The following is a 57,671-nucleotide window of genomic DNA, read 5'->3' on the forward strand; positions in this document are numbered from 1 at the left end:
TCCCCTGCCGCACCCCGGGTGCTGCACCAGCGCTCGTCCCTGCCGGGCCGACTGACCCCGCTGAGCCCGCACACCGCCTGACCCGGGCCCTGGGCTACGGGCCGAGCTGGCAGCCGGACGGGCCGTCCGGAACCGGGATCGCCAGCTCGCTGGCGGCCTCCTCGCGGCCGACGAACGGCACCAGCGTGAAGTACGCCAGGGTCGGCAGCAGCGCCGGCAGCTGCTCGACCCGGCCCGCCGCGACGTAGCGGTAGATCGTCGCGTAGATGCCGCCGACGACCGTCTCGACCAGCTCCTCCGGCATGGGCAGGTCGCTGGTGCTCGGCGCCTCGCTGAAGAAGCGGTCGAAGCGCCGCAGCAGCTCGGCGCGCTCGGCCCTGGCGAGCGGGCCGGCCGCGTCGATCTCGACCACCGCCGTGGTGGCGAACGCCGGCAGCTCCGCCAGGACCTGCAGCAGGACGCGCAGCGCGGCGCGGGCGCCGTCGCGCCAGGCGGGCTCGGCCCGGTACGCGGACTCCATCAGGTGCAGCAGCAGGTCGGTGCCGTGCCGGTAGGTGGCGATCAGCGCGTCGTCCTTGCCGGCGAACAGGGCGTAGAACGCGGGCCGGGTCACGCCCGCGGCGCGGCAGATGTCGCTGACGGTGGCGTTGGCGTACCCCTTCTCGGCGACGGTGTGCACGACGGCGTCGAAGAGCCGCTCCCGCTGGTTGGCCGCGACGACCTCGGGCGGCACCCTGCTGGGCCCGCGTTTGATGGCACGGGCCGGGTCGCGCGCCTCACGGGCCCCGGGCAGCGGGCCCAGCGGGTGATCTGCCATCCCACAAGTATCGATCAGGCGTGCTGCGGCGGGGTGGCGCCGGGGGTACGGAACAGGGCAGAGTAACGGCGTGTCCTCGTCCGCCCAACTTGCCAACGCCGTGCAGGGTGCCCGCGCGGTGGCGGCGCAGGGAGATGTGCGGGGCGCGTTCGCGCTGCTCGACCAGGCCCTCGACGGGGCCACCGGGACGCTGGGCGGCGACGATCCGGACGTGCTGGCCGCGACCTGTGTGCTCGCGAAGTTCCACACCGACCTCGGTGAGCTCAGCGACGCCCGGCGGGTCCTGGAGGAAGGGCTCGCCGCCGGCTACCACCGTCTCGGCGACGGGCACGCGGTGATGCTCGCGCTGTCCTACGAGCTGGCCCGCATCGCCGACGAGCTCGGCAACGTCTACGAGGCGAAGCGGCGCTACGGGCAGCTGGCCAGGCTCGGTCCGGCCGCGCTCGGCGAGGACCACCCGAGCGTGCGGGCGGCCCGGCGGTATCTGGGGCTGCCCGAGCCGGCGGGTGCCTTCCACGTGCCGCACCAGTCGGCGCCGGCGCCGTTCGAGCCGCTGTCCGCGCCGACCGGCACGACCACGCCGTCGCAGCCGACCTGGCCGGTGGACCAGCGCGCCGGCCGGCCGCCGGGGCGGTCGGCCGCGTCCGTGGACGACCGGCCGATCTTCCAGCCCGAGTCCCGCCAGGAGGTCTGGCCGGCCCAGCCGGCAGCGACGGTCCACGAGCCGCTGTGGCGACCCGACGAGCACGACGACTGGGACGACGAGCCGGTGTCCCCGCCGCGGGAGACCCCGCGGGAGACCCGCCAGGAAGCGCTCCAGGGCACCGGCGACGCCGATTGGCAGCAGGTGGACCAGGGCGTGCTGCAACGGCCTGACACGCCTGCGTGGCCGTCCCCGACTCCCGCGGTCGACCCGACCAGCGGCGCCCCGTACCCCACCAGCGGTGGGGCGTTCCCGACCAGCGGCGGCGCGTATCCCACCAGCGGCGGCGCGGCCGTGCGGGAACTCCCGCCGTGGACGCTGGACCAGGCCACCGAGCCGTACGTGCCGGTGCTGCCGGAACCGCTGATCGAGCCGGGCATCCCGCGCCGCCGCTCACCCCTCGTCGCGCTCCTGGTGATCCTGGTCGTGGCGGTGCTCGGCGGGATCACCGCCGCGGTCGTGTCGTTCGTCGCGGCCCGGCCCGACCGGCCGGCCACCGCCCGGCAGGACGGTCAGGTGCCGCCCAGCGCGGCCGCGTCCGGCCCGGCCGGGGCAGGTGCGAGCGGCGCCGCGACCGGCAACCCGAAGGCGCCGGGCTCCCTGCGGCTGCGCGACGACAAGACGTCCATCACACTGACGTGGACCGATCCGTCGAACGGGTCGGTGCCGTTCATCGTCGCCGGCGGACAGCAGGGCGCACTGCGGCAGCTGCAGGTGCTCGCCGCGGGCACCACGACGTACACCCTGAACGGCCTCAGCCCGAAGCCCAACTACTGCTTCACAGTTGCGGCGGTCTATGGCACGGACAGCGTCGCGCTGTCGGATCTGGCCTGCACGCAGCGGAAGTAACGAAGCGAACGGATCTAGACACGCCGGGTGTGCACCACTCATTGACAGGAATATGATGAGCGCCGGTTTCGGGGAGGGGGCCGCATGGTGAGCTTTCGTTCGCGCAAAGGCGGCGGACTGGTCACGCTCGGCACCGTCGTGGGCCTGATCGTCGTCCTCGGGCTGACGCTGTTCGGCACGGGCGCCGCCAACAACGCGGTGGCCAGTTACGACGTCAGCTCCTGGCTGTGGAGCAACGACAAAGGCGAGGTCGCCCGGGTCAACGGCGTCACCGGCAAGGTCGACACCCGCACGAAGATCACCGATGCGCAGGGGCACACCATGCAGGTGACCCAGAGCGACAAATTCGTGATCCTGCGGGACCTGAACACCGGCAAGATCAGCGTGCTGGACCTGACCAGCCTGACCCTCGGCGCGACCACCCAGGCCACGCCCGGGCTCGGCGTCACCGTCGCCGTGCACAACGACGTCGCGTTCATCGTCGACACCGTGCAGGGGCAGGTGCGCCAGCTCGACCCGGCGACGCTGCTGCCGGTCGGCGAGACGGTGACGTTCCCGCCCGGCATCTCCGGCGGCACGTTCGACGACACCGGGCGGCTGTGGCTGCTGGTGCCGTCCGAGGGCACCGTCGTGGCGGTCAAGCCGGCGTCGACGACGAAGCCCAGCGGCGGGCAGGGCGGCGGGCTCGTGTCCGACCCCACCAAGGTCAAGACCGTGAGCGTCGCCGACCCCAACCACGACCTGGCGCTGTCGATCCTGGACACCGGCGTCGCCGTGCTGGACAAGACCGCCACGACGCTGACGACGCTGCGCGGCGAGGCCCTGAAGAAGGTGCCGCTGCGCCTGGCCGGCAACGGCGCGATGCCGCAGCGCACGGTCGGCGGCGACGTGCCGGTGACCGTCGTGGACGACCGTCACGTCTATGTCGTCAACGGCGACTCGGTCAGCGACTTCACCGTGCCCGGCGAGAGCCCGAAGCTGCAGCCGTGCGTGGCGTGGTCGGGGCGGTTCTACTGCGCCGACGACGCGACCGGCACCGTCTACGTGCTGGACGCCTCGGGCAAGCCGCTCGACGCGATCCAGATCAAGGCCGGCGGCAAGCCCCTCGAGATCGAGGTCCGCGAGGACCGGATGTTCATCAACGCGCCCGGCGGGGCGACCGCGCGGGTCGTGGACTCCAAGCATCACGTCCAGGTCGTCGACAAGTACAACAACGACGTCGTCGGCGGCGACGCCCCGCCGGTGCCGCCACCGCCGCCGCCGACGAAGCCGCCGGTCGGGCCGCCCAGCGCGCCGCCGCGGGTGACGGCGACGCCTGGCAACGCCTCGGCGCGGGTCACCTGGACCGCCGCGCCCGCCAACGGCAGCGCGGTGACGAAATACGTGGTGGAGGGCGACGGCAAGCAGCACGAGGTCGGCGCGAGCCAGCGGGCCCTCGACATCACCGGGCTGACCAACGGCCAGTCCTACAAGTTCACCGTCTACGCGGTCAACGCGAAGGGCAACGGCCCGAAGAAGGCCGCCAACCCCGTCACGCCGACGTCGCAGGTGCCCGACGCGCCGCTGAGCGTGGCGGCGACCGCCAACCCCGACGGCACGGTCACCGTCACGTGGCCGGCCGCCAACGGGCAGGGCCACAAGATCGCCAAGTACACGATCACGACCGTGTCCGGCGAGGAGTCGAAGACCTTCGAGTCGACCCAGCCGACGTTCAAGGTCCCGGCCGGTGAGCTGCCCTATGGCACGCAGGTCGCGTTCCGGGTCGCCTCGATCAACGACATCGGCGCGAGCTCGGGACAGTCGCCGCTGAGCGCGTCGGTCGTGCCGTTCACGAAGCCGGGCGCGCCCGGCGGGCTGACGGTCCGGGCGGTCACCACGAAGCGGGGCACGATCGTGGCCGCGTGGCGCGCCGCGGAGGACAACGGCGCGCCGATCACGGGCTATGAGGCCACGGTCAACGGCGAGAAGCAGGACCTCGGCACCGGCCTGTCGAAGGAGTTCGGCGGCTTCGGCGACAACGAGCGGGTCACCCTGCAGATCCGGGCCGTCAACAAGGCCGGTGAAGGCGCCGCGACCAACGGCGCGGCCAACACCCTCGCCGCGCCGACGATGCGGGTCGACGCCGGCAACAGCACGGCCGCGTTGCAGTCGATCACGGTGGCGTTCACCGCGACCGACGGCGGCGGCGCACCGGCGCGGTGCCGCCTGGACGTCGCCGGCGTGGGCGCGGTGGAGAACACGTGCGGCGGGTCGCTGACCATGGGCGGCCTGTGGCCGAACACTGGCTACGACTACACGGTCACGGTCACCAACGCGGCCGGGATGACGGCCGACGGCACCGGCTCGATCTCCACGCCCGCCTACCGGGGCACCGTGGTCTGCGGCGACGCGAGCTACTGCGGGCACGGCGCGCCCAACGGCGGCATCTGGGTCTACCGGACGGCGACCCAGAACGGCACGTCGGTCGGCGACGTCTACGCTCCCGACAGCTACACCGCGATCTGTCAGACCAACGGCTCCAGCGTCAACGCGAAACCGTGGGGCGGCAAGCAGACCGCCGTCTGGATCAAGATCAATTTCAAGGGCGAGAACTACATCCCGTACGCGTGGTTCGACCTGCCGAACGGCACCGGACCGTTGAAACAGTGTTGAGCGCATGTCCGGCAGGAGCACAGTGAGCACACCTGAACCACCCCTCGCACCGCAGCACGGCGCACAGCACGAGCCCGGTCCGCCCGGCGCCGAGGAGATCGCGGCGTCGGCGGACCTGGTCGGCCGGCTCGCCCGCAACGTCGAGTCGATCGTGCTCGGCAAGCAGCAGGTGATCCGGCTGACCATGACGGCGCTGCTCGCCGAGGGGCACGTCCTGCTCGAGGACGTGCCCGGGGTCGGCAAGACGACCCTGGCGCGGGCCATGGCGGCCAGCGTCCAGGGGCAGTGGCGGCGCATCCAGTTCACGCCCGACCTGCTGCCGTCCGACGTCACCGGGGTCACCATCTTCAACCAGGCGACCCGCGGCTTCGAGTTCCATCCCGGGCCGGTGTTCGCCAACATCGTCATCGCCGACGAGATCAACCGGGCCTCGCCGAAGACGCAGTCGGCGCTCCTGGAGGTCATGGAGGAGCGCTACGTCACCGTCGACGGCGTCCGGCACGCGGTGCCCCGGCCGTTCCTCGTCGTCGCCACGCAGAACCCGATCGAGATGGACGGCACCTACCGGCTGCCCGAGGCGCAGCTCGACCGGTTCCTGATGAAACTCGCCGTCGGCTATCCGAGCGAGGCCGTCGAGATCGAGGTGCTGCGCGGCGCCGTGACCCGCTCGCCGGAGGCCCTGGACCCGGTCACCGACACCGCTGTGGTCGCGCAGCTGGTCCGGCTGGCCCGGCGGGTGCACATCGCGGATCCGCTGCTCGCCTATGCGGTGCGGCTGGGCAACGCGACCCGCTCCCACCCGCGGGTGCGGGTCGGCGTCAGCCCACGTGGCGTCATCGCCCTGACCCGGGCCGCCGCCGCGTATGCGCTCATCGACGGCCGCGGCTATGTCGTGCCGGAGGACCTCAAGGCCCTCGCCGAGGCGGTGTTCGCGCACCGGCTGCTGCTGTCGCCCGACGCGCAGGTCCGCGGCGTCGCGCCCGGCGACGTCATCCGCGAGGTGCTCGACGCGGTCCCGGTGCCGGTGCCGGCCGCGGCACCCGCTGCGGTCTGACGATGCGGTTCACGTCCCGCGGGATCGGTCTGTCCCTGGCCGCGCCGGTCCTGCTCGCCGTCGGGTTCGTGTTCCAGTATGCGCAGCTGACCGTCGTCGGCACCGCCGCCGTCGCCGGCGTGCTGTTCGGGTTCGCCTACGTGTGGTGGCGGCCGCGGCTGACCGTGGCCCGGGCCGTCGACCCGGACCGGGTCATGCGCGGCGAGTCCAGCACGGTGACACTCACCGTCGGCAACAGCAGCCGGCTGCGCGGCGCCACCCTCATCGCCCACGACCGGTGCGGCCCGGCGGCGGTGCCGGTGCCGCTGCTGCGCCTCAAGGCCGGCGGCACCACCACTGCCTCCTACCCGGTGCCGACGGCCCGCCGCGGCGTGGTCGAGATCGGGCCGCTGCGGGTGGTGCGGCGCGACCCGCTCGGGCTGCTGACCCTGGCCCGCGGTTACGGCGGGGTCAGCAAGGTCTGGGTGTATCCGACGGTGCACCACCTGACCGCGGTGCCGACCGGCGTGATGCGCTCCCTCGACGGCCGGGTCGACCGGGTACCGCACGGCAGCATCACGTTCGACACGCTGCGGGAGTACGTGGTCGGCGACGAGCTGCGGCACGTGCACTGGCGCACGACCGCGCGGGTCGGTGAGCTGATGGTCCGCGAGCACCTGGACACCAGCCTGCCCCGCCTGGTGGTGCTGCTCGACGACCGGCGCCGCGCGTATCCGGACGCGGACCGGGCCGGGCTGTCCGAGCACTTCGAGTCCGCGTGCGAGGCGGCCGCGTCGATCGTGATGGCGGCGTTCCGGGAGGAGCTGCCGGTGACGCTGCGGCTGGCCGGCGGCGCGCACGCCGGTGGCAAGGACACCCGCGGCTACCTGGACCTGCTCGCCGAGGCGACGCTGGGCGCCGAGGACCAGCTGGATGCGACGGTGGCGCAGCTGCGCACCCGCCGGGTCGGCGACACCCTCGTCTATCTGACCGGGCCGGGTGGCGTCGCCGACCTCGGCCGGGTCGGGACGCTGCGGGCCGCGTACCCGTCGCTGGTCGCCGGCGCGTTCGGCACGACCGACGGCGAGGTCCCGACCGCGCTGGACGGGCTGCAGGTCCTGTCCGCCGCCGACGGCGCCGACTTCGCCGCCGCCTGGGACGGAGTCGGCGCATGGTGAGCCGGCCACAGGCCCTGCCCGCCGCCGGTCGGCGCATGGTGAGCCGGCCGCAGGCCCTGCCCGCCGCCGGCATCGCCGCCCAGGACGGGGTCGGCGCGTGATGAGGCGGCTGCTGGTCGCGGTGGCGCTGCTCGGCATGCTGGTGATGGCCGCGTTCGCCCTCGCGCCGATCTACCACGGCCCGCTGCTGCTGCAGCTGATGGCGGGTGCCGCCGCCGGCTCTGTCGGCGTCAGCGTCGCCGCCCGCCGCCTGCCCGGCTGGAGCGCGGCCCCGCTGAGCGTCGTGGGCCTGGTCGGCGTCGTCCTGCTCGCGATGCGGGTCTCCGCCGCCGCGGCCGGGGTCGACGGCAGCCTCCCGGCGCTGCGTGAGGCGCTGCGCAACAGCATCCCCCGACTGCTGCTCGCGCTCATCCCGATCGAGCCGCAGCCGGACACGGTCCTGCTGCCGGTGATCCTGACCTGGCTCACCGGACTCGCCGCCGCCGAACTCGGGGTCCGCTACCACCGCGTCCTGCTGTCCTACGCGCCGCCGACGGTGCTGTTCGGCGCCGCGCTGTACCTGGTCGGCCCCAACGGCAGGAGCGCGAGCTGGGTGCCGCTCGCCTTCGCCGGGTTCGCCGCGCTCGGCCTCATCGTGTCCAACCGGCCGCCGCCCGCCGAGGAGGACCGCCTGACCGAGGGCCAGCGGCGCACGCTGCGGCTGCGGGTGGGCGCCGGCGCGGCCGCGGGGCTCGCCGCGGTCGTCGCGCTGTCGCAGCTGCTCGGCCCGAGCGTCGCGGCGAAGGTCGGCACCAGCCCCGCCGAACCCCGCAACATGGTGACCCCGCCGCAGCTCGACTCGCTCGACGAGAGCCCCCTGGTCCGGCTGTCCGGCTGGGCGCTCAACCACGACCAGCACCTGTTCGACGTCGAGGTCACCGGCACCGACGCGCCGCCGCCGGTGCGCCTCGCCGTGCTCAACGACTACGACGGCGTCACCTGGCGGGTCGGCGCCACCTATCGCAACGCCGGCCGGGTCGTGGCCGGCAAGCCCGTCCTCACCGACCCGCAGGTCCGGCAGGTGTTCCGCATCGCCGACCTCGACGGGCGGCTGCTGCCGGGCATCGCCACGCCGGAGGAGGTCAACGGCGTGCGCGTCGCCGTCGACACCACCGACGGCACGATGATCCTGTCCGACGGGCTGCGGCCCGGGGTGCAGTACAGCGTCATCTCCCGCGTGCACCGCCCCGACGAGAACGCGATGCAGGTCGCCGACGTGCCGAACACCGACGCCGTGGCCCGGCACCTGGCGCTGCCCGGCAAGGTCCCCGACTCGATCGCGCAGCTCGCGCAGCACCTCGGGGAGGGCGTGTCGTCGCCCTACCAGAAGGCGTTCGCGATCGTCGGCTGGCTCTCGGAGCACTACAAGGCCGTCGGCGACGCCCCCAGCGGGCACGCCTACCCCAACGTCGAATACTTCCTGTTCGGCCCCAAACAAGCCGGCGGGCAGAAGGGCACCTCGGAGCAGTTCGCGGCCGCGTTCGCGGTCCTGGCCCGGCTGATGGGCCTGCCGACGCGGCTCGCCGTCGGCTTCCGGGTCGAGCCGGGGCGCAACGAGGTCCACGGCGGCGACGCCGTCGCCTGGCCGGAGGTGCTGTTCAACGGCGTCTGGGAGCCGTTCGACCCGATGCCGAAGGCCGACACCGTCCAGCGCCCGACCGAGGACGACTTCCGCCCGAAGCCGCCCGCGTCGCAGCCGCCGCCGGAGACCGTGCCGGCGCCGTCCGGCTCCGCCGCGTCACAGTCCCCGAAGCCCACGACGGCACCGACCGGCGACGCCACCGGACAGGACTCGAGCACCGGGGTCACCGTCGCGGTGGCAGGCGGTGCACTCCTGGTGACCCTGATGGCCTTCGCGGCGGCGGTACCCCTGGCGAAACGCACCCGCAGGCGCCGGCGGCTCGCGCAGGGCACCCCGGCACAGCGCATCGACGCCGCCTGGGCCGAGGTCCTGACCGGCCTGCGCCTCGCGGGCCGGCCCGCCCCACCGCACCTGACGGCGTCGGAGGTGGCGCACTACGCGGCGGCCGCGGCCACCGCCCGCGCCCACTCCAAACCCCGCGGCGTGGCCACGATCCGCTCCGCGACGCCACCGGTGGACGACGTCGCCGCCCTCATCAACGCGGTCGCGTTCGCCGGGCCGCAGACGATCCGCGGCCTGCCCGCCGGCCCGGGTGAGGAGCAGGCCACCCGGGCCGCCGTGCAGGCCGTCGCGTACGTCGATGAGCTCCGGGCCAGGCGGGGGTTCTGGCGCCGGCTGCGCTGGACGCTCGACCCCCGCCCGCTGTTCTGGAAGTGACTCAGGCCGGGTTGCCGGCGTGGGTCAGGGTCTCCCACGCGACGAACAGGTTGTTGCTGCCGGCCGGGCGGGACTGCTCGGTCAGCCGCTGGGTGTTGGCCATCGCGATGCCCATCCGGTTGTGCAGGGCGTTGTAGCCGACCTCGGTGATCGGGCCGAGGCCGAGGGTCAGCTTGCCGCCGCACAGCCACGACGGGACGCCCTCGCCCAGCTGGTACTTGCTGTGGAAGCCGAGCGCGTGCCGGAGCCGGTCGGCGATCTCCGGGTACACGTCCTGGCCCTGGATGCGGGTGGTCTCCGCGATGTGGGAGATCGCCGAGATGCCGTAGCCGGTGTGCGTGAAGTCGCGGCAGGTCTCCTGGGAGATGCCGTCCACGAACGTGCTCTGGCCCTGCCAGTAGTTGATGATCTCGGTGCGCGTGTCGATGCTGCCGATGCCCTTCGGCAACGCGCCGTCGGCGGTGATGTAGAGGTAGGCGGGGACGCGGGCGCGGAACTTGGCCATGGCCTTGTCCCAGCTGGTGCGGTCCTCCAGGAAGACGGAGATGCCGATCGCGGCCTCCATCATGGACAGTTCCCAGTTACCGTTGCTGCTGGAGCCGTTGATGACCTTCGGCAGGTAGACGGTGCGCAGCATCGTGCCGAAGCGCGCCTGGTTCGGCCACGACGAGTAGGTGTAGCGGATGATCTCGGCGGCGCGCGGCCACGACGACCCGGCCCAGCCGGTCTGCAGCGGCGCGTTGCTGTTGGTGTGGTCCTTGATCGTGGCGGACCAGGCGTCCATGATCGCGATCGCCTTGGTGGCGTAGCGGCTGTCCCTGGTGATGTACCAGGCGAGCGACAGCGTGTAGGCGGCGAGCGCGTCCTCCCGCTCGTCGGTGCAGCCGTTGTTGGGGTTGGAGTAGGAGCCGCACTCGACGACCGCGCGGGGCTTCGGGGTCCGCGACAGCGACGCGTACTTGCTGCCCAGCATCTGGTCGTAGGCGGCCTTCCAGGGTTGCGCTCCGGCCTGGACCTTGCCGCGGACGAAGTCGAGCTGGGCCGTGCTGACGAACACGCCGGGGTGGGCGAACGTTGCGGGCGCGGCGGCCACGGCCGGGGCGTTTTGTGCCTTCGTCGCCGCGACGGCGTACGTGGTGCCGGCCACGGCGATCGCGACGGCGAGCCCGGCGGCGCCGAGGACGAGTCTGCGCATGGTGCTCCTCACAGATAGACAACCGTTAGGCAGATTGCCTATCTGATCGGCGCCGGTCAATCGGGCACAGGAAGACTTAAGCCACGCTTCGGGTCAGGATGAGGTCCGCGCGGTTGCGTGTGCCGGCGATGACCGCCGCGTTGCGCTCGTCGCTGCGCTCCACCCAGTCGTGGGCGTCGTGCAGGTCGAGGCCCTTCGCCAGCTGCCGGCGCACCAGGGAGTCCTGCCGCAGGTCGTCGGGGGCGTCGAGGTACAGCACCAGGTCCAGCAGCTCGCGCACCTGCGCCCACGGGCCGTCGTCGAGCAGGAGGTAGTTACCCTCCACGATGATCACCCGGGTGGTGACCGGGACCGGGATCACCCCGCCGATCGACTCGTGCAGGGTGCGACTGTAGGTGGGTGCGTAGACGAGGTGGTCCGCCGCTCGGAGCCGCCGCAGCAGGTGCACGAACCCGGCCGCGTCGAACGTCTCCGGGGCGCCCTTGCGGTCGGCGAGGCCGAGCCGGTCCAGCTCCACGTTGGACAGGTGGAACCCGTCCATCGGCACGGCCACGCTGCTGTCCAGGGCGGCGGCGAGGGCGCTGGACAGCGTCGACTTGCCGGCCGCGGGCGGCCCGCAGATGCCGATGATCGAGCGACCCGCCTGCTGGCGCACGAAGGGCCCGACCACGTCGAGCGCCTCGCTGAGGACGTCGGGCCGCCTCATGGTTCGAGGCTGGCCGCGAGCCCACGCATGCCGGCCAGCCACCGGTCGGTGTCGGTCACCCGGTGCAGGTAGTACTTCTGGACCTCGGGGTGCGGCAGGATCAGGAACCGTTCGGCGGCCAGCCCCTCCACCACGGTCCCGGCGACCGACTCGGCGGACAGCACCGCTCCGCCGGCCGCGGTCACCTTCGCGCCGATGTGCCCGGCCGCGAGCCCGTCCTGCAGCATCGGGGTGTCCACGCCCTGCGGGCACAAGGCGCTGACCTTGACGCCCTTCGCGCCGTACGTGATCGACAGCCACTCCGCGAACGACACCGCCGCGTGCTTCGTCACCGCATAGGGCGCGTCGCCGACCGCGGTGAGCAGCCCGGCCGCGGAGCAGGTGTGCAGCAGGTACCCCTCGCCGCGCTCCAGCATGCCGGGCAGCACCGCTCGGGCCGAGTACACGTGCGACAGGACATTCACCGCCCAGGTCCGCGACCAGGTCTCCGCCGATGCCTCGAGCCCTTCACCGCTGGTGATGCCCGCGTTGGCGCAGAACAGGTCGATGCGGCCGAAGCGCTCCTCGGTCTCCGCGACGAGCTCGGCGACCTGCTCCTCGTCCGTCACGTCCACGGCGATCCCGACCGCCTGCGATGCCGTGATGCCGCCCGCCAGGGCCGCGGCGGCGTCGCCGTCCAGGTCGGCAAGGACGAGGGTGGCCGCGCCCTCCGCGGCGAACCGGCGGGCCATGGCGGCGCCGATGCCACCGGCCGCCCCGGTGATGACGACGACTTTCCCGGCGAGGTCCACTACCGCGCTCCCAGCGCCCGGAGCGTGTCCAGCAGGACATCCGGGCCGCCGGCGGTGAGCTCCGGCGTCGGCAGCAGCGCCATGACCGGGGTCGTGACGCCGGCGTCGGCATACCGCTGGACGTGCTCCCGGCACCGCTGCGGGCTGCCGTGCACGATCAGCGCGTCGACGACCTCGTCGGGGATCGCGGCGAGCGCCGCCTTGCGGTCCCGGGCCGCCCACGCGTCCCACATCGCCTTGAACACCTCACCGCGGCCGAGCCAGCGGTGGAACGCCGCATACGCGGGGACGGTCAGGTACGCGGCGATCAGCCTGCGGGCGGTCTCCCGCGCCACGGCCTCGTCCTCGGTCGGACAGACGAAGATGCGGGCCGTGACCTCGAACCCGTCCGGCGCGCCGGCCAGCTCCGCGCGGACCGTCGCCACGTCCTCGACCGAGAGCCAGTTGAGCACCGCACCGTCCGCCTCGGCGGCGGCCAGTCGCAGCATCTTGGCCCGCAGCGCCGCGAGCAGGAGCTTCGGCGGCACCGCCGGCGGCCGTTCGAGACGGAAACGCCGCACCTGGAACGTGTCGAACGCGCCGTCGACCACCTCGCCGGCGAGGGCGGTGCGCAGGAAGCGCAGCACGTCACGGCTGCGCTCGAACGGCCGCTCGAACGGCACCGCGTTCCAGTCGCCGACGACGACCGGCGACGACGCGCCGATGCCGAGTGCGACCCGCCCCGGCGCCGCCTCGGCGAGGGTCGCCGCCTGCATCGCGATGAGCGCGGGCCCGCGGGTGAAGACCGGGACGATCGCGGTGCCCAGCCGCAGCCCCGGCGACCACACCGACGCGAGGGCCAGGGGCGTGAACGCGTCCGTGCCGGCGACCTCCGAGGACCAGACGTCCGTGTAGCCCAGATCGGGCAACGCCTTCAGCAACGCTGCGTGCTCAGGCAACGGCACACCGGTGAGCGGCACCGTCAGCCCCCATTGGCTGGTCATCAACCGATCATCTCCGCGACACGGCTAGTGTGGCAAGCGAGAGTGCTGGGTAGCCTTTCGCGGGATCGCCGGCGCCGCCGCGCCGATCCCGCGTTGATCTCGACCGAGAAGGAGCAACCACATGCAGGGTCTGGAAAAGAAGCTCATGAAGGAATGGGAAGGCAAGAGCGCCCAGGAGATCGCCGACGCCCCCGTCACCGCGATCGCCGGCGTGTCCGAGGGCGACGCCGAGAAGCTGCTCGCCGCCTTCGGCATCAAGACCGTCCGTGACCTGGGCACCAACAAGTACTTCCGCTGGGCGCAGGGCGTCATCGCGCTCGCCGACTGACCTCCGCACTGCCTGCAGGCCGCTCCCGTTCTCCACGGGGGCGGCCTCTTCCGTCCCCGCCCGGAGGTTCGCGCGGCGTGGACGCGTGCGCGGGCAGGCTACCTTGGCCGGATGCGACGGCGTCACGTGCTCACCCTGGCCGCGGCCGGTGCCGTGACCGGCGCCTGCTCGTCCGACGACCCGCCGCGCCGGCCCGCCGCGCCGGGCGGGCCCGCCGCCTCGCCGGCCTCCCCCGTCGGGCTGGCGTTCCCGAAGGGGTTCGCGTGGGGCGCGTCGACATCGGCGTACCAGGTGGAAGGCGGTGCGACGGCGGACGGTCGCGGCCCGTCGGTGTGGGACGTGTTCAGTCACCAGCCGGGGCGCACCAGCGACGGCGGCACCGGCGACGTGGCCGCCGACCACTACCACCGCAGCTACGAGGACCTCGACCTCATGCGCGACCTGGGCCTGAAGAGCTACCGGTTCTCGATCTCGTGGTCGCGGGTGCTGCCGACCGGCCGCGGCACCGTCAACGCCAAAGGCCTCGACTTCTACCACCGGCTCGTCGACGGCCTCCTCGCCCGCGGCATCACCCCGGTCGCCACCCTGTTCCACTGGGACACTCCGCAGGCGCTGCAGGAGTCCGGCGGCTGGGCGTCACGCGACTGCGCGAAATGGTTCGCCGACTACGCCACCGTCGTCTGCTACTCCCTCGGCGACAAGGTGCAGACCTGGCTGACGCTCAACGAGCCGAAGACGGTGGTCGAGGTCGGCTACACCGCCGGCGTCCACGCGCCGGGCGTGCGCGACCGCCGGGTCGCCAACGTCGCCGGCCACCACCTGCTGCTCGGCCACGGCCTCGCGGTCCAGGCGTTCCGGGCCACCGGCCGCAAGGGCCGCATCGGCGCGGCACTCAACCTGTCGCCGGCCTACCCCGCCGACGACTCCGATGCCGCCCGCCGCCAGGCCACGATCGCCGACGGCGAGGAGAACCGGCGCTGGCTCGACCCGGTGCTGCTCGGCCGGTACCCGGACGACTGGCTGGCCACGCAGCCTCCGGACGCCCCGGTCCGCGCCGCGATCCACGACGGGGACCTGGCCGCCATCGGCTCGAAGAGCGACCTGCTCGGCGTGCAGTACTACAACCCCGCCTACGTGACGGCCAAGGGCGGCCGGGTGCAGAAACACCCGACGACGCAGGCCGGCTGGCAGGAGGTGTACCCGCAGGGCCTCTACGACCTGCTGACCCGGATCAAGCGCGACTACGGCGACATCCCGCTCACCATCACGGAGAACGGCATGCCCTCGGTCCAGCCGACCGACGACCAGGACCGCATCGTCTTCCTGCGCGACCATCTCGCCGCCGCCCACCGGGCCATCAGCGAAGGCGTCCGGCTGGAGGGCTACCACGTGTGGTCACTGCTGGACAACTTCGAGTGGGCCGAGGGCTACTCGCAGCGCTGGGGCATCATCCACGTCGACTTCGCGACCCAGCAGCGTGTACGCAAGACCAGCGCCAACTGGTATCAGCAGGTCATCGCCCGCAACGGCATCTGAGCCCGCCCGCGTCCGTTCGCGACCGGCCCGCCGGACCTGCCTCAGCCGAGCCAGCCGGGCTTGACCAGGCCCGCCTCATATGCGAACACGACCAGCTGCGCCCGGTCCCGCGCACCCAGCTTGATCATGGCCCGGCTGACGTGGGTCTTCGCGGTCGCGGGGCTGACGAACAACTTCGTCGCGATGTCCTCATTGGACAGTCCGACCCCGACGAGCGCCATCACCTCCCGCTCCCGGTCGGTCAGCACCGCCAGCGACATCGGGGCGAGCGGCGCCCGCGACCGGCTCGCGAACTCCTCGATCAGCCGCCGGGTCACCCCCGGCGACAGCAGCGCGTCCCCACCGGCGACCGCCCGCACCCCCCGCAGCAGGTCGACCGGCTCGGTGTCCTTGACCAGGAACCCGCTCGCCCCGACCCGCAGCGACTCGAACACATACTCGTCCAGGTCGAACGTTGTCAGGATCACGATCCGCACCTGCGCCAGCCGCGCATCGGCGACGATCTGCCGGGTCGCCTCGAGCCCGTCGAGCACCGGCATCCGGATGTCCATCAGCACCACGTCGGGTCGCGTCTGCACCGCGAGCCGCACCGCCTCGGCCCCGTCGGCCGCCTCGCCGACGACCTCGATGTCGGCCTGCGCGTCGAGCAGCGCCCGGAACCCGGCCCGCACCAACGCCTGGTCATCGGCCAGCAGGACCCTGATCACCCGCGCTCCTCCCGGCTGCTGCGCCCGATGCGGCGTGTGGTCATGGCTACTCCTCGCAAACGGCAATCCTGGCACGAACCTCGAAACCACCGCCGGGTCGCGGCCTCGGCCACGGTCATGGCTGCGCCTCGCGAACGGCAATCGTGGCGCGAACCTCGAAGCCACCGCCGGGTCGCGGCCTCGGTCATGGCTGCGCCTCGCGGACGGGAATCCTGGCACGGACCTCGAAACCACCGCCGGGTCGCGGTCCGGCCTCGACCACCCCGCCGAAGGTGGCCGCCCGATGCCGCATGCCGGCTATCCCGTTGCCACCCGGACTGCCGCCATCAGGCACACCGCCGCCCTTGCCGGCACCGCTGGCGCCACTGGCGCCACTGGCGCCACTGGCGCCACTGGCGCCACTGGCGCCACCGCCACCTTTGCCGGCATCGGCGGCGCTTGAGCCGGCCGGCTCCGGACCGGTCGCGGCAAGGCCCGCACCGGCGGCGACCGGCGAGTGGGCGTCGTCCAGGTCCACGGTGGCGGCGCCCTGACCGCCGGCGACTCGGGCGGCTCCCTGACCGTCGGCGGCTCGGGCGGCGACTCCGTGGCCGTCGACGGCTTTGGCGGCTACTCCGTGACCGTCGACGGCTCTGGCGGCCCCGTGACCGTCGACGGCTCTGGCGGCAGCTCCGTGGCCGTCGGCGGCTCTGGCGGCGACCCCGTGGCCGTCGGCGGTGCCCTGGCCGTCGTCGGTGACGTGGATGGTGAGCTCGCCCGGCGCGTAGCCGACGACGATCGTCGCGGCCGCGCCCGGGCCGGCGTGGCGGCGCACATTGGTCAGCGCCTCCTGCACGATCCGGAACGCGGCCCGGTCCACCTGCGGCGGCAGCGGCCCCGGAACGCCGACCGTGTCGACCGTGACCGGCAGGCCGACGGCGCGGGCCTCCTCGACGAGCCGGTCCAGGTCGCGCAGGCCCGGCGCCGGGGTCCGCGGGGCCGCCTCGCCCGGGTTGAGCCCGGCCAGGACGGAACGCGTCTCGCGCAGCGCCTCGGCGCTGGCGTGCTTGATCGCGGCGAGCGCGACCCTGGCCTGCTCCGGCTGCTCGTCCATGAGGTGCAGGCCGACGCCCGCCTGGACATTGATCAGGGACAGGTGGTGGCCGATGACGTCGTGCAGCTCGCGGGCGATCAGCAGCCGCTCGTCGCTGGCCTGCCGGCGCTCCTGCTCGGCCCGTGCCTTCTCCTCCTCGGCACGGGCCAGCTGCTGCTGCGCGGACCAGTCACGGGCCATCTGCGAGTAGCGCATGCCGCGCACCCGGGCCGCCTCGCCGAACCCCGCGATCACGAGGCACCACACCCCGATGAGCACGACACGGGAGGCGCTTTCGTCACCCCGTACCAAAACGGCGAAAACGCTGAACGCGGCGGCGACGGCTGCCCACGTCAGCCAGCGATAGCCCGACGCGAGGGCGGTGAACATCGCCACGATCGCGGCGACGAACCCCGGGCCGTCGGGATAGCCGAGACTGAAATAGGCGGCGGTCGGCACCAGCGCGCCGATGAGCGCGACCAGCGGCCACCGCTCCCGCACCAGCAGCGCGAGCGGCCCGGCGAGCAGCAGCAGATAGCCGGTGCGGTCCAGGACCTCGGTGCCCGTCGTGCCGTATGCGGCGGCGCGGGTGCCGAGGACCTGCACCAGGGCCATCGCCACGACGATGCCGAGCGGGTGCGGCCCGCGCCACCGCTTGCGCTCGTGGCGCTCCATGGACTCCATGCGATACGCCAGCCGCGCGAGACGCCGGGCCTCGCGCGAGGCGCGGCGGTCCCTGGTCCAGGGCGGTTGTCGTCTCACACCGCAAAGGTAGTGCAGGGCCGGCAGGCGCGACGTCGCCTTCAGGTCGCGCGGGGGCGTACTCCCTGGGTCGTACACGCGGCGCCGGCGTGCGCCCAAAGCAGTACACGACGACACGACACCGGTGCGACGCGCGTACGACCGGCGGCCGTCACGCTGGGATCAACATGGAAGGGGGCCGAGATGGCCGGCGAACGGGTACGAGCCTCCGACAAGGAGCGCGAGCAGTACGCCAGCATGCTGCGGGCCGGGATGACCGAGGGACGGCTGACGCTGGAAGAGGGCGAGGAGCGGCTCGCCCAGGTGTATGCGGCGAAGTTCCGCGACGAGCTGCCGCCGCTGACCGCCGACCTGCCCGAGGGGGGCAGGCGCGGGCTGTTCGAGCTGCCGGAGACGCAGGCGGAGTTCCTGCGCCAGGGCCGGCGCCACCTGGCCAGGCACGGCGCGTTCGTGGCCGTGGTCGCGGTGGCGCTGACCGGGTTGTGGGTGCTGTCCGGCGCACACTTCTTCTGGCCGGCGATCCCATTGTTCTTCCTGGTGCTCAGCGTCTTCAGGCACGCACGCTGGCGGCGCTGGGCGGCGGCGGGGGGTCCGCCGTGGGCACGCAGGAACTGGGGACACGGGCACGGGCACGGGCCGTGGGCGGCGGCCTCGGACCGCCACGGCTGGAGCTGAGGCAACCAGCCACGGCCGGGGCCGGGGCAAACCGCCACGGCCGGGGCCAAGGCAACCGCCACGGCCGACCGGGGCCAAGGCAACCGCCACGGCCGGAGCTGAGGTAACCGCGGCAGCGGGGCGTCGCCACGGCGCGGCGCCCCGCCGATGACGAGAGGCTGGATGGCATGTACCGAACCGAGCTCAAGGGCCGGGTCGCGGTGGTGCTCGGCGGTGCCGACGGGGTCGGCGCGGCGGTGTGCCGGCTGCTCGCCGCGCGCGGCGCCAGGATCGCGGCCATCGGCGACGACGAGGCCGAGCTGCAGGACCTGGTCGACGAGCTGCGATGGATGGGTGCCGACGCGGTCGGCATCGTGTCCACCGGGGTCGACGTGGCGTCGGTCCACGCCGGGGTCCTCAGCGAGGTCGGCCCGCCCGACCTGCTGTTCGTGCTGCCGTGCACGACCGGCGGCGGCGACGACTTCCGGGTGAGTGTCGACAGCGGACTGACCGCGACGTTCGAGGCGCTGCGCGCCTTCGTGCCGAGCATGGCGCAGGCGCGCACCGGCTCGGTGGTGACCGTCGCGCCGTTCGGCACGGACGCGGCGACGAGCGCCGTCGGCGGCGGGGTGACCGCGCTCACGCAGCACGTGGCGCGGGAGGTCGCGGAATCGGGCGTGCGGGCGAATGTCGTGTCTTGGACACCGCAGGCGGAGCGGGTGGAGGATGTGGCCTTCGCCGCGGTCTACCTGGCCTCCGACGCCTCGGCAACGGTGACGGCGACCACCTTCGACGTCACGGGCGGGCATTCGCGGCTGTAGCTCCTATGTACGAATGATGGTCCACATGGGATAGTCCCGATCATGATGGGCTCTTCGCATGCGCTTTCCGGAGCGGCCGTGTGGTTGGCCGGCTCGCTCGCGCTGGACCAGCTCGCGGACTTCCACCAGACGCCGTTGCAGCTCGCGGTCGGCACCGCGATCTGCGCCGGTGGCGCGCTGGTGCCGGACCTCGACCTGTCCGGCCGGGTCACCACCCGGCAGGGCGGCGCGACGGTGGCGCACACGTTCGGGGTGTTCACGCTGTTCCTCGCCGAGGTGGTCGAGAAGTTCTCCCTCGGCGTCTACAAGCTCACCCGGCTCAAGCACGACCCGCGCCGCCGCAACGGGCACCGCACGCTGACGCACACCATCATCTTCAACGTCGGTGTCGGCTACGGCACCCTGGCGCTGTGCAACGCCTACGGCAAGTGGGCCGTCATGGGCGTGCTGTTCTTCGCGTTCGCGATGGCGCTGCGCGGCCTGTTCGAGCGGTGGGCGGAGCGCGCCGGCTGGCTCATCGTGACGCTCGCTGCCGCCGCTGCCGCATATCTGGTGTACGAGCGGCTCCCCGGCGACCGCGGCTACCCGCTGCTCGGCATGGCGGTCGGCGTCGGCGGCCTCATCCATCTCGCCGGTGACATGATCACCCGGCACGGCTCGCCCATCTTCTGGCCGATCCCGACCGGCCGGCGGCTGTGGCGCAACATCGGCCTGCCGCACTCGGTCGCCCTGACCGCGGGCGACAAGACCGAGACGGTCGTGCTGCGCATCGTCTTCACCACGGTCGCCATCTTCGCCGGCGCCATGCTGGTCGCGCCGATCCTGCTCGACAGGTTCAACATATCCGTGTGAACGATGACGACGAGGTCCCGGCGTTCTGGCAGGCGCTGGGCCTGCCTGGCCTGTTCGACGTGCACACGCACTTCCTGCCCGAGCGGATGCTGCGCAAGGTGTGGGCGCACTTCGACGCCGGCGGCCCGCTGGTCGGGCGGCCGTGGCCGATCCGGTACCGCGGCACCGACGAGGAGCGGGCCGGGCACCTGCGGGCCATGGGCGTGCGGCGGTTCACTGCGCTGGCCTACGCGCACCGCCCCGGCATGGCCGCCGACCTCAACGCCTGGACCCTGGACTTCGCGGCCCGCACCCCCGAGTGCGTGCCGAGCGCGACGTTCTACCCCGAGCCGGGCGCCCTCGGCGACGTCGAGGCCGCGCTCGCCGCCGGTGCCCGGATCTTCAAGGTGCACCTGCAGGTCGGCGCCTACGACCCGAACGACCCGCTGCTGGAGCCGGTCTGGGGACTGCTCGCCGCGACGGGTACCCCGGTCGTCGTGCACGCCGGTTCCGGCCCGGTCGCCAACGGGTACACCGGCCCCGGCCCGTTCGGCGAGGTGCTGCGCCGCCACCCGGCGCTGGTCGCCGTCATCGCGCACTTCGGCGCCCCCGAATACGAGGGCTTCCTGGACCTCGCCGACCGGTACGCCAACGTCAGGCTCGACACGACGATGGTCTTCACGACCTTCTTCCCGGGCTTCCCGCCGGCCCTCCTACCCAGGGTGGAGGAGCTCGGCCTGGCCGGCCGGGTGTTGCTCGGCAGCGACTACCCCAACATCCCTCACCCGTACGCGCACCAGCTCGACGCCCTGCAACGCTTGGGGTTCGGTGATGATTGGCTGCGGGCCGTCTGCTGGGGCAACGCCGCGGGCATGATGGAGTGGTGACGAACTCGAACTCCTGGCACGGCCTGGCGGAGCTGCTGCTCGCCGGCCCTCAGTACCGGCGCAGCGGCACCATCCGGCTCCGGGTCACCAACGCAGGTTTCGCCACGGTCGCCGCACCCGACGTGCAGGCCGAGGCCGACGCGCTGGTCGTCGACGGGCGCCGCATCCCGTATGCGGGGCAGACGTTCGCCCAGCTGGCGGCGGCCGCCGGGCTGGACCTCGGCGCGCCCGAGGGCCTCTACAAGGACACCTCCGGCGCCAAGGCGGACGACCCGGTCGTGACCACCGACGCCGGCACGATCCTGGGTGCCCTCGCCGTCGGCGACGCCGCGCTGCGCCGGTTCGCCCCGGACGAGACGCCGGTGCTGTGGCCGGAGCACTTCGACGTCGGCATCTCCCTCGACGAGGTGAACTACGGGGTGTCCATGGGCGACTCGGCGATCGCGGAGCCCTATGCGTACGTCGGGCCGTGGAAACCCCGCGAGGGTGATTTCTGGAACGTGTCGTTCGGCGCCGCACGACCCCTGAGCGACCTCGGCGACGCGGCCGCGGTGGCCGCGTTCTTCACCGAGGGCCGCGCCGCGGCCGCCTGACCGGCCGCAGCCCGGGACACCGCCGCGGCCGCCTGACCGGGGCCGCGGTCCGGGGCACCGCCGCGGCCCGGGGCTTCACCGGCGCTTGATCCACCAGATGATGCCGAACACCACGGCGAAGCTGGCGGCGGCCGTGACGACATAGGGGACGGCCCGGCGCACGACCGAGCCGACCCCGCTCACGGCGAGCAGATCGATCGGCTCCACCCCGTCGCCGGGTTCGACGGACACCGAGGACTCCGACAACGCCGTGGGCGCGGACCGCGCACCCACCGCCGGCGAAGGTTCCCGAGCTGGTTCCTGAGCTGGTTCCTGGGACGGTTCCTGGGACGATTCCTGGGACGGTTCCTGGGACGGTTCCTCGGACGGTGGCGGCGCACCGGCGGCGAGCTTGCCGGCCAGGCAGTCGGCGAACTGGCCGATCAGCTTCGCGCTCACGTCGCCGATGAGGCCGCGGCCGAACTGGGCGGCCTTGCCGGTGACGTCGAGGTCCGTGGCGACCTCGACCCTGGTCCCCGCGTCCCCGGCATCGTGCAGCGACGCGGTCACCTTCGCCGCGGCGGTGCCGCCGCCCCGGCTGTCGGCGCCGGAGGCGGTGAGCACGACCCGGTGCGCCGTCTCGTCCCGCTCGACGAACCGGCCCTTGCCCTTGAAGGTCAGGTTCACCGGGCCCAGCTTGACCTTGACCGTGCCGGCGAAGTCGTCGCCCTCGAACGAGGTGAGCGCGGCGCCCGGCATGCACGGGGCGATCCGCTCGATGTCCAGGAGCACCGCCCAGGCCTGCGACACCGGGACGGGCACGGTGAAACTGTGTTCCAGCAGCACGGTCGTCAGACCCCCAGCGCTCGGCGGCACGGCCCGCGTGGTGACCCGGGCCACGCTGTCGACCTTAGTCCCGTCCCGCCGTGGCGCGCAGCACGCTCACCGGAAACCCTGGGGCCGCCGGCCGGACGAGGGCCGCCCGGACAACGCCGGGCGGCCCCGAAAACGACAGCGGCTCAGATCCCGAGTGCCCGGCACACCGCCCGGCCGGTGAGGACCCGCGCCAGGTCGCGGCGGTAGTCCGCGGAGGCGGTGAGGTCGTCCACCGGCGACGTGCCCGCCGAGACGGACACGCAGGCCGCCGCGACCGCCTCCGGCGTCGCCGGCGCACCGGTCAGCGCCGCCTCGACCTCGACGGCCCGGTGCGGCACCGGGCCCATGTTGGTCAGCGCGACCCGGGCCCCGGAGATCGTCCCGTTGGAGCGGGACACCGCCACGGCCACCCCGACGATCGCCCACGCTTGCGCCATCCGGTGGAACTTCTCGTAGTGCGCCGACCATCCGTCCACGATGGACAGCCGCACCTCGACGAGGACCTCGTCGGGGGCGAGCGCCGTGGTGAACAGGTCCACCGAGAAGTCGGCGGCGCTCACCGCCCGCCGGCCGCCCGGGCCCTGCACGACGTAGGTCGCGTCCAGGGCGGCCGCGACCGCCGGCATGTCCGCGGCCGGGTCGGCGTGCGCGAGGGAGCCGCCGAGCGTGCCGCGGTGGCGGACCTGGCGGTCCCCGACGGTGGCCGCCGCGGCCGCGAGCAGCGGCGCGTGCCGCAGCACCAGGTCCGAGGAGGCCACCTCGGCATGCGTGGTCATGGCGCCGATGACGAGGGTGTCGCCGTCGACCCGGACGCCGCTGAGGCCGGGCACGCCACCCAGGTCGACCAGCAGGGTCGGCGCGGCCAGCCGCAGCCGCAGCACCGGCAGCAGCGACTGCCCGCCCGCGAGGACCTTGGCTTCCTCCGAGGAGCCGAGCGCCGCGACCGCCTCATCCACTGTGGACGGCCTGACGTAGTCGAACGCGACGGGGATCACGACGCACCTCCGTGCTTGATCGCCCGCCACACCCGTTCCGGCGTGCAGGGCATGGTGATGTCGGCGACGCCGTACGGGCGCAGCGCGTCGACGATCGCGTTGACGACGGCCGGGGTGGAGGCGATGGCGCCGGCCTCCCCGACGCCCTTGACGCCCAGCGGGTTCGACGTCGCCGGTGTCTCCGTGCGGTCGGTGACGAGATGCGGCAGGTCGGCGGCGCTGGGGATCGTGTACTCCACGAACGATCCGGTCAGCAGGGTGCCGGACTCGTCGTACACCGCCTGCTCGTGCAACGCCTGCGCGATGCCCTGCGCGATGCCGCCGTGCACCTGACCCTCGACGATGAGCGGATTGACGACCTTGCCGACGTCGTCGACGGCCACGTACCGGTGGATGGTGACGTGGCCGGTGTCCGTGTCGACGAGGGTCGCGCACAGGTGGGTGCCGTGCGGGAACGAGAAGGTCTGCGGGTCGAACGTGGCGTCCGCGTCGAGGGTCGCCTCGACCCCGTCGGGCAGGTCGTGCGCGGCGAACACCGCGAACGCCGTGTCCGCCAGGGTTTTCGAGGCGTCGGGGGTGCCGCGGACACGGAACGCGCCGCCGGTGAACTCGATGTCGTCGGGGCTGCACTCCAGCATGTGCGCGGCGACGACGCGGGCCTTGTCGCGCACCTTGCGGCACGCCTCGACGAGCGCGACCCCGCCGACGGCGAGGGACCGGGACCCGTACGTGTCCAAACCCTTGTGCGACGTGCGGGTGTCGCCGTGCAGGACCTCGACGTCCTCGAAGGCGACGCCGAGCTCGTCGGCGACGATCTGGCTCCACGCGGTCACGTGCCCCTGCCCGTGCGGGCTGGTGCCGGTGACCACCTCGACCTTGCCGGTCGGCAGGACCCGCACCGACGCGGACTCCCAGCCGCCGGCCGCGTACCGCAGCGCGCCCAGGATCCGTGACGGCGCCAGGCCGCACATCTCCGTGTAGGTGGACACGCCGATGCCGAGCTGGACGGGGTCGTTGCTGTCCCGGCGGCGCTGCTGCTCCGCGCGCAGCCCCTCGTAGTCGAACAGGTCGAGAGCCTTGTCCGTCGCGGCGTCGTAGTCGCCGGAGTCGTACACGAGGCCGGCGACGGTGGTGAACGGGAACTCCTCCGCCTTGATCCAGTTGCGGCGGCGCAGCTCGATCGGGTCCATGCCGAGCTCGTCGGCGAGGTCGTCCATGGCCCGTTCGATGGCGTACGTCGCCTCGGGCCGGCCCGCGCCCCGGTAGGCGTCGGTGATGGTGGTGTTGGTGAAGACACCGACGCACTCGAAGCGGTACGCGGGCACCTTGTAGATCGAGTTGAACATGAACGCGCCGAGGATCGGCACGCCCGGGCCGACGAGGCCGAGGTAGGCGCCCATGTTGGCGACCAGCTTCACGTCGATGCCGGTCAGCGTGCCGTCGCGGGTCGCCGTGAGCGTGATGTTCTGGATCTGGTCCCGCCCGTGGTGCGCGGACAGCATCGAGTCGCCGCGGGTCTCGGTGTACTTGACCGGCTTGCGCACGCGCTGTGCGGCGAAGAACGCGATCATCTCCTCCGGGGTGACCTGCAGCTTCCCGCCGAACCCGCCGCCGACGTCCGGCGCGATGACCCGGATCTTGTGCTCGGGCACGCCGGTGAGCAGCGCGTAGAACACCCGCAGGATGTGCGGGATCTGCGTCGCCGACCAGATGGTGTACTCCCCCATCCCCGGGTCGACGACGACGCTGCGCGGTTCCATGAACGCGGGGATGAGCCGCTGCTGGATGTACTGCCGGTGCAGCGTCACCTCGGCCGAGGCGGCCGCGTCGGCGACGTCGGTGCCGGTGCCGGCCTGCGCGGAGTCGAAGATCCAGGTGTAGGAGCGGTTGGTGCCCTTGTCCGGGTGCACGAGACCCTCGTCGCGCGACGCCGCCGCCAGGTCCAGGACCGGGGTCAGCGGCTCGTATTCGACCTCGATCGCCTCGAGCGCGTCGACGGCGCTGTCCCGGTCTCGGGCCACGACGACCGCGACCGCCTCGCCGTGGTGGCGCACGAACCCGTCGGCGATCGGCGGCCGGACCGGATGGACGATGTCCTCGGTGACCGGCCAGGCGCACGGCAGGCTGCCCTGGATGTCGGCGACGTCGGCCGCGCTGAACGCGTCGATGACACCGGGTTGCCGCAGCGCCGGCCGGACGTCGACGGCGACGATGCGGGCGCTGGCGTGCGGGCTGCGCAGGATCGCCAGGTGCAGCATCCCGGGCATCGCGATGTTGTCGGTCCACCGGGTCCGGCCGGTGATGAGCCGCGCATCCTCCTTGCGCCGGCGCGACGCGCCGACCTCCCCCGCGGCGACAGGTTCGACGACGGCGGTCATGCGGCCACCTCCGCCGGGAGGACGGCCTCCGCCGACGCCTGCAAGGCCGTTGCAGCCGCCTGCACCGCACGGACGATGTTCTGGTAGCCGGTGCACCGGCACAGGTTCCCCGACAGGCCCTCGCGGATCTCGGCCTCGGTCGGTGCCGGGTTGTCCCGCAGCAGGTCGACCGCGGACAGGATCATCCCCGGGGTGCAGAAGCCGCACTGCAACGCGTGCAACTCATGGAACGCCTGTTGCACGGCGTGCAACGAACCGTCCGGGCCGGCAAGGCCCTCGATCGTGGTGACGGCCGCGCCGTCGGCCTGCACCGCCAGCACCGAGCAGCTCTTGACGGAGCGCTGCTCGCCGTCGGCGCTGCCCATGAGCACGGTGCACGAGCCGCAGTTGCTGGTGTCGCAGCCGACGACCGTACCGATTTTGCCGAGGCGTTCTCGAAGATGATGGACCAGCAGGGTGCGAGGCTCGACGTCGTCGACGTAGCGACTGCCGTCGACGTCAACGCTCACCCGGACTCGATGGGAAGAGGACACGATTGCCTCCCGCGGGGACGTGCCGAAACGGCCCGTCGCGCGGCGGACGCACCCGGGCCACTGCCTGATCAGCAGAACCCACAAGCGGTGATCAACGCAACCCTCCGCGGGTCTTGACTTTGCCGCTGCGCCGCGCCTCGGCGAAGTGTCGTATCCCTGACTCGCGCCCGATTGTCGATCAGCGCCGATGTAGGCAAGGATCGATGGATCAACGCCCACGGTGCAGCGCGGCACGAGCTGGAGGCGTTCCTCACCCTCGCCGAGGAACTGCACTTCGGCCGCACGGCCGCGCGCCTGCACGTGTCGACGGCGCGGATCAGCCAGACGATCCGGTCCCTGGAGCTGCGCGTCGGGGTCCGGTTGTTCGCCCGCACCAGCCGCCGCGTCTCACTGCTGCCGGTCGGCCAGCAGCTGCTCGACGACCTGCGCCGCGACCAGCACCCCGACTGCCAGGCGCCGTAGAGCGCGAGCAGCACCCCGACCGCCAGGCGCCGTAGAGCGCGACCGGCGCCCCGACCGCCAAGCCCCCTGAAACCTCAGGACACGTCGTGGTGGATGCGGCCGTCGGTGGTCGCGAGGCGGGCGCCGCCGCCGCCCCAGCGGCCGGCGATGATCTCCGCGGCGATGCTCACCGCGGTCTCCTCCGGGGTCCGCGCGCCGAGGTCGAGGCCGATCGGCGAGGACAGCCGCGCCAGCTCCTCCTCGGTCACGCCGGCCTCGCGGAGGCGGGCGAGGCGGTCGTCGTGCGTCCGGCGGGATCCCATCGCCCCGATGTAGGCGAGGTCCTCGCGGAGCGCGACCTGCAGGACCGGCACGTCGAACTTCGGGTCGTGGGTGAGCACGCACACGACGGTGCGGGGGTCGACCCGACCGGCGTCGAGCTCGGCCCGCAGGTACCGGTGCGGCCAGTCGACGACGACCTCGTCGGCGCCGGGGAACCGCTTCGACGTGGCGAAGACCGGCCGGGCGTCGCAGACGGTCACGTGGTAGCCGAGGAAATCGCCGATGCGGGCCACGGACGCGGCGAAGTCGATCGCCCCGAAGACGATCATCCGGGCGGGTGGCGCGTAGGAGGCGACGAACAGCGTGAGGCCCTCGCCGCGCCGCTCGCCGTCGAGGCCGTAGTGCAGGGTGCCGGTCCGCCCGGCGGCGAGCAGCCCTCTGGCGTCGTCGGCGGCGGCGGCATCGAGCCGTTCGGACCCCAACGACCCCGAGGAGGAGGCGGGCCAGATCACCAGCCGCCGGCCCAGCTGTTCGGCCGGGCCCTCGACCACGGACACGACCGCGACCGGGTCCCGGGAGGCGATGGCGGCCGCGACCGCGTCGAGCTCCGGGAACGTGTCCCGCGAGACCGGCTCGACCAGCAGCTCGATGATCCCGCCGCAGGTCAGTCCGACGGCGAAGGCGTCGTCGTCGCTCACCCCGTACCGCTGGACAACCGGCACACCAGAGTCGACGACCTCACGGGAAAGCTCATAGACGGCGCCTTCGACGCAGCCGCCGGAGACGCTGCCGACGGCGGTGCCGTCCGGGCCGACGAGCATGGTGGCCCCCGCGGGGCGCGGTGAGCTGCGCCAGGTCCGCACGACGGTGGCCATGCCGACGGTGCGGCCCGACTCCCACCAGCCGAGCAGATCGCTGAGAACCTCACGCACGGCGGACCTCCTCAAGGACGGCGTGTAGCGCCGCCACCGTATGCCCCGCCACGAGCGCGTCAACATGCGGGAGCACCGCGGCGAGCCCACCGGCGGTCGGGGCGAAGCCGGGGCGCCCCGCGTGCGGGCTGACCCAGATGGTCCGTGCCGCGAGGCGGTGCAGGTGGGCGACGGTGGCGCCGAGCCGGGCCGGGTCGGCGGACTCCCACCCGTCGCTGAACACGACGACCGCGGCGCGGCGGGCGACGCCCCGGTGCCCGTCGCGGCGCACGAACGCGGCGACGCCGTCGGCGAGGCGGGTCCCGCCGCGCCAGTCGGGGATGAGCCGCCCGGCCTCGCGCAACGCGGCCTCCACCGCACGGATCCGCAGCGCCGGGGTGAGCCGGGTGAGCCGGGTGCCGAGCGTGTACGTCTCCGTCCACCGTGGACGATGCCGGGTGAAGGCGTGGGCGAGGCGCAGCAGGGCGTCCGCGTAGGGCGACATCGACCCCGACACGTCGATGAGCAGGACGAGCCGGCGGGGACGCGGCGCGCGCACCTGGTGCAGCAGCGGCCGGGGTTCCCCGCCGGCCCGCAGCATCGCCCGGACGCTGCGGCGGCGGTCGACGTCGCCGTGACCGGCCGGGCGGTGCCGGCGCCCGGGGCGGGTGATCTCGGCGGCGGCGACCTGCGCGAGCAGCGCGGCCGCCTCGGCGCGTTCGTCCGCCGACAGGGTGGCGATGTCACGGTGGCGCAGCACTTCGGTGTCCGCCGCCTGTACCGCCAGCGCCGGGTCCTGTTCGCCGGCCGCCGCGGACGGCGGCATGGTGGCCCGGAACAGGGACCGTTCCGGCAGCCGCCGCACCTGCCAGGTCGGCCCGCGGGCGGCGGACGCGGCGGGTGCGAAGGCCGCGTCGTACCGGGCGATGTCCTCGGGCGACCCGCACAGCGTGAGCCGGCCGACCCAGTAGGCGTGCGTCACCCCGACCGCGTCGAGCGCCTCACCGTAGGCGGCGAGCCGGTCGAGCGTGACCGGCAGGCCGGCCGCCCGCAGCTTCCCGGCCAGCTCAACGAGCACCGACGGCCCCCGTCGCCATGGTGATGTCCTCGCGGACCTTGAGGATCACGCCGAGGGTGGCGTCGGCGAGCTCGGCGGTCAGCGTGTCCGCGGACAGCGCGCGCAGCGCCGCAGCCCAGTCGATGGCCTCGGCGACGCCGGGCGGCTTGACCAGGTCGAGCGTCCGCAGGTGGGCGGTGGCCACGGCGACCTGCGCGGCGAGGCGCTCGTCGAGGCCGGGCAGGCGCCGCCGCAGGATCGCGGCCTCCCGCTCCGGCGTGGGGTGGCCGACCCAGTGATACAGGCAGCGGCGCTTCAACGCGTCGTGCACCTCGCGGGTCCGGTTGCTGGTGACGACAACGATCGGCGGCACGGCGGCGGTGATCCTGCCGAGCTCCGGGACGGTCACGGCGGCGTCGGCGAGGACTTCCAGCAGGTACGCCTCGAACTCGTCGTCGGCCCGGTCGACCTCGTCGACGAGCAGCACGCACGGGGCCCGCTCGACCGCCTGCAGCAGCGGCCGGGCCAGCAGGAACCGGCGGTCGTACAGGTCCGCCTCCAGGTCCGCGGCGGACAGCGTGCCGTGCGCCGCGGTCTCCACCGCGCGCAGGTGCAGGACCTGGCGGGCGAAGTCCCAGTCATACAGGGCGTGGGAGGCGTCCAGGCCCTCGTAGCACTGCAGGCGGATCAGCTCCACGCCCGCGGTCTCGGCGAGGGCGGCCGCGAACGCGGTCTTGCCGACGCCGGCGTCGCCTTCCAGGAAGATCGGCCGGTGCAGGCGCAGCGCGAGGAAGCCCGCCATCGCGAGCCCCTCGTCGGCGAGGTAGCCCACGTCGGCCAGGCCGGCCGCCAGTGCGGCCGGAGACGCGAAGTCCGGCACCGCTCCACTATGCGCTTCGCCGCGAACGGCGGCTACTGCTCCGGCGGCACGTCGAGGTCGGTGTCGTCGGCGATGTCCTCGCACGACACCGTCTGGACCTGGTCGGCATGGGCGATCAGATACGCCCGTGCGCCGACATCCGCGGTCGCGAGGGTGGCGACGCCGGCCCAATGGTCCCTGCCGAGGATCACCGGGTGGCCTCGTTTTCCCTGGTACGTCGCCGTGACGAGCGACTTCGACCCACCGTTGGTCGCGGCGAGCAACCTGGCCACGGCGTCAGGCCCGATGCCGGGCGTGTCGACCAGCAGCACCGCGACCGCCACCGCGTCGGCCTCGGTCTCGGCCTCGGCGACCGCCGCGAGCCCGACCCGCAGCGACGAGCCCATGCCGCTCTTCCAGGTCGGGTTGTCCACCAGCCGCGCGTCGCCGAGCTGTGCCTCCGCGCGGACCCGCGCCGCCTCGGCGCCGAGCACCACGACGATGCGCGAACAGCCGCCGTCACGCAATGTCGCCACGGCCCGCTCGACCAGTAACCGGCCGTCGTCATGGCGCACGAGAGCCTTGGGCCCGCCATACCGGCGGCCGCCACCTGCGGCGAGAACCAGTCCGACGATCGTGCTCAGCGGGAACTCCTCGGGTGCTCCTCTAGTGCTACACCGGCGCGACGTTCAGCGTAATACCGTCGGTAGGCTCCTTGCTCATGGCCCTGCACGATCACTGTTCGTATTGCGGTGTCGCCTATGCGTCGGGGGCCCCGTGGCCCCGTCTGTGCGCCTCATGCGGCGAGACGACCTGGCGAAATCCGCTGCCGGTCGCGGTCGCGCTCCTGCCGGTGGAGACCGACGACGGCCGCGGCCTGGTCCTCGTGCGCCGCGACATCGAGCCGATGCGCGGCGAGCTGGCGCTGCCCGGCGGCTTCATCGAGCTCGGCGAGACGTGGCAGGAGGGCATGGTCCGCGAGCTCCGCGAGGAGACCACCTTGCTGGCCGATCCGGCCGATGTGCGGCTCTTCGACGTGCAGAGCACCGCGAACGGCAACCTCATCGTCTTCGGCGTCCTGCCGCCGCGTCCGCTGTCCGTGATCCCGGCGTCGGTGGCGACGGAGGAGTCGCTCGGCTTCGAGATCGGCGTCGGCCCGCAGCGGCTGTGCTTCCCGACCCACACCGACGTCATGGCGCGTTACCTGGCGACTACTGACTGGTGAAGCTGAGGTTGCGGTCCGTGCCGTGTCGAGGTGATCCCAAGCCAGGTCCGAACTCACATGGTCCAGCGCCGTCGAGGTCATCATTCGGTGGTGCCACACCGTCGCCAGTTCCAAAAACGAACAACCCGAACGATCCGAGGGGTCAGAGCCCCGCAGATCCTTCGGGTTGTTCGACCAATGATCGATGGTTTTCGTTCTTTGACCAACGACGGTGTTGTAACACCGAATGATGCGCTCGACGGCGCTGGACCATGCGAGTTCGGACCTGGCTTGGCATCACCGCAACTACGGCACGGACGGTGACCGCGCTACCCATACGCGCGGCCGGAGGCTGTGCGGAACCACCGACCTACGCGGACCTGCACCAGGAACCACTCCAAGCGGCGTACCCCCACGCGAACCTCAACGGAAAGACGACCACACGATCTTGGGGGGTGAAAACCTACTTGGCGTCCGAATAACGCCCAACAACGGCCACGTCGAGCGGAAACCGAACCGGCGTGTCCGCGAACAACAGCCGCCGCGCCTCATCGCCCGCCGTGCGCAGCGCGGCCACCACCGCATCGGACTCCGCGACCGGGCAGTGGACGATGAACTCGTCGTGCTGGAAGAAGACCAGCTGCGCGTCCAACGCGGCGAGATGCGAGCGGAGCCGGGCGAGCAGCACCAGCGCCCACTCGGCCGCCGTGCCCTGGATGACGAAGTTGCGGGTGAACCTCCCCCGCGCCCGCCCCCTGGCACCGCCACGCGCGTCGACCTCCAGGCCCGGCTCGTCGAAGCCTTCGCGCCAGCTGACCGAGGACGGCGGGCAGGTGCGGCCGAGCCAGGTGCGCACGAGCCCGCCGGCCTCGCCGGTGCGGGCGGCCTCCTCGACGAGGTCCCAGGCCGTCGGATAGAAGCGGCGCAGCGCTGCGAGGGCGGGTGCGGCATCGCCGCCGGTCTGCCCATACATGGCGCCGAGGAGGGCGACCTTGGCCTTGGCGCGGTCGCCGTCGAAGGCGTCGGCGGCGAGGGCGGCATAGAGGTCGCCTGCCGCGCCGGCCTTGGCGAGGCGGTGGTCGGCGGAGACAGCGGCGAGGATGCGCGGCTCGAGCTGGCCCGCGTCGGCGACGACGAACGTCCAACCGGGGTCGGCGACGACGGCCTTGCGCACGACCCGCGGGATCTGCAGGGCGCCGCCGCCGCGGGTGGCCCAGCGGCCGGAGACGACGCCACCGGGGATGTATTCGGCGCGGAACCGGCCGCCGGTGACCCACTGGTCGAGCCAGGACCAGCCGTGCGCGACCCAGAGCCGGTAGAGCTCCTTGTATTCCAGCAGGATCGGCACGGCGGGGTGGTCGACGTGCTGGAGCTCCCAGCGGCGGGTGCTGCGCAGGGCGATGCCCTGGCGGGCGAAGGCGCGCAGGACCTCGGCGGGCGAGTCGGGGTGGACGCGGGCGCCGAAGGCCTCGTTGAGGCGGGCGTTGAGCTCGACGAGCCGGGCGGGTGGGCCGCCGTCGACCGGGGACGGCGCGCCGAGCAGCGCGCGGAGCAGCGCGTCGTGGACGTCGGCGCGCCACGGCAGGCCGACGAAACCCATCTCGGCGGCGACGAGGGCGGCGGCGGACTCGGCGGCGACGAGGGTGCGCATGGCGCCGCCGCCGGGGGCGACGGAGGGCGCGGCGGCCGCGCGGGTGCGCTGGGCGGCGTGGACCCGCAGGACCGCGTCGAGCGGCAGTGGGGGCGCGGCCATGAAGCTCTCGTCGAACAGGGAGTCCTGCGCCTCGCCCGGTGGCAGCGCGGCCCTGGGCGGGGCGTCCGGTGGCACGGGGTCGCCGGTGAGGCGGGCGAGAGCGGCGGCGAGGGAACGGGGCTGGCCCCAGTGCCCTTCGGCGCCGAGCAGGAGGGCCTCGGCGAGCTCCAGGTCGTGGCAGCGCTCGACGCGGACGCCGGCGGCCAGGAGGCGGGGATAGAGCTCGGCGGTCGACGGCCACAGCCAGCGGGGGCTGTCACGGGCCTCGATCGCGGCGACGGCGGTGGCGAGGTCGTCGACGCGGCGCTCGGGGCCGATGGCAGCGCCGTCGTCGGCCAGTGGTCGCAGCCGACCACCGGCACCTGAGGGCATCACCGCAACGAGCACGACCGCATTACATCGCACACCCCCGACAGTTTTCTGCAAACCGCCGGGGGTGCACGAGCTTCGGGTGTGTTACTTCACTGCGCCGGCGGTGAGGCCGGCCTGGATCTGCCGCTGGAAGACCATGTACATCACGATCATCGGCAGGATCGAGATCGTCAGGGCGGCGAAGAGGCCCGACCAGTCGGCCTCATAGCCGGCGGAGGTGGAGATGTCCTGGATGCCCTGGGTCAGGACCCATTTGTCCTTCGCGCCGGCCATCAGCACCAGGGGCAGCAGGAACTGCCCCCACTGGCCGATGAGGTTGAAGATCGTGAGGCTGATCAGGCCCGGCTTGGCCATGGGCAACATGACCGAGAAGAACAGCCGGGTGTGCGAGGCACCGTCGATCGTCGCCGCCTCGGCCACGGTGTTCGGCAGTGACCTGAAGAACGAGGTCAGGAAGAAGATCGTGAACGGCAGCGAGTAGGCGATGTAGACGATGATCAGGCCGGTGTACGTGTTGAGCAGGCCGAGCTGCTTGACCTGGAAGAACAGCGGCACGACCGCGAGGAACGGCGGGAACGCGATGCCGGCCACGAACAGGAAGTAGACGACCCGGTTGCCCACGAACTTGTACCGGGCGAGCACGTAGGCGGCCATGGAGCTGAGCAGCATCGTGCCGGCCGTCGCGAGCGTGACGACGAAGACGCTGTTCAGCACGTAGCGGCCGACGTGCGCCTTGGTCCACGCCCGGCCCCAGTTCTCCCAGCGCAGGTGGTCCGGGATGGTCCACGGCGTAGCGAAGATCTCGGTCGTGTTCTTGAACGACGCCAGGAACACCCAGGCCAGCGGGATGATGATCATCAACGCCCAGACGGCGAGGAACACGTGGCCGATGCCGCCGGCCACATTGAGTTTGCGGCGCGGACGCTCGCCCTTCGCTACCGCGCGGGAGCCGTGCTGCCCGCTGCGCTGACCCGGCGCGTCGCGGCCGATGGTTGTGGTCATGTCTCGGCCTCTCAGTACTCGTAGGACTCACGACGGGTGAGCCGCAGCGTGAACGCGGCGAACACCAGGGACAGCACGCACAGCGCGACGCCATAGGTGGCCGCGTCGCCGTAGCGGTTCTGCTGCATGTTGTTGTAGATCTCCAGGCCCAGCACGGTCGTGGCGCCGTCGGGGCCGCCGTTGTCCTGGGCGAGGACCGAGACGATGGCGAACGCGTCGAAGGCCAGGATGCCGAGGTAGACCCACGCGGTCTGGATCGTGTCCCAGAGCAGCGGCAGCGTGACGCGGAAGAACAGCGACACCTTCGACGCACCGTCGAGCTCGGCGGCCTCGTAGATCTCGGCCGGGATGTTGGCCATGCCGGCGGAGAAGAGGACCACGTAGAAGCCGACCGCCTGCCAGACCAGCACGGCGATGAGCGCGGGCAGTGCGAGGTTCTTCTCGATCAGGAACCCGACCGGCTTTTCCAGCCCGGCGCGCAACAGCACGCCGTTGATCAGACCGGACTCGTTGGGCCGGTACACCGTCGCGAAGAGCACGCCGATGACCGGCACAGCGAGGACCTGGGGGAGGAAGAACACCACCCGGTAGAAGCTCGACCCCCAGACCCCCGCCGTCTTGCCACCCCTGCCTTTGCCCCCCACGTTGAGAAGGAAGGCAAAGAACAGGGCGAATGCGATCGTGGCCAGCGGCAGGAGGATGAGAATGACTGCGTGGTGCTCCAACGCCTGGTAGAACCGGTCGGCGTGCAGCATTCGATCATAGTTCTCCAGCCCGACCCATCGCTTCTTGGTGAAGCCGCGCCACTGGTAGAACGACAGATTGATCGTCTGCACGTACGGCCACAGGACGAAGTACGAGTAGAGCGTTACCGGCGCAACCAGGAACCCCAGAATGAAGGGGACTCTCCCATGCCGCATGATCAGGCTCCGATCAGCGCTTGAACTTGGTGATCGACGAGTCCTTCTTGATCTCGTCGGCCTTCTTCTGGATACGCTCGACGAACTGGTCGGCCTTGATGCGACCGAACATCAGCTCGTTGGTGGCGGTGCGGGCCTCCTTGTCGAGGTCCTTGTACCAGCCATCGAAGAACAGGTTGAAGACCTCCTGGCCGGCCGCCTTCAGCGCGTCCTGCGACGACTGCGTGCCGGGGGTGAAGGTCAGGCCCTCGGTGCTGCCCAGAACCACGGTAGGCGCCTTGACGACCTCGGTGAAGCCCTTGCCGCCGGCCTTCGACAGCATCTGGCGCATGTACTCCAGGCCGCCCTTGGGGTTCTTGCTCTTCGCCAGGACCATGTAGCCCTCGCCGGCGGTCGCGCGCAGCGCCGTCGACTTGAGCTTGTCCGAGGTGGTGACGGACGGGGTGGTCATCATCTGGTACTTGAAGCCCTCGGGTGTGTCCTTCTTCTGCTCGTTCTCGAGCCAGTCACCGGAGGGGTAGAACGCCAGCTGGCCCTGGTTCTGCTTGAGCTGGACGTCGGTGTGCTTCAGACCCTCGGCACCCTGCAGGTTGTACTTGGCGCCGATCTCGGCCCACGCCGTGGCAGCCTGCTTGACGGCGTCGACCTTCCAGGCACCGTCCTCGAGGTTGTCGATGTTCTTGAGGACATCGGCGCCACCGATCTTCGCGGCGCTGGTGAGGATGACGTTCCACTGGTAGTACGCGGCGTTCGCACCGGCGTAGGCGTACGGCGCGATGCCGGCCTTCTTGATCTCGTCGCAGAGCGCGGTGAACTCGCTCCACGTCGAGGCCGGCTTCCAGCCCTTGTCCGTGAAGAGCTTGCCCGAGTACCAGATGCCGAACACGGTCGACACGTAGTACAGGACGTACGGCTTGCCGTTGAACGAGCCGGTGTCCACGGTGCCGGGGACCAGGGTGTCCCGGACCTTCTTGGACGGGTCGTCCACCGACGGCGCGTCGAACAGCGCGGTCAGGTCCTGCAGCTGGCCGTCGGCGACGAGCGCGCCGAAGTCCAGCGACTTCTCACCGGAGTTGTTCACGAACTCCGGCGCGTTGCCGCCCGCGATCAGGGGCTGCACCAGGGTGGAGATGGCCTGGCTGGACTGGTGCTTCACCTCGGACTTCGGGTGAGCCTTCTTGTACAGCGGCTCGTGGACGTCCGTGGCGTACTTGTCGCCGTAGCCGCCGTTGAAGATGACGACGTTGATCGGCTGGTCCTCGGGGGCGCCCAGCGGGTTGGTCGCGCTGGTGGCACCGGTGTTGCTGGTGCCCGGCTCCTCGTCGCTGCCGCTGTCGGCACACGCGGCGAGCAGGCCCACCGCGGGCGTGGCGACGAGGCCGGCGACGGCTGCGCGCTGGAGGACGGTCCGCCGCGAGAGCGCGATTGGCTGCGACGGGGACTCGGGGGTAACGGACATGATCTGTCTCCTCGGTTCGGGTCAGGCGGTGCGCCGGACACGTCCGGCGTACCGCGACTCGAGGGTGTGGTTGTGCTCGTCCCCGCCGGGGACGTTTGCGGACAGGTAGACGGGAGCCACCTCGCCCGCAGCCTCGATGCGTCGCACGACCTCGGCGACCACCAGCTGCGCCATGAGCGCGTTGGTGACCGAAGAGACCGGGCAGACCGCGCCGCCGCTTTCCAGCGACAGCAGTGCGTCGCCGTACGGCGCGCCGTTGTCCAGCACGACGTCGGCAATATCGGCGAGTCGCTTGCCCGAGGGGTGCCTGGGGGACACCCGTTCGGTGTGCTCGACCGACGTGATTGCGATCAACTTGTGTCCGCGCTGCTTGATCAGCAGCGCCATCTCGACGATCCCCCCGTTGATCCCGGACTGTGAGGCCATCACGAACACGTCTTCTGGACGCGGCGCGGCGATCTCGTACAGCTGGGCGGCGATCCGGGGATCGCGTTCCAGCTTCTCGTCCTCGAGGATCAGCGGGTCCTGGCCCCCGTAGAGCACCAGGTCCCGGAGGAGGATCTTGTTCGTCGGCACGAGCCCGCCGGCGCGGCCGGCGAAGTCCACCGCCACCGCCTCGGAGTGCCCGGTGCCGAACGCTTGGAGGAGGCCACCGGCGCGCAGCGCGGTGACGATGTGGTCGGCCGCCTGGCTGACGTTGCCGGCCTGGGTGACGACGATCCGGTCGATGACCGCCTGGATCGCGGAGACATAGCCGTGGGCGGTAACGGTCATGCTGATGCCTCTTTTCCACTGGCCGACCGGTGACCGGCGACCGCCTGCGCGGTGACACTGAAGGCCGCGTGCGCGCGTTCGTGCGTGCGCTGCGCCACCGCGATGTACAGCAGGTCCAGCACCACCAGCTGGGGGTGCCGGGCGGAAAGGGCATCGGGCCGGAAGGTCGTCGCCTGCGTCGCGGTGAGCATGACGATGTCGGCGACCTCGGCGAGCGGCGAGCGCGGGAAGCTGGTCAGCGCGATCGTGGTCGCGCCCCGGCTGCTCGCCTCGGCGATCATCTCGATGGTCTCGCGGGTCTGGCCGCTGTGCGAGACGCCCAGCGCCACGTCACCGGGCTTCAGCAGCGAGGCGCTGGCCAGGCCGTTGTGCACGTCGGCCCACGCCCATGCGGCGATGCCGATGCGGTGCAGGCAGAACTGCATCTCGCCACCGACGAGGGCACTGCCGCTGGCGCCGTAGATGTCGACCCGGTCCGCCCGGGCGATGGCTTCCGCGGCGCGCTCGACCTCGGTGAGGTCCAGCAGCGAGGCGGTGTCGTGCATCGCCTGGGTGTCGGCGGCCATGATCTGGCCGAGGACACGCTGCAGGGGGTCGGTCGGCTGGATCTCGCGGCCGATGTCCATCGTCCAGCCGCCGGTCCTTGACGCGCGGCCGGTCTCGCCGGCGATGGCCAGCCGCAACTCGGCGTAGCCGACGAAGCCGAGGGCCCGGCAGAAGCGGGTCACGGTGGCCGGCGAGGTGCCGCTGCGCTCGGCGAGCTCGACGATCGTCGAGCGGGCCGCGGCGGCGGGGTCGGCGAGGATCAGCTCGGCGACCCGCTGCAGGGCGCCGGTGAGCTCGGGCAGTTGCGCCCGGACCTTCGCCAGGACGCTGTCGCCGGTGACCATGGCCGGAAAGCCGTCCATCTGGCTGGCAACGGTGCCGGAGAGGGCGCCCGTTGGGATCGACGACACGGGCGAGGCACTGACAACGGTTGGCACCGCCGTCGTGAGCTCCTCGCGAGGTGTCATGTCGCTCCCTTTCAGCAAAGTTCCTTAACTGTTAGTGGTAAAAGTTCTTACTGAGGGGCCCTTCTTGTCAAGGAGTTGGGTGAAGTTTTCAAACTGTTACCTAAGAAGTGGATCTTAAAGAGAGCTAAAAGCGCAGGTCAGAGCGGTTGGCAACATGACGGCAACACAACCGCCGACGCCCGGCGGCCCGACCAAGAAGACCAGACCCAACCGGGTGATCGTCAGGGCGAGTCGAAGATATAGCCCGTTTTGTTACATGGGGGGAACCCGGGATGATCGGCCGTTTTCATGAAGAAGGGCCGAACAGACCGATTCGGTCCGTTCGGCCCTTTCGGCCCCTTGTGAGCGCCGTCAGCCGGAAGCGCTCCCACCAGCCGTCAGTGCCCTGGTCAAAATTTCCAGCCCTTCGCGGGCTTCCTCCTCGCTCAGGTTGAGCGGCGGGCCCATCCTGATCGTCGTGCCGTACAGTCCGCCCTTGCCGACCAGCAGCCCGTCGCGCTTGCACGCCTCGAACACCGCGTTCGTCGTGGCCGCGTCGACCAGCTCGACGCCGAGCATCAGGCCCTTGCCGCGCACCTCCACCACGACCGGCGAGGAGACCGCCCGCAGCCCATCGAGCAGGATCCCGCCGAGGCGGGCCGCGTTGGCCTGCAGGTCGTGCTCGACGATGTAGTCGAGGACCGCGTTGCCGGCGGCGGTGGAGATCGGGTTGCCGCCGAACGTGGAGAACGAGATGCCCTGCACCGACTCCATCACCTCGGCGCTGCCGACCACCCCGGCCAGGGCGAAGCCGTTGCCGATGCCCTTGGCGAACGTCAGCAGGTCCGGCGTCACGCCGTGCGCCTGGTACCCCCAGAAGTGCTCCCCCGTGCGCCCCCAGCCGGTCTGCACCTCGTCGGAGATCAGCAGGATGCCGTGCTCGTCGAGGATCTCCTTCCACACCCGCAGGAGCCCGTCAGGGCCGCTGGTGAAGCCGCCGACACCCTGGATCGGCTCGGCGATCAGGCACGCGACCGGGCCCGCGGTGGTCGTGGCGAGGACCTCGCGCAGGTCCTCGGCGGCGGCCCGCAGGTAGTCCTCGTCGGACAGGCCCTTCAGCACGCCGCGCAGCCGGTCGCCGGAATGCAGGTAGCTGACGTTGAACGGGTTGAGCGGCGAGGCGGACCAGGCCCGGTTGCCGGTCACCCCGATCGTCGCCGCGGTCCGCCCGTGGTAGCTGTTGCGCACCGCGAGGATCGTGTTGCTCTGCCGCTGGTTGGTCGCCAGCTGCAGCGCGGCCTCGTTGGCCTCGCTGCCGGAGTTGGTGAAGAACACCCGGGCGTCGGGGATGCCCGACAGCCGCGCGATCTTCTCGGCGAGCTCGACCTGCTGGCGGATCAGGTACAGCGTCGACGTGTGCGCGATGCCCGTCCGCAGCTGCCGCTCGACCGCCTCGCGGACCTCCGGCACGTCGTAGCCGAGCGAGTTGGTGAGCACCCCGCCGAAGAAGTCGAGATAGCTCTTTCCGTCACTGTCCGTGACTCTTGCACCCTTGCCGGTGACGAGCTCGATCGGCTCGGCGTAGTAGATCGGCATCCAGGAGGGCATGACGCCCCGATGCCGCCTCAGTAGGTCGTCCATACCGTCCATTCTCGCGCTGGTGTTTTCACGCTGCTTCGATATGCTGACCGGCGATGTTGACGGCACGGCGACGGCTCCTCACGTTCCTGGCCACCACACTCATGCTGGTGGTCGCGTTCGCCGACCCCGCGGCGGCAGAGCCGGGCGAGGACGGTGGCAGCAACCTCACTGTCCGTCAAGCTCTGGACAAGGCTCTGGGTGAGTACAACGACGCCAAGGGCCGCCTGGACAAGTCGACGGCCGACCAGGCCGCGATCGAGGCGGACCTGGTCAAGACCCAGGCGCACCTGGCAGAGCTGGAGGTGGCCGCCGGCTCGGTCGCCAGCGCCGCGTACCGTGGCCGCCGGGTCAGCCTCGTCAACGTGATGCTCGGCAGCAACAACCCCAACGAGCTGCTGCACGACATGACCACGATCGAATACATGGTCTCCCGCGACGACAAAGCGCTGCGCGAGCTGGCCGAGACGCGCACGAAGCTGGAGCAGCAGAAGGCCGACATCGCCGCCGCGGTCGCCAACCAGCAGGCCCAGCTGAAGATCATGGAAGCGAACAAGAAGACCGCCGAGGACGCGCTGAAGAAGGCGGGCGGCGGCGGGGCCACCACCGGCGCCCCGACCGGCGGCGTGGTCACCACCAAGCCGGTCGCCCGCAATTCCGACGGGTCATACCCGAGCGAGACGTGCATCAAGGGCAACGACCCGACGACCGGCAACTGCATGTCCGCGCGCATGCGCAACGCCTACAACGAGGCCCGGCTGGCCGGCTTCACCCACTACACGTCCTGCTATCGCAGCGGCGGCGGTGGCGACCATCCGCTCGGCAAGGCGTGCGACTTCTCCGCCAACAAGAGCACGTTCGTCAACGCCCGCGCGACCGGCGACGACCTCGCCTACGGCAACAAGCTCGCCGCGTGGTGCGTGGCCAACGCGAAGAACCTCGGCGTCAAATACGTGATCTGGTACAAACGGATCTGGCAGCCCAGCAGCGGCTGGAAGTCCTACGGCGGCGACGGCACACCCGCCGGCGACCACTACAACCACGTCCACCTGTCGATGCAGTAGCTCAGTCCCGCAGCGCGTCCAGCGCCAGCAGCGCGACGTGCAGCGACAGGCACACCCGCACCGAGTCGAGATCCGCGCCCAGGACCCTGCGGATGCGGGCCAGCCGCTCGTAGAACGCCGGCCGCGACAGGTGGCTGTGCTCCGCCGCCGCCGACTTGTTCCGCCCGCACTCCAGGTAGATCCGCAGCACGCCGAGCAACTGCTCCCGCGGGTGCCGGGCGTCGTGCGCGAGCAGCGGGCCGAGCTCCTGCTCCACGAACGTCTGCAGCCGCGGCTCGTCGCGCAGCATGTGCAGCAGGCCGGGCAGGCCGACGTCGGCGAGGCGGACGACCTCACCCGGGCCCGACGCCGCGTGGCGGACCGACATCGCGACCTGGCTCGCCTCCAGCAGCGACCGGCGCGCCTCCTTCGGCGTCGCCGCCCCCTCCCCCGCCGCCACGACCACGTCACCATCGGCGAGGGCCCGGATCCGCACCGCGAGCCGCCGCAGCGCGTCCGGCTCCTCCTCGACGCTGCGCAACGCGAGCAGGATTCCCGCGTTGCCGTCGTCCAGCGCACCGGCGAGGCCGGTCAGCGCCGCCTCCCGCAACGCACGCGCCGCGGTCTCCGCACGCGCCGGACGGATCACCACGCCGATCAGATGGCGGCGCTCCAGTGGTACACCCAGCGCCCGCGCCCGCACGACCACCTCGTCGACCGGCCCGGTGTGCCGCAGCAGCGCCGCGAGCAGGGCCGTCTGCGTCTGCTGCTCGACGTCGTCGCGGCGGGTCAGCCGCACCAGCGCCAGGGTCGACGCGGCCCGCTCGATGAGGATGACGTGCCGGGTCGCGGGCGCCGCCGGCAGCCGGATCAGCAGCCGCCCCCAGTCCTGCCCGCGCGCCCCGACGACGGTGACGAGCCAGCCCGCCTCGGCGTCGTGCCCGGTCCGCCCGGGTGGCTGCACCGCCCGCGAATGCGACTCCCAGTTGGCCAGCAGCAGCTCCGCCGAGCCACCCGCGGCGTCGTACGCGAGGACCTGCCGCGACAGGTTCTCCAGCACCACCGGCGCACCAACGAGGGCCGCGGTCTGCGCGACCACCTCCGCCGGCGCCGCCCCCTCCACCGACAGGTCCGTGAACCGCTGGTGGATCTCGGCGGTGGCCCGCAGCTCGGCCAGCTGCGTGTCCACGATCATCCCGTGCACCGCCTGTGTGATCAGCACGAACGGGGTGCCCCGGTGCAGCTCGACGAGCGGAAACCCGAGCTCCTCGGCGGTGCGGACCATGACCGCCGGCAGCCGCTGCGAATAGCGCCGCCCCATCTCCACGGCGAGGCCGCACGCGCCGACGTCGGCAAGGTCGGTGATGAACCGGCGCAGCCCCGCGTCGTCTGGCGGCAGCCCGATCCCGGTGATGAGAATCAGCTCGCCGCCGCGCAGCAGGGTCGCGATGTCGGAGACCTCGGAGCTGTGCACCCACCGGACGGCCTGATCGAGGCCGCGCTCCCCCGCCACGACCCGCGGCGCACCGTTGCGCACCGGATCGAGTTCGAGCACCTCACGAACCGACGGGAACATCAGCGCGGATGCTACAACGCTTCACCCGGCCGCACCCGTGCCGATCATGCCCCGGTCATGCCCTGACCGGGCCGGCGCAACGGTTCCCGCCGTGAGACCCTGTTCGACATCATTCGTGCCGGCGACGCTCGGGGGCCGACCGTGCAGCACGTATACGTGGCGCTGGAGCGGGACGCGGACGGTTACCCGCCGTTCGAGGCCGAGGAGATCGACGCCGTCGAGGTCGGCCGGGGCCGGTTCCGGATCGAGGGGATCCCGGTGTTCGTCTACGGGATGGCCCGCGGTGACGTGGTCCGGGTCAAGCGGACCCGCGGCGACGATCGGCTCTGGGTCACCGCGGTGGTGTCGAACAGCGAGCACTGGACGTCCCGGGTCGTGCCGGTCGACAGGACCACGCTCGAGCAGGTGGCGCAGCAGTTCGTGGCGCTGGGCTGCGACGCGCACGCCACGGCGTTCGGGATGGTCGCCGTGGACGTTCCCGCCTCGGTCCGGGCCGCGACCGTCGTCGAGGTGCTGCGGCACGGGCAGGACGCCGGCATCTGGCACTACGACATGGGCGTCGCGCCCGCCTGACGCCGCGGGCCGGGTGAGGTCGAGGACGCGAAGGCGAAACTGCTGTCCCTCGGCCCCAAGGCCGTCGCCCGCCTGCCGTGAAACGGTCCGAGGCGGCACCGCGCGGTCATCCGGTCGGCCGACCGTGTGCCGGGGGAACTTCCATTAAGGTCGCCGCGTGGTGCTGCCTCTGGTCGATGCGAAGTATGTGGTTGGCCTGGACCTCGGCGACGGGGAGAGCACGATCGCGTGGCGGGCGGTCGACGGGGACGGTCCGGTCGAGGTGTTCCGGCGCGGCAACGGCGAGGTCGGTGTCCTCAGCGCGCTGGGGACGCGGCCCCCGACCGGGCGGGTCATCGGTGTGGACGCCGTGGCCACGCCCGACGTGGTGCATTTCGCGGTCAACTTCAAGCAGCGCCCGCTCGGCAAGCAGGTCATGAGCCCGCCGTACGTGGTGTTCGCCCGCACGCTGCTCAACGAGTTCTTCGCCCGCCATCCGGCGGTCCGGTCCGGGTGCGTTGTCTACATCGGACACCCGTCGGGGTGGCCCGCGCATGCGGTGAAGCTGTACCGGGAGTATCTCGACCAGCTCGGCGACAAGGGCGGGCGGGTCGAGGTCGTGTCCGAGGCGCATTCGGCGCTCGTCCACGCCGCCGACCGGTCCGGGCGGTTGCCGGCCCATGACCGCACCGTGCTCGTCGTCGACATCGGGTCCTCGACCACCGACCTGACCCTGGTCGCCGATGGCGAGCCGCGCAACCTGCCGCTCGGCGTCGACCTCGGCGGTGCGGCCATCGACCGCGCGGTCGCCGCCGAGCTGCGGGTGCGCGCCGCCGGGCCGGAGTTCGACCGGGCGCTGGCGTCCGACGGTGGTGAGGACTTCCTCCGGCTGGTCGCGCGGCGGATCAAGGAGGGGACGCCGAACGACCTGTTCGGGTGCGACCCGCGGTGGCGGCCGCTGCTGGACGGCGGCGTCCACGCGGCCCGGCGCCTGGACCTCGGCCCGATCCTGGACGAGTGGGCCGGCCGGTTCCGGGAGCTCCTGCGGCAGGCCCGGCAGCAGTACGTCCACACACCACCGGACCAGATCATCCTCACCGGCGGCGGGTCCCGCCTGCCGTTCGCCCGCGGTGTGTGCGCCGCGGTGTTCCCCGAGGCGCGCGTGGACAACGACCCGGAGCCGCAGCTGTCGGTCGCCCGCGGGCTCGTCGTCAACGGCCGCTACCGGGTACGGGTGGCCCGCTTCCGCCGGGACGTCGGCGCGGTCGTCGCCGGCAAGGAACTGGCCGGGACCCTGGAGCGGGAGGTGGACGACGCGTTCGAGGCGATCCGCGCTGCGCTGCTCGCCCAGGCCGAGACGGACCGGGACTTCCTGGCATCCGCGTTCCTCTTCGGCGAGCCGGCCGAGGAGATCTCCTCGGCCGCCGACTACACCCGGTCCCTCGTCGGCGAACACCTGGAGGAGCGTGTCCGCCAGGTCAACCGGGACCTCGTGCCGCGGTTCCGGGAGGTGTGCCGCCGCCACGGCCTCCCGGCCGACCTCGAGATCGCCGTGCCCGAGCTGCACGACGTCGTGTTCGCCGAGCTGGCCGAGGCCGTCCAGGCGCCGCTGGCCACGATCCGCGAACAGCAGCGCACCCCGCCCGCAGCCGCGCCGAGCGGCCCCACGCCCATGCGGCCGGTGGTGGTCTTCCCCAACAAGGTCGAACGCGGCGTCCAGAACGCGCAGGCCGCCGCTTCGTTCATCCCGCTGGTGATCCAGATCGGCGGGGGCATTTGGGACTGGACCCAACGGCGGAAGGCACGCCGCGAACTGCGGGAGGCCATCCTGTCGGTGCAACTGACGGCGCAGAGCAGGCAGGCGATCGTCGCCCGGGTCCGCACCGCCGTCGCCAGGCCGCTGGAGGACAAGGCGGCGCAGGTCGAGCGGGCGCTCGCCTGAAACCGTCAGGCCGTCAGGTCGAGGATGCGGGCCGAGTGCGTCCGGCTACCGCAGGCGACGGCCAGCCAGGCGGCGGCGGGTGAGTACGCGACGCCCCAGATCTGGCCGCCGTGGTCCTTGAACCGGTGCAGTTGCTCGCCGGTGGCGGCGTCCCAGACGCGGACGGTGCGGTCGTCCCCGCCGCTGGCGACCTGCCGGCCGTCGCGGCTGACCGCCACCGTCCAGACCTTCTCGACGTGGCCGGTCAGCACGCGTTCGGTGGTGCCGTCGGCGGTCCGCCACAGCCGGACCGTGTGGTCCCGGCCGGCGCTGGCGAGCCGGTCGCCGGTCGGCGAGAAGGCGACCGCGGCGACCCCGTCGGTGTGCCCGGCGAGGGTCGTGACCGGCCGGAGGGCCTGGGCGTCCCACAGCACGACCTGGCCGTCGGCGCCGGCGGTGGCGAGCAGCCGTCCGGTCGGGTCGGCGGCGATGCCCTGGACGGCCTCGGCGTGCGGCACGGCGAGGTCGAGGCGGTGCCCGGCGGCGTCCCAGACCCGCAGCATGGTGTCCTCGCCGACGGACAGCAGCCTCGGCCCGGCGAAGACCATGCCGTTGACGTCCTGGGTGGGGCCGTCAAGGGTGCGGATCAGCTCGCCGCTGAACGGGTCCCACAGCCGGACGGTCGCCTCCCAGCCGGCGGTGGCCAGGACCCGGCCGTCGCCGCGGTAGGCCACCGCGCTCAGCAGGCCGTCGCCGCTTCGCATCGTGTGGACCGTCGCGCCGGTGCGGGCGTTCCAGACGTGCAGGCCGCCGTCGGCCGTGCCGCCGGCGACGTGGAAGCCGTCGGGCGAGAACGCGATGCTGCTGACCGTGCCGCCGGCGGGGAGGTCCCGGGCCGGGACCGCGGCCTGCGGGGTGCGCGGCGCGACCTGCTCGGCGAGGTCGTCGTCGTGCCCGGCCAGCCGCCGCAGGCCCGCCACGTAGCGCCGCCCGGGCATCGCGGCACCCTGGACGGCCTCGTGGTGCAGGTCGTCGAGGCGCTGGAACGACGCGCCCTCCAGCAGGACCGGCCGGACCGGCCGGTTGGCCGCGACGGCCCAGTCGATCTCCCGGTTCACCCACTCCGACGCCTCGGCCGGTGGCGTCATGACCACGACGAACGCGTCGCACGACTCGACCCGGTGCCGGACCACGCGGCGCCAGTCGTCGCCGTTGCGCAGCTCGTCGTCGTACCAGACGTCGAGCCCGCTGCCCAGAAGGTGCCCGGCCAGCGCCTGCACGTAGTGGCTGTCGGCCCGGCTGTAGCTGATGAACACGTAGCCCACGCATCACATGTACCAGGCGGGCGCGAGTCCTCCGAACCGGCGTGGATCACCTCACCGTCACGGATCGATCTCGCTCCGCTCTTCGGCCAACGATCTGGGCTCGCGAAGCGGTGCGCCGTAGCGTTCGCACCGTGACGGAGGATGTCAAGATCCGGTACTCGGCGTTCATCTCCTACAGTCGCAACGCAGATCGTGAACTGGCGCCCGCGCTCCAGCAAGGGTTGCAGCAGTTCGCGAAGCCGTGGCACCGGCTCCGGGCACTCCGGGTGTTCCGCGACGACGCCAGCCTGTCGGCGAACCCGGGCCTCTGGACGTCGCTGCAGACCGCGATGGACGGCGCCGAGTACTTCGTCCTGCTCGCCTCGCCGGAGGCGGCCGCGTCCGAGTGGGTCGACAAGGAGGTGCGGCACTGGCTGGCGCACAAGTCGGCGGACCACATCCTGATCGCGTTGACCGACGGCGGCCTGCGGTGGGCCGGCGACGACTTCGACCGCGAAGGCTCCCCCAGCCTGCCGCCGACGTTGTTCGGCGCGTTCCGGGAGGAGCCCCGCTGGGTCGACCTGCGCGACTTCGGCCCCGACCAGGTGAGCCTGCAGCTGCCGGCCTTCCGCGACAAGGTCGCCGACCTCGCCGCGCCGATGCACGGCCTGCCGAAGGACGAGATGCTCGGCGAGGACGTCACCCAGCACGCGCGCACCCGCCGCCTGGTCCGCGGCACGATCGCCGTCCTGGTCACCCTGACCCTCCTGGCGTCGGCCGCGGCGGTCGTCGCGTTCATCCAGCAGCGCGAGGCCCGCGCCCAGCAACGCATCGCGCAGGAGCAGCAACGCATCGCGGTGAGCCGGCAGCTCGCCGCCCAGGCCGAGAGCCTGCGCGCGGCCGATCCCCGCACCGCACTGCGCCTGGGCGTCGCCGCGCGGGCGATGCACGCCGACTCCACCACCGACGCCAGCCTGCTGCAGATCCTGACCGCCACCCGCTACCGGGCCACGGTCGCGTTGCAGGACAGCAGTTGGGTGACGTCGATCGCGTACAGCCGGGACGGCAAACTCGCCGCGGTGCTGGCCCACTACGGCGAGGCGCGCATCTACGCGGTCGCCGAGGACGGCACGTTCCGCCAGCTCGGCGAGCCGATCCAGAATCCGAGCGGCGGCGGCTTCGCCGAGGGCATCGCGTTCAGCCCGGACGGCAACACCCTCGTCATCGCCGGGCTGCCGTCCAGCGTCTGGGACATCACCGACCCCGCGAACCCGCAGGAGGCCGCCACGATCAACGACGAGCACAGCGACGGGTCGATCTGCGCGCTCTTCATCCCCGGCACCAGCACGCTCGTGCTCGGCGACAGCCTCGGCACCTTCCTGCTGTACGACCTGTCGTCACGGGGGAACCCCCGCCCCCTGTCGTACGCTTCGACGGACGTCTCCTGGATCACCGCCGCCGCGCTGGACGCCGACGGCGACACCCTGGCGATCGGTGGCCGCGAGGGAGAGCTGGAACTCTGGAACATCGGCCAGCGGTCGAACCCCACGCGGCTCGTCGCGGCGCCGAAGCAGAAGGCCGCGGTGCGGTCGCTGGGGCTCACGCCCGGCGGTGCCGACGTCGTCGCGTCCTACGAGGACGGCACCGTCGTCGACTGGTACCGCTCCGCCGCCGCCACGTCCTTCACCCGGGGCCCGAACGTGCGGACCGCGACCTCGGCCGGCGTCACCATGGTCGCGCTGCCGAACAGCTCGTCGACCGTCACCGCCCTCGCCGAGGCCGACGGTACGGTGGCCTACTGGGACCTGGTGAGCAGCCTTTCGACCGCGACACGGTTCGAGCCGCCCCGCGCGGGCTCCCGCCAGCTCACGCCGGGCTCGGCGGGGCCGGTGACGCTCGCACCGTCCGGCCGCACGCTCACCAGCGGCGGCAACGACAGCGGCGGCGAACGCGTCGTCGTCTGGGACGTCGTCCACCGCGCCGCCCCGGCCCAGCTGAGCTGGTCGACCGATGTCGGCGAGTCCCAGGAACGCCGGCCGACCCTGCAGACCTCGGCCCGGGGCCCGGTCCTCGCGATCGACACCGGCTCCGGGGTCACCACGTGGCAGCTCTCGACGGAGGGGGTCCCGACCTCCAAGGGACCCCAGTTCTCCGGCCACGAACCGGTCCTGTCGCCCGACGGCACGTTGATCGCGACCAGCGACGGCAAGGGCACCGTGACGCTGTCCTCGATGGCGACCGGCTCGTCGGCGCGGGTGACGGGGTCCGTGGCCGCGTTCACCACCGACGGCCGCCGGCTCGTCACCGACGTCGGTGTCTTCGACATCGGCGACCCGATGCAGCCACGCAGCGTCGGTACGCCACTGGTCTGGCCGCACGCATCCGCATCCGCGTCGGCGTCCGTGTCGGCATCCGCCGGTGCTGAGGACGGCGACGGCGAGGAGCGCGACTCGACGTCGCCCGTGATGGTCACGTCCGACGGGCGGACGATCCTCAGCGCCGACTCGGCGCAGTACTCGATGGGCGGCGGCCGCACGAGCGTCCGGGTCTCGGTCGTCGGCAACGACGGCGTCGTCCGGCATCGCGGCCGGATGCTGACGTCCGACACCGACTCCCCGGGCACGCTGGCGCTGTCACCGGACGGGCGCACCCTGACCCTGGCCAACGCGAGCGGCGCGATCACGCTGTACGACCTCACCGGCCCGGTGTTCCCGGCGCCGTTCGGCGAGCCGATCCGCCTCGGCGGCACGGTCGCCACCGGCGAGGAGGACGGCGCCGTGACCGTGGCATTCTCCCAGGACTCCACGATGCTCGCGATCGCCAGCCCGGACGCGGTGACACTGTGGAGCATCGCCGACCGCGAGCGGCCGAGGCTGCTCGGCGCGCCGTTCACCGGGCTCGGCGGACCGGCGGTGACGCTGGCGTTCTCGCCGCAGGACCGGACGCTGTTCGCCGCCGACGAGAAGGGCCGGGTCGTCGGGTGGAGCCTGGCGGCGTTCAACGAGCTGCGCCGTGACCCGTCCGCCCAGGCGTGCGCGCTCACCGGACAGGGCCTGGAGCCGGAGGAATGGGCGCGCTACATCAGCGGCGTCACCTACCGGAAGACCTGCTGAACAACCCCGTCCACGCTGCTTCCCGTCGAGCGCTCGCGCCGGCATGTCCGACGCCACGGCAGAATCGACCGACGTAGAACTGCGCACCGGTGGGATCCACCGAACGGGCCGTTCATCGGCGAAGCTGCGTCACCGGCGGTCGAACCGCGTTTGCGGCGGCTGCCGCGGGGCAGTGAAATCGTGGAGAGACTGCCATGCGGGGAGAGCGCGAGCGCCGGAGGGATGGCGCCTTCGCCCCGCCACCCGCTGAGGATCTGACCGTCGCCGACACGTCGCTGGTCGGTCTTCATGATCGCCGCGACCGGCCTTGCCGTCACGCATCTGATGTTCGGGTCCGGCGGTGGCGTCCTGTCCGGCGGGCTCCTGGGTCCCGGACGGTGGGTGCCCGGCGCGACCGCGTCGACCCTGACCGTGCTCGTCCTGACCATGTACTCCCTCGCCGACCTGCGGCGGACCTGGGTGGTGCCGCCCTCGGCGTCGTCGGTGCGGTGGTGGCGATCCCGGCCGCTGCGGCGCTCCGCCTGCCGCTGGTGGAGATCGTGTTCCCGCGGCTGGACCGCGGAACACGGCTGAACCGTCGACGCGCGGTGTGGGGGAAGGGGAGGAGGCCGGTGTGGCGCCGGTGGGCTCGTACGGCAGTGGCCGGTAGCGACGGTCATCGCCCTGCTCCTTGTCGTCTGGGTCAACCGGGCGGACCTGCCGGCTGCGGTCCGGGCTCTCCGTGGCGCCGATCCGAAGTGGCTGGCGGGCGGATTGCTGACGCTGACCGTCTGGTGGTCGGCCTGGGCCCTGCTGTACCTGTCGTGCCGCCGGATCACCCGGGCGGGCGGCTACCGGGAGTTCCGGTGGCTGGTTCCAGTGGTGGTGGGTGCCGTCGCGGCCAACCTGGTGGTGAAGTCCGGCGGGCTGGCCGGGCTCGCGCTGTTCTTGGACGACGGGCACCGCCGACGGCTGGCGCCCGGCCGGGTCGGCAGTGCGTACGTGCTCGCCGCCGTTCTGGCGGAGGGGGCGTTCTTCGTGACGCTGATGGCCGGGATCTCGGTGGTGTGGGCGTCGGCGCGGCTCACCCGTGCGGAAGCCGCCGCCGTGACGGTCTTCCTGGCGTTCCTGGTCGCGCGGGCCGGTCTGCTGCTGGCGGTGATCCGCAGCCGGGAGGCGTTCGTCCGGATGTGGGGCGTCCCCGCCCGCTGGCGTGACCGGCTGCTGCGGCGTCCGGCCACGGGGTGCGACCCTTCGAAGGCGAACGAGGTATACGACGCGGTGGCGGTGCTGCGCGCCCGGCCGTTGACCGGGCTGCCGCCGTTCGGGTTCGCCCTCGGCGTCGACGCACTCGGGGTGGCAATGCTGTGGACAGCGCTGGCCGCGGTGGGTGGCGGCAACCGGCCGCTCGTGGCGCTGGTCGCGTATGCGATCTCCGCGGTGTTCGGCATCGTCGGATTCCTGCCTGGCGGGCTCGGCTTCGTCGAGGTCGGCTCAGCGGCCGTGATGGTCTCGTTCGGTGTGCCGGTCGCGGTCGCCGCCGCGGCGGTCGTCGTGTTCCGGCTGTGGGAGTTCTGGCTTCCCTTGGCCGTCGGCGCGGTGGCGGTGTGGTGGCTGAACCGGCGCCGGCCGGGACCTGCGGATCGGCCGGGCGGGTCGGGACCCGGTGCGGATGAGGCGTTCAGGTGAACGACGCGTTGAGCTCCCCCGGCCGGTGGGCGCGCCGCGGGTGCGCCGGGGCCGCACTGCTGCTCGCGCTCATCGACCTGGCGTCGGCGGCCGCGGTGGTGTCCCCCGCAGCCGTGCCGCACCGCTCGGTGCCGTATGCGGTCGCCGCGCTGGTCGGTGCGCACTACGTCCTGCTGGCCTCCGGGGTCTGCCTGCTGCTGGTGGTGTGGGCGCTGCTGCGCGGCAAGCGGGCGGCGTGGTGGGTCGCGCTGCTCGCCGCGGCAGCGTCCCTCCCCGGCCGTTATGTCGGGCCGGGGCAGTGGTCACGGCTGGTGGCCGCCGCCGGCCTGATGCTGCTGTTGCTGATCTTCCGGAAGGCATTCGTCGCCCGGTCGGATCCCGCGCTCCTGCGCCGTGGACTGGCGGTCCTGGTGGCCGGCGAGATCGCGGTGTTCGCGTACGCGGTGCTCGGCCTGTCCCGGCTGGAACCCGACTTCCGTGACCGCGAGACGGTCGGCTCGGCGATCGTCGACGCGCTGCGGCTGCTGTTCCTCCTGCCGGTGAGCGTCGAACCGGTCACCGGACACGGGCGGTGGTTCATGGAGTCGGCCCGTACGGCGGCCCTGAGCGTGGCGGTGCTGGGGCTCACCTGGCTGGTCGCGACGGTGATCGGCCGGCCCGGGCACGACCGGGAGCGCAGGCGGGTGCGGCAGCTGCTGGACCGCTACGCCGGCACCGCGCTCGCCCATTTCCACCTGCTCGACGACAAGGCCTGGGTGATCACCGCCGACGGCCAGGCCTTCGTCGGCTACAAGGTGGTCGGCACCACGGCGGTGGCGCTGGGCGAGCCGATCGGCCGCGGCGACTCGGTGCTGTCGGCGGCCCGCGACTTCGCCCAGCTGTGCGCGCTCAACGGCTGGAACCCGGTGTTCCATCAGGTGACCGGCGAGGGCCTGCCCGCGCTGGCCGCCACGGGGTGGAAGGCCCTGAAGATCGGCGAGGAGGCGATCGTCGACCTGGCGGCATTCGACCTGCGACGCCCGGAGTACAAGGGGATCCGGTCGGCGGTGCGTCGCTGCGAACGTGCCGGGTACCACGTGGTCGACCTGCCGCACCCGGTCGATGGCGCCACCCTGGCCGAACTGCGCAAGGTGTCCGACGCCTGGCTGGCCTCCGGCGGTCATCGCGAACGGACCTTCACGCTCGGGCGGTTCGACCGCGAGTACCTCAGGACGACCCCGATCGTGGCGGTGCTCGACACCGGCGGACGCATCCAGGCGTTCGCGAACATCGTGCCCACATACCGGTCGCGGGATGCCACCTTCGACCTGATGCGCCGTCGGCCCGATGCGGTCAACGGGGTCGTCGAGCAGCTGTTCGTGGCGCTCATCGAGCGGTTCCGGGCGGCCGGGTACGCCGGCCTGAACCTGGGGCTGGCGCCGCTGTCCGGCGCGGGTTCCAGCCTGTCGCTGCCCGACCGGGTTCTCCAGCTGATCTATACGCACGCCGGTGCGGCGTTCAACTTCGCCGGCCTGCGCGCGTTCAAGGCCAAGTGGCATCCCCGGTGGGAGCCGCGGTACCTCGTCCACCGCTCCGACGCGCGGCTGCTCGTCAGCGCCGCAGCACTCGTGCGCGCCGGAGAGCTGCCCGACCCGCGCTCGCCGATCGGCCGGCTGACGCGGCTGCTGCGGCGCATGCCGGTGACCACGGCGTTCCTCCTGCTCCAAGCGTGGATCATGACGGCGACCGCGCTCGACCCGGACACCCACGGGCAACTGATCCACCACTTCGGCCTTGCCTGGCGCGATCTGCAGGGCGGTCAGTTGTGGCGCCTGGTGTCGGCCCCGCTCATCCAGACGGAACCCGGCTGGGTCTGGTCGGTGGTGTGGCTGCTGCTCGCGTTCCTGCCGCTGGCCGAGTGGCGCCTCGGCTCCCGCCGGACCGTGCTGGTCTTCTTCGCCGCGGACGTCGTCGCGACGCTGTTGGTCCTGCTCGCCCTCCGGCTGGAGGCTGCCGCCGGGTGCACCGGCGCGGCGCGGTTCCTCGCCGAACGCGACGCCGGCTCCTCGGCCGGCAGTTGGGCGCTGGCCGCCGCGGTGGCCTGGAGCCTTACCGGCAGGGCGCGGCTGCTCGCCGTCGCCGGAGTCCTCGCGACGCTGGGCGTTGCGGTGGCGACCCACCGCCAGCTCTTCGACGTCCAGCATCTGGTCGCGGCGCTCGTCACGTTCGCCGCCTGTGCCCTTGTCCCGTCATGGCGCCGGATGTGGGCCGGACGCGCCGGCGTGGCCGCCCGCCGGTGGATCGGGCGATCACCGTAGAAGTTCCCGCCATGCCGGGGTTTCGGGCGGGCGGTGCCGCGGTATCTGGCCGGGACGGGCCCGCTGACGTGGCGTCACGGCCCGCCACCGACCTGGTGAGGTGTGCCGTGCAGGATGCGGGCGGCACGGCCGGCCGGGCGTCCTCAGGCTCCGGCTTCCTGCGGCGCGAAGTGGGGCTGTGGGGCCTGACCTTCGTGTCGCTGGGCTCGATCATCGGCTCTGGCTGGCTGCTCGGCGCGCTGTCCGCGGCGCAGACCGCCGGGCCCGCGTCCCTCATCTCCTGGCTGCTCGCCGGTGGGATGCTCGCGCTGCTCGCCTTGGTCCACGCGGAGCTCGGCACCACCTACCCGGTCGCCGGCGGCACCGCACGGTTCCCCGGGTTCGCGTTCGGCGCCCTCGCCGGACTCACCGCGGGCTGGGCCGCCTGGCTGCAGGCCGTGACGATCGCGCCGATCGAGGTGGAGGCGAGCCTGCAGTACCTCGACAACATCGGCTGGGTGCGCAGCCACCTCGGCCTCCTGCACGCCGACGGCACGCTGTCACCGGTCGGGCTGGGCTTCGCCACCCTGCTCATGCTGCTGTTCACCGTGATCAACATGCTGGGGGTGCGGCGGCTCACCAGGAGCAACACCACCGTCGTGCTCTGGAAGCTCGCGATACCGGTGCTCACCGTCATCGTCGTGGCCGCGCTGACCTTCCAACCGTCCAACTTCACCGCGGGCGGCGGATTCAGCCCGTACGGCGCCCATGGCATCTTCGCCGCGCTGCCCGCCGGTGTCGTCTTCTCCCTGCAGGGCTTCGAACAGGCGATCCAGCTGGGCGGGGAGGCGCGCAACCCGCAACGCGACCTGTCCCGCGCCGTGATCCTGGCCATGCTGATCGGAACAGTGCTGTACATCCTGCTGCAGATCGTCTTCATCGGCGGCCTGGATCCGCGCAACCTCGCCGGCGGCTGGGCGCATCCGGTGGGCGCCGGGGACTTCGGCCCGTATGCGACCATCGCCGCCGCGGCGGGCGCCGGCTGGCTGGCCATGCTGCTGTACGCCGACGCGTTCGTCTCACCCGCAGGGACAGGACTGGTCTACGTCGGCGCCTCGGCCCGGCTCTCCTACGCGATGGCCCGGCAGGGCACCCTGCCGCCGGCGCTGAGCTCCGTCAGCCGCCGCGGCGTGCCGCTGTACTCGATCGCGCTGGCGTTCGTCGTAGGAGAACTGGCCTTCCTGCCGTACCCCAGCTGGCAGTCGCTCGTCGGGCTCACCACGTCGGCGACCGCGATCATGTACGCGTTCGCGCCCGTGTCGCTGACCGCGCTGCACCGGCGTGATCCCCAGCGCCACCGCCCCTATCGGGTGCCCGCCGCCAGGATCGCCGCACCCGCGGCCTTCGTCGCGGCGAACCTGGTGATCTACTGGGGCGGCTTCGAGGCGACCTGGAAGCTCCTGCTGGCGATCGGCGCGGGGCTGGCACTCTTCGCGATCACCGTGGCGTACACCCCCGAACGGGAACGGCCCGCCGTCGACTGGCGCGCGTCGTCGTGGATCTGGCCCTGGCTCATCGGGCTCACCCTCATCGGGTTCCTCGGCCGGTACGGGCGCGGCGCACGCCTGTGGCTGCCCGGCTGGATCGACCTGCTCGTGGTCGTCGTCTTCAGCCTGGCGGTCTTCGCCTACGCCGTCAGCGTGGCGATGGATGGTGAACGGGTGCGGGCCGCGGTTGACCGGGAAAGGCACGAACTCGCCACCACGCCGGAGCGCGACGCACCGTGACGATGTCAGGACTGCTGATCCTGATCCTGATCCGGGTCCGGAGGCACCCGGTCCCGGGCGGCATCGGGCACCGGGGTGCCACCGGTCCGGGTGAGCGCGCGGGTCAGTGCCGGCTGGCCGGCCGGGTCGGTCAGCAGCAGGACCACGCCCCGCCCGGTTGGTAGGGCGCGCATCGTCCTCTCCACGGTGGTGTCGCTGAGGCCGGCGTCGTGCCGGCGCGCCACCACCGCGACTACGACCGCGCCGATGACCAGACCGGTCATCGGGAGGCCGACGAACGTGCCCAGCACCACCCCCCAGGCGCCGCCGGCGAGGGTGCCGTCGATCGCGTTCATGTCCCGGGTCTCCTGCACGTGTATCCGGTCCGCCTGGTCGGACCAGGCGACCGCGGCGTCGTCGAGGCACACCGGACGGTGCCGGGGCAGACGCAGCGCCGTGATCAGTGCCGCGCGGGCCTGCGTCACGTCGTCGAACGAGCAGGCCACGGTCTGGTCCGCGCGCAGCAGGGCCGGGCGGCGCAGGCGCCCGGCCAGCGGACGCCGCCGCATCTGCCAACCGGCGACGAAGCCCAGGAGGACGGCCAGCAGGTGCCCGATATCGGTGAAGGTGCTTCCGTCCAGCAACGGCACGACCACGACCACGATTGCCAACGGCACCAGGTAGCGCCGTGCACGCACGGGCAGGGTGACCGCGAGCGCGCCGCCGACGGCGTGCGAGCCGTAGCTCGTGCCCACATCACTGGCCATGGTGATCGCGCCGCCCAACCAGCCGCCGCGGACGCCCGTCAGCAACAGCCCGTACACGAGGCAGCTTGTCACAGCGTTGGACACGAAGAACACCACGAGCAGTCGTCGCCACCCCCACAGCACCTCGGCCACCGACAGGAGCAGCAGCAGCGGGATCATCGCACCCACGCCGGCCCGCTCGTCGAGCACGAAGGGGCTGGTGACCAACGTCCAGATCCGGTGGTGTTGCAGGTTGACCACGTTGGTGGAGTTGGCGAGGACGATCTGGCTGCGGATCTCCGCACTGACGGCGTGGTCGAGGATGACATCGATGACAATGACAGTCAGTACGTACAGTGGGGCGAACCGCACTCGCGTCAGGAACGACAGGAAGACCCCCGTCTTGGCTGACCAGCCCGCCGCAGCGTCAAGCGCGTCGGCGAGGTCGCCGCCAGGCAGGTAGGAGGCCGGTACAAGGCCAGGTAGATCCTTGTACAACCGGCACCGGCTTCGCACGCCCATGAGATGCAACCTATCCGGATGATCTTCTGTCGAGCGTACTGTCGCCGGCCACGGCGCTCGCCGCGTCATCCTCGCCGGCCGGGCCGGGCTCACCCCGCCGTCTCGGGACAGGCGGCGTCCAGATCTGCCCGGCGCCAAGGCACAATCGAGCGGGTGTTGACCTTCGAGACTCTCACCGATCCAGAGGATGAGCGGATCGGTGACTACCGGGCGCTCACCGATGTCGAACTCCGCACCCGGTGGGAGCCGCCGAACGGGCTGTTCATCGCCGAAGGCGAGCTGGTGATCCGCCGGGCGCTGCGGGCCGGGTACCGGCTGCGCTCCGTCCTCGTCGACGGCAAGCGCGTCGGTCAGCTCGCCGACCTGCCCCTCGCCGGCGCGCCCGTCTACGCCGCGGACCAGGTGGTGCTCGAGGCCATCACCGGGTTCCACGTGCACCGCGGCGTCCTCGCCTCGTTCCACCGGGTCCCGGAACGCACCGCCGGCGATGTGCTCGCATCAGCCAACCGGATCGCAATCCTCGAAGACATCAACAACCACACCAATGTCGGCGCACTCTTCAGAAGCGCGGCAGCACTCGGCATGGACGCCGTGCTCCTGTCGCCGTCATGCGCGGACCCGCTGTACCGGCGCAGCGTCCGGGTCAGCATGGGCGAGGTCTTCGCCATTCCCTATGCGCGGCTGGAGCCGTGGCCGGACGGGCTCACCCAGGTGCAGGAGGCCGGCTTCACCGTTCTGGCGCTCACCCCGGCACCCGACGCGGTGCCGATCCAACGCCTCACGCCGGCACAACGCGCCCGGCCGGCGCTCCTCCTCGGCGCCGAAGGGGCCGGCCTGACGGTCAAGGCACTCGAAGCCGCCGATGCCCGAGTCGTCATCCCGATGCACCGAGGGGTCGACTCGCTCAACGTCGCAAACGCGGCAGCGATCGCGTTCTGGGAACTGACTCGAGGCGAGATCGAATAACGGGTGAGGAGTGACTGAGATGGCGGAGCGTCGCAACGGTCAGGTGGTCACCTTCTACTCGTTCACGGGCGGCACCGGCCGCACGATGGCCGTGGCCAACGTCGCCTGGATCCTGGCCGCGCACGGCCACCGGGTGCTCGCGGTCGACTGGGACCTGGAGTCACCGGGGCTGCACCGGTTCTTCCGCCCGTTCATCACCGGCAGCATGCTGGCCGGCACGGGCGGCGTCATCGACCTGATCCGCGGGTACGAGGGTGCCGCGCGGGAGGCGTCGCGGCTGGACCCCGACGCGCCGGGCCGGCTCGACCACACCCGCTACGCGCGGGTCAGCCAGGAGGCGTTCAGCGTCACCTGGGA

49 protein-coding genes and 1 pseudogene (2 of these 50 running past the window's edge) are annotated in these 57,671 nt (G+C 72.2%); 25 read left to right on the forward strand and 25 right to left on the reverse strand.

All coding sequences use genetic code 11. The annotated features are described in order from the left end of the window. Positions 1–81, forward strand: partial view of an AraC family transcriptional regulator gene (locus AB0K00_RS35885; RefSeq protein ID WP_363529987.1) — the end only. 798 nt of this gene lie to the left of the window's left edge; 81 of the gene's 879 nt are visible here — the last part of the coding sequence; its start codon lies beyond the left edge, outside the window; the stop codon is at positions 79–81. A gap of 13 nt (positions 82–94) precedes the next feature. Here AB0K00_RS35885 and AB0K00_RS35890 read toward each other — a convergent pair whose 3' ends face one another. After that, complete coding sequence (locus tag AB0K00_RS35890) at positions 95–817, reverse strand: TetR/AcrR family transcriptional regulator (protein WP_363529990.1); 723 nt, start codon at positions 815–817, stop codon at positions 95–97. A gap of 70 nt (positions 818–887) precedes the next feature. Here AB0K00_RS35890 and AB0K00_RS35895 point away from each other — a divergent pair, with 70 nt between their 5' ends. The 5 genes from AB0K00_RS35895 to AB0K00_RS35915 all read left to right on the forward strand — a co-directional run bounded on the left by AB0K00_RS35895 (position 888) and on the right by AB0K00_RS35915 (position 9,570). Then, positions 888–2,369, forward strand: coding sequence for a fibronectin type III domain-containing protein (locus tag AB0K00_RS35895; RefSeq protein WP_363529993.1), 1,482 nt, complete (start codon positions 888–890; stop codon positions 2,367–2,369). Positions 2,370–2,453: 84 nt separating this feature from the next. Beyond that, positions 2,454–5,021, forward strand: coding sequence for a fibronectin type III domain-containing protein (locus tag AB0K00_RS35900; RefSeq protein WP_363529995.1), 2,568 nt, complete (start codon positions 2,454–2,456; stop codon positions 5,019–5,021). 97 nt (positions 5,022–5,118) lie between these two features. Continuing rightward, positions 5,119–6,075, forward strand: coding sequence for a MoxR family ATPase (locus AB0K00_RS35905; RefSeq protein WP_363530122.1), 957 nt, complete (start codon positions 5,119–5,121; stop codon positions 6,073–6,075). A 2-nt stretch (positions 6,076–6,077) separates the two neighbouring features. After that, on the forward strand, positions 6,078–7,232 hold the full coding sequence (locus AB0K00_RS35910; RefSeq protein WP_363529998.1) for a DUF58 domain-containing protein: 1,155 nt from the start codon (positions 6,078–6,080) through the stop codon (positions 7,230–7,232). 100 nt (positions 7,233–7,332) lie between these two features. Then, entirely contained in the window at positions 7,333–9,570 is a 2,238-nt protein-coding gene (locus AB0K00_RS35915) for a transglutaminaseTgpA domain-containing protein (RefSeq protein ID WP_363530001.1), read from the forward strand. A 1-nt stretch (position 9,571) separates the two neighbouring features. Here the strand turns inward: AB0K00_RS35915 and AB0K00_RS35920 are convergent, their stop codons facing one another. From AB0K00_RS35920 to AB0K00_RS35935, 4 genes are all read right to left on the reverse strand, one after another. After that, positions 9,572–10,765 (reverse strand): alginate lyase family protein, encoded by a 1,194-nt coding sequence (locus AB0K00_RS35920; RefSeq protein WP_363530004.1) that lies wholly within the window; start codon positions 10,763–10,765, stop codon positions 9,572–9,574. Positions 10,766–10,841: 76 nt separating this feature from the next. Continuing rightward, complete coding sequence (locus AB0K00_RS35925; protein ID WP_363530007.1) at positions 10,842–11,471, reverse strand: nucleoside/nucleotide kinase family protein; 630 nt, start codon at positions 11,469–11,471, stop codon at positions 10,842–10,844. Next, complete coding sequence (locus AB0K00_RS35930) at positions 11,468–12,262, reverse strand: SDR family oxidoreductase (RefSeq protein ID WP_363530010.1); 795 nt, start codon at positions 12,260–12,262, stop codon at positions 11,468–11,470. The genes AB0K00_RS35925 and AB0K00_RS35930 overlap by 4 nt, the downstream gene beginning before the upstream one ends. Next, on the reverse strand, positions 12,262–13,227 hold the full coding sequence (locus tag AB0K00_RS35935; RefSeq protein ID WP_363530125.1) for an LLM class F420-dependent oxidoreductase: 966 nt from the start codon (positions 13,225–13,227) through the stop codon (positions 12,262–12,264). The genes AB0K00_RS35930 and AB0K00_RS35935 overlap by 1 nt, the downstream gene beginning before the upstream one ends. 139 nt (positions 13,228–13,366) lie before the next feature. On the opposite strand from AB0K00_RS35935, the gene AB0K00_RS35940 reads away from it, so the two are divergent. Together AB0K00_RS35940 and AB0K00_RS35945 are read left to right on the forward strand one after the other, a co-directional pair. Then, positions 13,367–13,573, forward strand: a complete 207-nt coding sequence (locus AB0K00_RS35940; protein ID WP_363530013.1) for a hypothetical protein — start codon at positions 13,367–13,369, stop codon at positions 13,571–13,573. Positions 13,574–13,684: 111 nt separating this feature from the next. Next, positions 13,685–15,109 (forward strand): GH1 family beta-glucosidase, encoded by a 1,425-nt coding sequence (locus AB0K00_RS35945; RefSeq protein WP_363530016.1) that lies wholly within the window; start codon positions 13,685–13,687, stop codon positions 15,107–15,109. 41 nt (positions 15,110–15,150) lie between these two features. On the opposite strand, the gene AB0K00_RS35950 is transcribed toward AB0K00_RS35945, so the two are convergent. After that, positions 15,151–15,816: a response regulator transcription factor gene (locus tag AB0K00_RS35950; RefSeq protein WP_363530019.1), complete on the reverse strand. Its 666-nt coding sequence runs from the start codon at positions 15,814–15,816 to the stop codon at positions 15,151–15,153. A 184-nt stretch (positions 15,817–16,000) separates the two neighbouring features. Then, positions 16,001–17,650, reverse strand: coding sequence for a histidine kinase (locus tag AB0K00_RS35955; RefSeq protein WP_363530022.1), 1,650 nt, complete (start codon positions 17,648–17,650; stop codon positions 16,001–16,003). A 183-nt stretch (positions 17,651–17,833) separates the two neighbouring features. On the opposite strand from AB0K00_RS35955, the gene AB0K00_RS35960 reads away from it, so the two are divergent. The 5 genes from AB0K00_RS35960 to AB0K00_RS35980 all read left to right on the forward strand — a co-directional run bounded on the left by AB0K00_RS35960 (position 17,834) and on the right by AB0K00_RS35980 (position 21,436). Continuing rightward, the gene (locus tag AB0K00_RS35960; RefSeq protein WP_363530025.1) at positions 17,834–18,325 is read left to right on the forward strand and encodes a DUF1707 domain-containing protein; all 492 of its coding nucleotides are present in this window, start codon (positions 17,834–17,836) and stop codon (positions 18,323–18,325) included. A 167-nt stretch (positions 18,326–18,492) separates the two neighbouring features. Then, positions 18,493–19,125, forward strand: coding sequence for an SDR family NAD(P)-dependent oxidoreductase (locus tag AB0K00_RS35965; RefSeq protein ID WP_363530028.1), 633 nt, complete (start codon positions 18,493–18,495; stop codon positions 19,123–19,125). A gap of 42 nt (positions 19,126–19,167) precedes the next feature. Further along, complete coding sequence (locus AB0K00_RS35970) at positions 19,168–19,977, forward strand: metal-dependent hydrolase (RefSeq protein WP_363530031.1); 810 nt, start codon at positions 19,168–19,170, stop codon at positions 19,975–19,977. Continuing rightward, positions 19,974–20,843 carry an amidohydrolase family protein gene (locus AB0K00_RS35975; RefSeq protein ID WP_363530033.1) on the forward strand — a complete coding sequence of 290 codons (870 nt, stop codon included), beginning with the start codon at positions 19,974–19,976 and terminating at the stop codon, positions 20,841–20,843. The genes AB0K00_RS35970 and AB0K00_RS35975 overlap by 4 nt, the downstream gene beginning before the upstream one ends. Further along, the gene (locus AB0K00_RS35980) at positions 20,840–21,436 is read left to right on the forward strand and encodes a hypothetical protein (protein WP_363530036.1); all 597 of its coding nucleotides are present in this window, start codon (positions 20,840–20,842) and stop codon (positions 21,434–21,436) included. Before AB0K00_RS35975 ends, AB0K00_RS35980 begins: the two co-directional genes overlap by 4 nt. Positions 21,437–21,511: 75 nt before the next feature. Here AB0K00_RS35980 and AB0K00_RS35985 read toward each other — a convergent pair whose 3' ends face one another. From AB0K00_RS35985 to AB0K00_RS36000, 4 genes are all read right to left on the reverse strand, one after another. Further along, positions 21,512–22,315: an SRPBCC domain-containing protein gene (locus tag AB0K00_RS35985; RefSeq protein WP_363530039.1), complete on the reverse strand. Its 804-nt coding sequence runs from the start codon at positions 22,313–22,315 to the stop codon at positions 21,512–21,514. Positions 22,316–22,434: 119 nt separating this feature from the next. Further along, positions 22,435–23,286 carry a xanthine dehydrogenase family protein subunit M gene (locus AB0K00_RS35990; RefSeq protein WP_363530042.1) on the reverse strand — a complete coding sequence of 284 codons (852 nt, stop codon included), beginning with the start codon at positions 23,284–23,286 and terminating at the stop codon, positions 22,435–22,437. Next, a complete protein-coding gene (locus AB0K00_RS35995; RefSeq protein ID WP_363530045.1) occupies positions 23,283–25,664 on the reverse strand; it encodes a xanthine dehydrogenase family protein molybdopterin-binding subunit in 2,382 nt (793 codons plus the stop codon). The genes AB0K00_RS35990 and AB0K00_RS35995 overlap by 4 nt, the downstream gene beginning before the upstream one ends. Continuing rightward, on the reverse strand, positions 25,661–26,173 hold the full coding sequence (locus AB0K00_RS36000) for a (2Fe-2S)-binding protein (RefSeq protein ID WP_363530048.1): 513 nt from the start codon (positions 26,171–26,173) through the stop codon (positions 25,661–25,663). Before AB0K00_RS36000 ends, AB0K00_RS35995 begins: the two co-directional genes overlap by 4 nt. Before the next feature lie 261 nt (positions 26,174–26,434). On the opposite strand from AB0K00_RS36000, the pseudogene AB0K00_RS36005 reads away from it, so the two are divergent. Further along, a pseudogene (locus AB0K00_RS36005) lies at positions 26,435–26,626 on the forward strand (LysR family transcriptional regulator); the annotation flags it as partial. A 107-nt stretch (positions 26,627–26,733) separates the two neighbouring features. Here AB0K00_RS36005 and AB0K00_RS36010 read toward each other — a convergent pair. Genes AB0K00_RS36010 through AB0K00_RS36025 form a run of 4 tightly spaced genes read right to left on the reverse strand, consistent with a single transcriptional unit; the run spans position 26,734 to position 30,373 of the window. Continuing rightward, positions 26,734–27,852, reverse strand: coding sequence for an XdhC/CoxI family protein (locus AB0K00_RS36010; RefSeq protein WP_363530051.1), 1,119 nt, complete (start codon positions 27,850–27,852; stop codon positions 26,734–26,736). Beyond that, positions 27,845–28,909 (reverse strand): VWA domain-containing protein, encoded by a 1,065-nt coding sequence (locus AB0K00_RS36015; RefSeq protein WP_363530053.1) that lies wholly within the window; start codon positions 28,907–28,909, stop codon positions 27,845–27,847. Before AB0K00_RS36015 ends, AB0K00_RS36010 begins: the two co-directional genes overlap by 8 nt. Further along, positions 28,899–29,768 (reverse strand): MoxR family ATPase, encoded by an 870-nt coding sequence (locus AB0K00_RS36020; RefSeq protein WP_363530056.1) that lies wholly within the window; start codon positions 29,766–29,768, stop codon positions 28,899–28,901. Before AB0K00_RS36020 ends, AB0K00_RS36015 begins: the two co-directional genes overlap by 11 nt. 32 nt (positions 29,769–29,800) lie before the next feature. Next, the gene (locus tag AB0K00_RS36025) at positions 29,801–30,373 is read right to left on the reverse strand and encodes an NTP transferase domain-containing protein (protein WP_363530127.1); all 573 of its coding nucleotides are present in this window, start codon (positions 30,371–30,373) and stop codon (positions 29,801–29,803) included. Positions 30,374–30,468: 95 nt separating this feature from the next. On the opposite strand from AB0K00_RS36025, the gene AB0K00_RS36030 reads away from it, so the two are divergent. Beyond that, positions 30,469–30,972: an NUDIX domain-containing protein gene (locus AB0K00_RS36030; RefSeq protein WP_363530059.1), complete on the forward strand. Its 504-nt coding sequence runs from the start codon at positions 30,469–30,471 to the stop codon at positions 30,970–30,972. Between the two features lie 442 nt (positions 30,973–31,414). Here AB0K00_RS36030 and AB0K00_RS36035 read toward each other — a convergent pair whose 3' ends face one another. The 7 genes from AB0K00_RS36035 to AB0K00_RS36065 all read right to left on the reverse strand — a co-directional run bounded on the left by AB0K00_RS36035 (position 31,415) and on the right by AB0K00_RS36065 (position 39,864). Beyond that, positions 31,415–33,076, reverse strand: a complete 1,662-nt coding sequence (locus AB0K00_RS36035) for a bifunctional 3'-5' exonuclease/DNA polymerase (protein ID WP_363530130.1) — start codon at positions 33,074–33,076, stop codon at positions 31,415–31,417. An 84-nt stretch (positions 33,077–33,160) separates the two neighbouring features. Then, positions 33,161–34,078: a carbohydrate ABC transporter permease gene (locus tag AB0K00_RS36040; RefSeq protein ID WP_363530062.1), complete on the reverse strand. Its 918-nt coding sequence runs from the start codon at positions 34,076–34,078 to the stop codon at positions 33,161–33,163. Positions 34,079–34,089: 11 nt separating this feature from the next. Continuing rightward, positions 34,090–34,998 (reverse strand): sugar ABC transporter permease, encoded by a 909-nt coding sequence (locus tag AB0K00_RS36045; protein ID WP_363530065.1) that lies wholly within the window; start codon positions 34,996–34,998, stop codon positions 34,090–34,092. 13 nt (positions 34,999–35,011) lie between these two features. Further along, entirely contained in the window at positions 35,012–36,457 is a 1,446-nt protein-coding gene (gene ngcE, locus AB0K00_RS36050; protein WP_363530068.1) for an N-acetylglucosamine/diacetylchitobiose ABC transporter substrate-binding protein, read from the reverse strand. A 21-nt stretch (positions 36,458–36,478) separates the two neighbouring features. Continuing rightward, positions 36,479–37,231 carry an SIS domain-containing protein gene (locus tag AB0K00_RS36055; RefSeq protein WP_363530071.1) on the reverse strand — a complete coding sequence of 251 codons (753 nt, stop codon included), beginning with the start codon at positions 37,229–37,231 and terminating at the stop codon, positions 36,479–36,481. Next, positions 37,228–38,139, reverse strand: a complete 912-nt coding sequence (locus tag AB0K00_RS36060) for a MurR/RpiR family transcriptional regulator (protein ID WP_363530074.1) — start codon at positions 38,137–38,139, stop codon at positions 37,228–37,230. The genes AB0K00_RS36055 and AB0K00_RS36060 overlap by 4 nt, the downstream gene beginning before the upstream one ends. A 456-nt stretch (positions 38,140–38,595) precedes the next feature. After that, positions 38,596–39,864 carry an aspartate aminotransferase family protein gene (locus AB0K00_RS36065; RefSeq protein WP_363530077.1) on the reverse strand — a complete coding sequence of 423 codons (1,269 nt, stop codon included), beginning with the start codon at positions 39,862–39,864 and terminating at the stop codon, positions 38,596–38,598. Between the two features lie 53 nt (positions 39,865–39,917). On the opposite strand from AB0K00_RS36065, the gene AB0K00_RS36070 reads away from it, so the two are divergent. Then, on the forward strand, positions 39,918–40,925 hold the full coding sequence (locus tag AB0K00_RS36070) for a hypothetical protein (RefSeq protein WP_363530080.1): 1,008 nt from the start codon (positions 39,918–39,920) through the stop codon (positions 40,923–40,925). Between the two features lies 1 nt (position 40,926). Here AB0K00_RS36070 and AB0K00_RS36075 read toward each other — a convergent pair whose 3' ends face one another. Continuing rightward, on the reverse strand, positions 40,927–42,480 hold the full coding sequence (locus AB0K00_RS36075; protein WP_363530082.1) for a PucR family transcriptional regulator ligand-binding domain-containing protein: 1,554 nt from the start codon (positions 42,478–42,480) through the stop codon (positions 40,927–40,929). 141 nt (positions 42,481–42,621) lie between these two features. Here AB0K00_RS36075 and AB0K00_RS36080 point away from each other — a divergent pair, with 141 nt between their 5' ends. Together AB0K00_RS36080 and AB0K00_RS36085 are read left to right on the forward strand one after the other, a co-directional pair. After that, entirely contained in the window at positions 42,622–43,053 is a 432-nt protein-coding gene (locus AB0K00_RS36080; protein ID WP_363530085.1) for a DUF4265 domain-containing protein, read from the forward strand. Positions 43,054–43,210: 157 nt separating this feature from the next. After that, positions 43,211–44,974: a hypothetical protein gene (locus AB0K00_RS36085; protein WP_363530087.1), complete on the forward strand. Its 1,764-nt coding sequence runs from the start codon at positions 43,211–43,213 to the stop codon at positions 44,972–44,974. Positions 44,975–44,979: 5 nt separating this feature from the next. Here the strand turns inward: AB0K00_RS36085 and AB0K00_RS36090 are convergent, their stop codons facing one another. After that, positions 44,980–46,278 carry a TIR domain-containing protein gene (locus AB0K00_RS36090; protein WP_363530090.1) on the reverse strand — a complete coding sequence of 433 codons (1,299 nt, stop codon included), beginning with the start codon at positions 46,276–46,278 and terminating at the stop codon, positions 44,980–44,982. A 131-nt stretch (positions 46,279–46,409) separates the two neighbouring features. Between AB0K00_RS36090 and AB0K00_RS36095 the strand changes: the two genes are divergently transcribed. From AB0K00_RS36095 to AB0K00_RS36115, 5 genes are all read left to right on the forward strand, one after another. Beyond that, positions 46,410–49,370: a TIR domain-containing protein gene (locus AB0K00_RS36095; RefSeq protein ID WP_363530093.1), complete on the forward strand. Its 2,961-nt coding sequence runs from the start codon at positions 46,410–46,412 to the stop codon at positions 49,368–49,370. Between the two features lie 288 nt (positions 49,371–49,658). Beyond that, a complete protein-coding gene (locus tag AB0K00_RS36100; RefSeq protein ID WP_363530096.1) occupies positions 49,659–49,943 on the forward strand; it encodes a hypothetical protein in 285 nt (94 codons plus the stop codon). Between the two features lie 84 nt (positions 49,944–50,027). Next, complete coding sequence (locus AB0K00_RS36105; protein ID WP_363530133.1) at positions 50,028–51,038, forward strand: flippase-like domain-containing protein; 1,011 nt, start codon at positions 50,028–50,030, stop codon at positions 51,036–51,038. Continuing rightward, positions 51,035–53,335, forward strand: a complete 2,301-nt coding sequence (locus AB0K00_RS36110) for a phosphatidylglycerol lysyltransferase domain-containing protein (RefSeq protein ID WP_363530099.1) — start codon at positions 51,035–51,037, stop codon at positions 53,333–53,335. The genes AB0K00_RS36105 and AB0K00_RS36110 overlap by 4 nt, the downstream gene beginning before the upstream one ends. Before the next feature lie 107 nt (positions 53,336–53,442). Then, positions 53,443–55,101, forward strand: a complete 1,659-nt coding sequence (locus AB0K00_RS36115; RefSeq protein ID WP_363530102.1) for an APC family permease — start codon at positions 53,443–53,445, stop codon at positions 55,099–55,101. A gap of 5 nt (positions 55,102–55,106) precedes the next feature. Here the strand turns inward: AB0K00_RS36115 and AB0K00_RS36120 are convergent, their stop codons facing one another. After that, positions 55,107–56,348: a rhomboid-like protein gene (locus tag AB0K00_RS36120; protein WP_363530105.1), complete on the reverse strand. Its 1,242-nt coding sequence runs from the start codon at positions 56,346–56,348 to the stop codon at positions 55,107–55,109. A gap of 156 nt (positions 56,349–56,504) precedes the next feature. Between AB0K00_RS36120 and AB0K00_RS36125 the strand changes: the two genes are divergently transcribed. Next, positions 56,505–57,314, forward strand: a complete 810-nt coding sequence (locus tag AB0K00_RS36125; RefSeq protein ID WP_363530135.1) for an RNA methyltransferase — start codon at positions 56,505–56,507, stop codon at positions 57,312–57,314. 19 nt (positions 57,315–57,333) lie between these two features. Further along, a protein-coding gene (locus AB0K00_RS36130; RefSeq protein ID WP_363530108.1) for a hypothetical protein crosses the window boundary here: on the forward strand, positions 57,334–57,671 show its beginning. Its footprint extends 697 nt past the window's final position; only the first 338 of its 1,035 coding nucleotides appear in the window; it begins with the start codon at positions 57,334–57,336; the stop codon falls past the right edge of the window.

It is taken from the genome of Dactylosporangium sp. NPDC049525, from assembly GCF_040676755.1.
Taxonomy (GTDB): domain Bacteria; phylum Actinomycetota; class Actinomycetes; order Mycobacteriales; family Micromonosporaceae; genus Dactylosporangium.

Coding starts and splice junctions, on each gene's coding strand:
- AB0K00_RS35890 (WP_363529990.1), bottom strand. CDS start 817: ATGGCAGATCACCCGCTGGGCCCGCTGCCCGGGGCCCGTGAGGCGCGC.
- AB0K00_RS35900 (WP_363529995.1), top strand. CDS start 2,454: ATGGTGAGCTTTCGTTCGCGCAAAGGCGGCGGACTGGTCACGCTCGGC.
- AB0K00_RS35910 (WP_363529998.1), top strand. CDS start 6,078: ATGCGGTTCACGTCCCGCGGGATCGGTCTGTCCCTGGCCGCGCCGGTC.
- AB0K00_RS35915 (WP_363530001.1), top strand. CDS start 7,333: ATGAGGCGGCTGCTGGTCGCGGTGGCGCTGCTCGGCATGCTGGTGATG.
- AB0K00_RS35920 (WP_363530004.1), bottom strand. CDS start 10,765: ATGCGCAGACTCGTCCTCGGCGCCGCCGGGCTCGCCGTCGCGATCGCC.
- AB0K00_RS35925 (WP_363530007.1), bottom strand. CDS start 11,471: ATGAGGCGGCCCGACGTCCTCAGCGAGGCGCTCGACGTGGTCGGGCCC.
- AB0K00_RS35940 (WP_363530013.1), top strand. CDS start 13,367: ATGCAGGGTCTGGAAAAGAAGCTCATGAAGGAATGGGAAGGCAAGAGC.
- AB0K00_RS35945 (WP_363530016.1), top strand. CDS start 13,685: ATGCGACGGCGTCACGTGCTCACCCTGGCCGCGGCCGGTGCCGTGACC.
- AB0K00_RS35960 (WP_363530025.1), top strand. CDS start 17,834: ATGGCCGGCGAACGGGTACGAGCCTCCGACAAGGAGCGCGAGCAGTAC.
- AB0K00_RS35965 (WP_363530028.1), top strand. CDS start 18,493: ATGTACCGAACCGAGCTCAAGGGCCGGGTCGCGGTGGTGCTCGGCGGT.
- AB0K00_RS35970 (WP_363530031.1), top strand. CDS start 19,168: ATGATGGGCTCTTCGCATGCGCTTTCCGGAGCGGCCGTGTGGTTGGCC.
- AB0K00_RS35995 (WP_363530045.1), bottom strand. CDS start 25,664: ATGACCGCCGTCGTCGAACCTGTCGCCGCGGGGGAGGTCGGCGCGTCG.
- AB0K00_RS36030 (WP_363530059.1), top strand. CDS start 30,469: ATGGCCCTGCACGATCACTGTTCGTATTGCGGTGTCGCCTATGCGTCG.
- AB0K00_RS36035 (WP_363530130.1), bottom strand. CDS start 33,076: ATGCCCTCAGGTGCCGGTGGTCGGCTGCGACCACTGGCCGACGACGGC.
- AB0K00_RS36040 (WP_363530062.1), bottom strand. CDS start 34,078: ATGACCACAACCATCGGCCGCGACGCGCCGGGTCAGCGCAGCGGGCAG.
- AB0K00_RS36045 (WP_363530065.1), bottom strand. CDS start 34,998: ATGCGGCATGGGAGAGTCCCCTTCATTCTGGGGTTCCTGGTTGCGCCG.
- ngcE (WP_363530068.1), bottom strand. CDS start 36,457: ATGTCCGTTACCCCCGAGTCCCCGTCGCAGCCAATCGCGCTCTCGCGG.
- AB0K00_RS36055 (WP_363530071.1), bottom strand. CDS start 37,231: ATGACCGTTACCGCCCACGGCTATGTCTCCGCGATCCAGGCGGTCATC.
- AB0K00_RS36060 (WP_363530074.1), bottom strand. CDS start 38,139: ATGGACGGCTTTCCGGCCATGGTCACCGGCGACAGCGTCCTGGCGAAG.
- AB0K00_RS36065 (WP_363530077.1), bottom strand. CDS start 39,864: ATGGACGACCTACTGAGGCGGCATCGGGGCGTCATGCCCTCCTGGATG.
- AB0K00_RS36070 (WP_363530080.1), top strand. CDS start 39,918: ATGTTGACGGCACGGCGACGGCTCCTCACGTTCCTGGCCACCACACTC.
- AB0K00_RS36075 (WP_363530082.1), bottom strand. CDS start 42,480: ATGTTCCCGTCGGTTCGTGAGGTGCTCGAACTCGATCCGGTGCGCAAC.
- AB0K00_RS36100 (WP_363530096.1), top strand. CDS start 49,659: ATGATCGCCGCGACCGGCCTTGCCGTCACGCATCTGATGTTCGGGTCC.
- AB0K00_RS36120 (WP_363530105.1), bottom strand. CDS start 56,348: ATGGGCGTGCGAAGCCGGTGCCGGTTGTACAAGGATCTACCTGGCCTT.